Genomic DNA, 57,671 nt, shown 5'->3' on the forward strand with positions numbered 1-57,671 from the left:
CACCTGATCGCGGCCGGTTAATTCCATTAAATCATTAAAAGTATACTTATGTCCCTGCTGATAACCGCTGGTGGCTATCCAATAAGGGGAGGCGACTACTCGATTAGTACCAGGAACTCTGGTTCCGGTGTTCGGTACTTTTGGAAGAGATTCATCATAGTGTGTTTGAAAGATGGTACCTAAAATCAAATGATTTAATTTTGAGCAACCACTAAATATACCAACCATATCATTAAGATTAGTGGTACTGAAACTACTGAGGTCTAAACTAGTTAATTCCCTGCAATTTCCAAACATACTACGCATATATGCGACATTAGTGGTATTGAAATTGCGAACATTTAAATTATTTAATTTCGAGCAATCAGAAAACATCTCACCCATATCAGTCACGTTAGCGGTATTAAAACCGCTGAGATCTAAACTAGTTAAACTAGAGCAATTAGCAAACATACAATACATATTATGAACATTAGCGGTATTAAAACTGCTGAGATCTAAACTAGTTAAACTAGAGCAATCTTCAAACATCTCAGCCATAACAATCACGTTAGCGGTATTAAAACTGCTGAGATCTAAACTAGTTAAACTAGAGCAATTAGCAAACATACAATACATATTATCAACATTAGCCGTATTAAACTTGCTAATATCTAAATTGGTTAATCCTGAGCACCCATCAAACATCTCACACATATCAATAACCTTGGCAGTATTAAAATTGCTGAGATCTAAATTGGTTAATCCCGAGCACCCATAAAACATTTCACGCATATTAGTAACCTTAGCCGTATTAAAATTGCTGAGATCTAAATTAGCTAAATTTTTACTCTTCCAAAACATTTGACTCATATTAGTAACATTAGCCGTATTAAACTTGCTAAGATCTAAACTAGTTAATCCTGAACATACAGCAAACATATCAGCCATATTATGAACCCTGGCAGTATTAAACTTGCTGAGATCTAAACTAGTTAAACTAGAGCAATTAGCAAACATATAACTCATATCAGTCACGTTAGCGGTATTGAAATTACTGAGATCTAAATTAGTTAAATCGCAACGTTCAAACATCTCACTCATATTAGTAACGTTAGCGGTATTCAAATGACTGAAATCGAGTTGAGGACCTTTATAGAATTCAAACATCCCCGACATATTAGTCACGTTGGACGTATCAAAATGACTGAGATCTAGTTGGGAACCTTTATAGCCCGCGAACATCCAAGACATATTAGTAACATTTGTAGTATTGAAATTGCTGAAATCTAGTTGGGAACCTTTATATCCATAAAACATTCCGGCCATATTAGTAACGTTAGCGGTATTAAAATGACTGAGATCTAAATTAGCTCCTTGATAATCTAAAAACATCCAAGACATATCAGTCACGTTAGCAGTATCAAACTGACTTAAATCTAGTTGGGAACCTTTATAGCCCGCGAACATCCCCGACATATTAGTAACGTTAGTCGTATTAAACTTGCTAAGATCTAAATTGGTTAATCCCGAGCACCCAGAAAACATATCAGACATATCAATAACCTTGGCAGTATTAAACTTGCTAAGATCTAAATTAGTTAATCCCGAGCACCCAGAAAACATATCAGACATATCAATAACCTTGGCAGTATTAAACTTGCTAAGATCTAAATTAGTTAATCCGCAAGCTTCAAACATATAACTCATATCAGTCACGTTAGCGGTATTGAAATTACTGAGATCTAAATTAGTTAAATCGCAACGTTCAAACATCTCACTCATATTAGTAACGTTAGCGGTATTCAAATGACTGAAATCGAGTTGAGGACCTTTATAGAATTCAAACATCCCCGACATATTAGTCACGTTGGACGTATCAAAATGACTGAGATCTAAACTAGCTCCTTGATAATCTAAAAACATCCCCGACATATTAGTCACGTTGGACGTATCAAAATGACTGAGATCTAAACTAGCTCCTTGATAGCTTTCAAACATCCCCGACATATTAGTCACGTTAGCGGTGTCGAGATTGGCTAAACCAATAATCTTTTGTAGATTTCTTAAATCTCCAAATAAATAACTGGAATCCTGATTAGCTATAACGCCTGGATCAATGATAATTTGTGTTAGCTCTTCATTCCATTGCCAATTACCGTTGAAGATTTCGGGACTTTTGCCAATACTACCAAGAAAATAATTATTACTGTCAACATAACCATGACTGCTAGCGCCCAAAATTCCTGCATGGAAATGTAAAATATAATCATCACCTTGGTGCGTATATTCCCACTTACTGGTGCCCCAGGTGCCTTGGGCAATCGTCTCTACTTGAGGATCTGTGGTAGCTGAAGCGGTATTGACATTATTTGTGGAATCGGTAGCTTGCGGGGTCGCTGGTACCGTAGGTTGGCTTACTGGCTGAGTAGCCTCATTAGCACTATTAGCTGACGAAGTAGCTGCCGTGTTCTGAGCCACCGTTTCCTGTTGTGGTTGTGCGGAAGTGGTCGGATTGTTATTAGAAGTAGCTGGTTCTTTACTTATGTTCGTCGCAGGTGAAACTGTAGACTGAGTTCTAGGAATTTGGTTTTGGTTAACAGTCTCGCTTCCGATGTCCGTATTAGTTACAGCTTTTTGTGTGCTAGTCTGCTGATTGACAAGCTGTTCATTTGGATTAGGTTCATTAGATTTCGCAGATTTAGTAGTTAACGTACTTTGCGGAGCCACCATACTCGTGGCTGTGGGGTCTGGAGCGTTTATAGCTGCCGCAGCCGCTTGTTGTTGCGTTAAGACAAACCCACAAACTAAACCCACGAATGTTGTGGTCAGTGCGATACTTTTCTTTTGATTCAAAACAATTCCTCCTTATGTAAGTTTAGATATAACCTTATAGAACCGATTACAAATTTATCTTAGCACTTTATGAAGAAATAAATTAATCTATTTTGAATGTTCACAATGATCATGATCAAGGGACTCCATTAGCTGAAATGCAATTAACTAAGCTGTAGAAATAATTAGTTTTGCGCCTATTTAAAATCAGTAACTGATTCCTTAGTAGCTTTCTAATATATAATGAATTTATTACATAAAAAAAAACCCTTCCTTGTAGGAAGGATTTTGCTTAAAAACCTAGTTATTCGGAGTATAGTAGACATCAACAGTCTGATCACTATCTTGATCCGTGACCAGTTGCGCTGCTACTTGGTCTTGACTAGCAGTATAACCGGCTACTGTAGGAATGTTGATCGCATCCCAATAACCAGTATTCCAGTGCCCGTAAGTTTCATTGCCGGTCACTATATCAATTTGGACACTGCGTTGTAATAAAGCTACTTGGTTGTAAGTCTTAATTTGACCATTCGTCTGATGTAAATTCACTGTCCGGGTTATGGTCTTATATTCCATGCTTTCTTCTTGTTTGTGACTGACATTAACCTGAATGATTTGCTTACCTGAGCCATCAATCGTAATTGTTGCCGGCGTTGCTGTGGTTATCTCATATCCCTCAGGCACTTGATAATTCGGCACAATCGTTTGGCCGGTATAGCCCGTAATGGTTTGTTTACCTACGATTTGTCCTTGATCCAGGTACTGAATTTCGACTGTTTGTAATTGTGGTTGATAGTGGACATTAATAGTTTCATCTACTGTTTCTCCGTTCACTGTTTGGGCGGCAATGGAGGAATCACTGGCTTGATATCCGGCAATTTCAGGAATCTGGTAAGCGTCCCACTGGGCTGTAGACCAAGCTCCGTAAGTTTTGGATCCATCAGGATTAATTGTAACCGGACGATGAACCATCACGGTTTGTAATTCTGTTTTCAGAGAACCATCAGGTTGATGAATTCTAATGGCGCGTGTAACAGCTTTAGTTTCCGTCGTTTGGGTAAACGCAGGAGTGCTGTCCCAATCATAAGTGGTAACCTGATTACGTCCCGTTAAAGTCATTAATTCATCAGCAGTATATTTGTGTCCCTGTTGGTAACCACTGGTGGCTACCCAATAGGGTGAGGCAACTACCCGATCCTTACCAGGGATGTTGGTACCGGTCTTTGGAATATGGGGTAATGCAGCGTAGTTATTGAAAAGAGTGTCAGGTCCTAAAATCAAATGATTTAAGTTATCACAAGCAGCAAACATCGAGTACATATTAGTAACATTTATTGTACTAAAACTGCTGAGATCTAAACTATTTAATCCCGAGCAAACATAAAACATCCAACGCATATCAGTAACCTTGGCTGTATTGAAATTGTTTAAGTCTAAACTGGTGATATTATTACAGCCATCAAACATGTAACTCATATCAGTAACATTATCCGTATTGAACTTACTAAGATCTAAACTATTTAATTTGTAGCACCCAAGAAACATACCAGACATATTAGTAACGTTAGCGGTATTGAAATAACTGAGATTTAAACTGGTTAATGCGCAACCTGCAAACATATAACTCATGTCAGTCACTTTAGAAGTATCAAAATTATTGAGATCTAGTTGGGAACCTTGATAGCCATCAAACATCCCGGCCATATTAGTAACGTTAGCAGTATTGAACTTACTAAGATCTAAACTAGCTCCTTGATAGCCTCCAAACATCCAAGACATATCAGTAACGTTAGAAGTGTTGAAATGATTGAGATCTAAATTCGTTAAATTGTTGCAGCCCCAAAACATCCTAGACGTATCAGTAACTTTATCAGTATTGAACTTGCTGAGATCTAAATTAGTTAATCCTGAGCATCCAGCAAACATATATGACATATTAGTAACGTTAGTAGTATCGAGATTAGCTAGACCAATAATCTTTTTTAGATTTTTTAAATATCCAAATAAATAACTGGAATCCCGATTAGCTATAACGCCCGGATCAATGATAATTTGTGTTAGTGCTTCACTCCATTGCCAGTTACTGTTGAAGATTTCGGGGCTAGCACCTATACTACCTAAGTAATGATATAGGGCACTATTATTTGGATCTATTATAGTTTTCGGACTGCTAGCACCGAAGGTCCCCTCATGGAAATGTAAGATATAGTCATCACCTTGATGCGTATATTCCCACTTACTGGTGCCCCAAGTACCTTGGGCAATTGTTTCTAATTGGGGATCCGTAGTAGTTGAGGTATTGTTGGCGCTATTTGTTGATTTGTTAGCTTGCGGGTTTGCTGGTGCTGTATATTGGCTTACTGGTTGAGTAGTCTCACTAGCGCTATTAGCTAACGAGGCAGCTGCCTGTTGTGGTTGTACTGTTGAATCACTGTTGTTATTTGAAGTACTACTTTGTACAGCTGCGGTAGCTTCAGGAGAAGCTGTTGAATGGGTTACAGAAGTTTGATTCTGGTTAGCAGTCTCAGCGTTGTTATTCGTATTATTTGCAGCCTTTTGGGAATTGGTTGGTTGAATGGGAGTCTGGTTATTCTGGATTGATCCGTCATTCTTAGCGGGAATAGTGGTAGTTGCTGAACTCTGAGAAGCTACCATACTTGTGATGGTATAGTCAGGCTTATCGGTAGTTGCAGCGGCAGATTGTTGTTGATTCAAAATAAGACCACAAACTAAACCTACAAACGTTGTGGTTATAGTAAGACTTTTCTTTGTATTCAAAACTATCCATCTTCTTTTTTTAATGAGTTAGATCTTACACAATCGATCATGGGTTCATCTTAGCACTCAATTGAATGAATAATGGATTTAAAGATTATCCATGCGGACTTATTGAATTTCTAAAATACTTAGCTAATCAATTGATTCAAAGAACATCATTTATTTCTAGTCGATTAATTTAAAAAATACTACAAAAAAACTCCTCCTAATGGAAGAGTACTAACTGAAAATAGAAAAATTCCCAAGCCATTTTGGCAAGGGAATTTTGGGATTATAAAGTAAAAATGAAAGTTACAATGAGCAATTGTAATTGATTCTTAATCACCCCAGAATTAAGAACCAGTAACAGTCTAACATATACGATTATATTGATTCAAGCATTCTATTTATTATTGCTGTATACATGTATATAGTTAGGCCATATAACTCATGTATAGTTGTACTAAACCCGAGTTTGGCTATTTAAAGAACTGGCTTGATATAACTTGTATTTTTAAAATAATTACGAACAATCATTTGTTATCTGTATATTTATTCCAAAATACTATTCGATTAGCATATGCATTTTAGATGTTGCCGCGGACTCCAACCGCCTCCTCCGTTACCGCGGCAACATCTCGATTTAGATTGTAAATCTAAAGTTATATTCAAAGGAATTCAACTGAGCAATTAACCCCAAGCTTTCTCCTTGAATAAGCATGGATTGCTTTATAACTTTAATTAATAAAATTTAAAAACGATCAAACCCTTGTTATTACAACAGTTTGATCGTCTTTAAAAAATTGGGTGCAATGAGTCATAGTGGCTTGCTTTTCTAAAAAGTAGGTAATGCTTATGGTGTAAAAACCTTAAACTCCAGATCCTATAGAAAGGAAAGTCAAAAAGGTATCTGTTAAATAAGCTTTAACATTAATGTTTTTTACTTTAATAATCTGCCTCATCGCATTAATGCTAAAAAATAATCTAGAAAAGATTTTTTAGACTATTTATATAATTTATCTTAAAGCCACTAAAACCGATTGCTAGGGACTGATTAACTTCCTCGGCTTCAGCCCCTATTGAGACAATAAATATAGTGCACCATTTACTGCCTCATAATGCAAATATAGCATATTATCTTTAAAGCTACAATTTAATTATTAAAAAGGATTTTTGATAGCAGTTAAGTTTTTCTGCTTACTAAACCTCCAAACATAGAGTAATTAATTTTAGTTAAAAGTGTCTTAAACCCTTGCGGCACAAGGTTTTAAGGTTGACAAACCAATCTATTTTTGTTATAATAATGGTGCATTGAGTGATAGTGGCTTACTTTTCTAGAAAGTAGGTGGTGCTTATGTATGATAAATAACATAAACAACAAAACCTATAGAAGGGAAGTAAAAAGTGTCTGTAAAAGACGCTTTAACATTAATGCTAATGTTCGGCGATTTAATTATTGCCCTCATAGCATTAATATTGAATAATAAAAAATAGTCTAAAAAATATTTTTTAGACTATTAATTCAATTTAAAAAGCCACTAAAACGATTTGCTAGGAACTGATTACCTGCAATGTAATCAGTTCTTTTTTATGCAATGATGTTACTACATCATTCATCGCTTTACGTTGTAAGTATAACATATTTTTTTAAAATGTACAATTTGGGTATCATATTTTGGTGGCAGCTGGGGGCGCCAGCCTCCTCCGCTGCCCTCCAGCTGCTACAGTTTAAACATCAATAGCTTATGATTTGAGGTTGGTTAACGATTACTTCCCTAGGTTCATGTTATGATACATATATCATATTAGCAATAAAGCCCAAAATTTCAAAAGCCAGTCCTACCGCAAATGGGTTGGTTTTTTTATGCAGTTAGATGTTAACTTACTGTTTATTATTTTCTGCGTTTCTAACCTGTCAGTAAGTAGTTTTAAAACTTCTCCCTCCTACAGGGACAATAATCAAAGTAAATCAATACTGCAGTAGTGAAATATACCTTCTTTTTAGGCAAATGACAAAAGTATTATATCAGCTTTATTCTGACACCTTTTTTAGCAACGCCTGGGAACATAAGACTAAATTTTAAAATGAGGGCTTTTAAGTACTAAATAGTACTTGTAAATGAATAATCGTAATCGATCATGAATAACTCTAAAGTTCAAAATTAGCTGCAGTTTAGCATATTTAGTTATTCAAACAACCCATTTATTATTAATAGATACATGTATATAGTTGGCCATCTAATTCGAGCAGAATGTTCAAATAGCATATTAGATATTATCATCTTTGACTGTTGTCAGTTTGTATTAAGCCCGATTTTTTTATTTAAAAAATTACCTTGATCTAGCTTACATTTTTAAACTAATTATTAACAAGCACTAGTCATTAATATATTTTTTTTGAAATATCATTCAATGAGCATCTAAATTTTGTATGTTGCCGCGGACTCCAACCGCCTCCTCCGTTACCGCGGCAACATCTATATTTAGATTGCGAATCTAAAGTCATATTCAAAAGACTTCGACTGGGAAAGTAACCCGCAATCTTTGTCTTTGAGTCTGCGTAAATTATTGTATAACGTTAATTAATAAAACTTAAAAACGACCAAGCTATTATATTAAAATAGTTTGATCGTCTTTAAAAAAATATAATGTAATGAATAATAACGGCTTGCTTTTCTCAAAGTGAAGAAATCCTTATGGTGTAAAAACTTTAAACTCCAGATCCTTAAGAAAATGAGTAGAAAAGTATTTGCCAAAATCATTCTAACATTAATGATAATGTTTGACAATTCAGTAATCACGTTTTTCTGAGTAAGAGTAAATAATCTAATTAAACCCATTTGTTAAGGATTGGTGAACTTGTAAGTCTTCAGTACTTTTGAATCAATTATCTAATACATCATTAATTGATCCACAATGATTTTTTATAATATTTAGGGTCTCCAATGTACTACACACATAAAAATGAAGTAATTCTTTTTAGTAAAAAAGCGGCTCAAACCCTTGCGGCACAAGGGTTTGAGGTTGACAAACTTATATATTTTTGGTATAATAATGGTGCATTGAGTGATAGTGGCTTACTTTTCTAGAAAGTAGGTGGTGCTTATGTATGATAAATAACATAAACAATAAAACCTATAGAAGGGAAGTCCAAAGTGTCTGTAAAAGACGCTTTGATGTTAATGCTGATGTTCGGCAATTTGATAATTGCCCTCATTGCATTAATGTCAAATAATAAAAAATAGTCTAAAAAAGGTCTAAAAATTTTTAGACCTTTCTAGACTATAAAATATTTAAAAGCCACTAAAACGATTTGCAGGGAACTGATTACATGCAGGTAATCAGTTCCTTTTTTATGCCATGATGTTAATACATCATTCATCGTTCTACGTTGTAAGTATAACATATTTTTTTTAAATGTACAATTTGGGCATCATATTCTTGTTAACTTGTAGGTCTTCAGTACTTCAGTACTTTTGAATCAATTATCTAATACATCATTAATTGATCCACAATGATTTTTTATAATATTTAGGGTCTCCAATGTACTACACACATAAAAAGGAAATAATCCACTTTAGCAAAAAAGCGGCTCAAACCCTTGCGGCACAAGGGTTTGAGGTTGACAAACTTATATATTTTTGGTATAATGATGATGCAAACAGTGATAGTGGCTTACTTTTCTAAAAGGTAGGTGGTGCCTATGGTGTAAAAACCTTCATGACCGTATCCTTCAGAAAAGGAGTACAAAGTGTCTATCAAAGACACTTTAATGTTAATGCTTATGTTTGGCAATTTGATAATTGCCCTCATAGCATTAATGTTGGATAATAAAAAATAGTCTAAAAATATTTTTTAGACTATTTATAAAACATTTAAGCCACTAAAACGATTTGCAGGGAACTGATTACCGGCATGTAATCAGTTCCTTTTTATGTCATGATGTTAATACATCATTCATCGTTCTACGTTGTAAGTATAACATATTTTTTTTTAAATGTACAATCTGGGTACCATATTTTGGAAGCAGCTGGGGGCTCCAACCTCCTCCGCCGCCCGCCAGCTGCTAGATTTAATTTTACACTTTAGCGGCTGCCGATAAAATAAACCTCAAATTAGCATAACTTAAATGACGAATAGTCAAAGTTAAAAATAAAACCTACAAAACATTTTTGATTCAGATTGATTTAAAAAATTCAAAACTATTAAAACAGTTTGTTGAAGATTAATGATCTACATTACGGTTAGTATCTTTATACTATTTAATTTAAGATGCAGCATTCACTATTTTAAGACATGAACCTAACATACACTTTTAAAGTGTGCAAATTATAATTCCAGTACATATTTATATAGACTTACTTATATTCTTAAAGCCCTGGTGGTTCAGAAGGGAAGGATGTGAGTAAATTCTTATTTACGCGTGAATTTTTGTTGTTACTAAAAAGGGAAAAATTACTTTACAAGTGGCTCAGGTAAAGAAAGTTGCGGGGCTGAATTCATTAATTAACCTTGCTTTTAATTTGGATATTATTAATTTGCTTTTTATTTATATTTACTCTTTACATTTATATAGCTATGCTATATAATATAATCATAAAGTAAAGATGAAGTATTGGAGGATAAAAAAAATGTCAAACACAACAATGAGCCTGAAGCAAGAATTGCTTAGCGCAATGAAAACTTTACGTTTAAAAATATCTACAAGTAAATATAAAAGTTATTTGTTAGGTACTATCTTTTATAAATATCTGTCTGACAATATGCTATACAACGTTTGGGAACTATTAATGGACGAGCCTAATAGGAATTTAGATAAAGCCCAAAAACTTTATGAAAAAAATGTGGGTAGGCAAGACCTGATTACTGAGTTGTATTTATCATTAGGCTATGTCATAGAACCTGCGGACACTTATACGAGTATTTTAAATTCAGTTAAGAATAATAGCTTTAAAGTAACGCAATTAGAATCTGCTTTTAACAAGCTAGAAGAATCATTTCCATATTTTCAGGGAATATTTTCTGATTATGATTTGTATTCCAATGAATTAGGCAATACAGCTCAAAAAAGAGCAAATACTATAGCAGAAGTGCTTCAGATGATTGGAAAATTTGAATTGGTTAAAAATCCATCGGTAAGTCTTGGTGATGCTTATGAATATTTGCTGAGTCAATTTGCTTCAGAATCCGGTAAAAAGGCCGAAGCATTTTACACACCGCAACAAATTTCCGAATTACTAACTCGTTTAACTTTATTAGATAAGGATTATTCTGCCGGAATGAATGTTTATGATCCAACTATGGGAACAGGTTCGTTATTATTGAATTTTAAAAAATATAGTACAGAACCTGAGCGCATTACCTACTATGGGCAAGAGATTAATTTCCGCACATATAAATTAGCAAAGATGAATTTTATTCTGCATAATATTGAGCAAGCTTGTAGGAATTTAAGAAATAGAGATACTTTAACTGAGGACTGGCCAACTGAAGACTGGCTATCTAAAGACATTCATGACTTTGACGCAGTTGTTATGAATCCGCCTTACTCTTTAAAGTGGTCGGCTGATAAGAGCTTTTTAAATGATCCACGTTTCGCGTCCTATGGAGTTTTACCACCTAAGTCAAACGCAGATTACGCTTTTTTACTTCATGGATATTCCCATTTAAAGCACAGCGGTGTCATGTCGATTGTGTTACCCCATGGCGTACTTTTTCGGGGCGGCACGGAAGGCAAAATCAGAAAGCAATTGCTCGAAAATGGCGCTATTGATGCAGTTATAGGTCTGCCAGCAAATATTTTTTACAGTACAGGCATTCCGACGGTTATTCTTGTTCTGAAAAAAAATAAACAAGATCGCGATGTAATGTTTATTGATGCTTCTAAAGGTTTTGAAAAAGTAAAAACACAAAATAAATTACGGGAAGAAGATATAGAGCATATTTTAGCCGCTTATACTGCACGTCAAGATATTAAAAAATACGCTCATTTGGCTCAATTTGATGAGATTAAAGAAAATGATTTCAATCTTAACATTCCGAGTTATGTTGATACTTTTAGAAAGAAATAGCTTGTTAATGTTCACTAGCAAGAATTTTATTATCTATTTATATTGTGTATTTACAACTGAATACGCCCGTTATATAATTTGATTTGTAGGGTGAAGCGGTGTGATTAAGTGAGGTGGTTTATTTGAAATTCTTGGCTAATTTGTTAAGTAGTGTATTCAAGCTTTGCTATTCGAACTTTATGTATTTTGTAAGAGTTATTCTGATTTTGATAGGTGCATATTTAGTTTTTATAAAATTACCATTATTTTTATACCACGCTCATTATGTCACTGTGCTATTCTTTTATGTAATTTTTATTGAATTACCGGGATTATTAGCCTTTTTTACAAAATAATATGTGGGAGCTTAAAAAGCTCCTTTTTATATGCTTTAGATTATTGAAATAGCTTAATATTAAGGCCTGAAGGCCTTTTTTTATGTGTTGCGACAGGCTAGGCCGGATATCCGAAAAAAAAAGCCCTGATGGGCTCATTTACTTTAATTTTAAGTAAAATAATTGGGATGCTTTTTATAGTAATTTGTGATTTTATTTAATGATTTTCCGTCATAAACTTTATTTTTTCCTACAGTTTTGTATTCGATATTTAATGTTTTTAATACTCTCTCTGATAAAAAATATTTGGTAAACGTGTTCCTGGAAATCTGTAATTGTTTAGCTGCTGTTGATTGATTGAATAGTTCATCATTAGGAACAGTTTGAATTCGATTCACTAATTCTTGACTGGACTTTCTATAATCAATCTTCTTTTTCTCTTTCATTGCGCTGATTCCTTTTTTAAATTCCAAATTATTTTTTTGCCGAGGACCACTATTGTAATAATTGCTGGTAGACAAGCGATAATAAATTGTAAAATATCTTTCTGGAAATCACCAGTTAAATCTAACCATTGAAACATTTTTAAATTGAAATTATCGAAGTTTGAACGTTTGGGAATTGCGATCGATGATGTTTGACTAGGTAAATTATTCTGATTTTTTTGTTGATAAGGATGAGAGGATATTAAATTTCCTTGTACAATTAAACGATTATTGGTTCCATGTTCTCCTACGCATCTAAATAAAGTGACAATGGATTTGTGGGTTTGTCCTAAAAGTTTAATATTGCTGCTATCAACAATGTTTTTATAACTAGCTTCATAAGTATAAACATTGTTAAAATCTGTAATCCGAATTTTAGCCTTCGGTTTTATTTGAGATAAAGGTTGCAGCAAGGCATCTGAATATTGTGCTGGCAAATTATGAGCCATCATCACAAAATTACCCTGCCCCATTGAGCGTTTTTTGGAAAAAGTTCCCACTCCGTTTAATAAAGCAGCGTTACTCATTCCACTGAAAACTGGTAAATTAATGTGCACACTGGGAATAGTTAGTTGGCCAATCATACTTTTTTGAATGGTTTTGCTGTAATGATTACGAGCTGCAATATACTCGGAAACTTTTGCATTTTTAGACACATTTTTGTAATTGGAATGGGTTATGTTTTTTTGTTGATGGGAAATTATTTGGTTACGGTTTTGTTTAATTATTTTATTAATAGAATACTGTTGCTTATTTAATGTGTGCACAGAGTTTTTTTCTACGCCAATTAGAAATAATACTAATATCCCGGATAACAATAAACCACAGAGATATTTCCAATTAAACGTTTGTTTGGTTAAGTTTATAATTTTTTTGAACATTTTTTTTCCTCACTATTAACTCAAAATTGAGAATGATTAATAACATTTCTATTACTAACATTGTTGCCAAACCCAGTAAATTCTGTTTAGAAATTAATGGTATTGGCTTAAACTTTTTAAGTCCCTGGCAGTAGATACTAGTGGGAACTTGTTTCAAATGATATTTGCTTACAATAGTTTCTTTGTTATTTATGTTGTCTAAATCAACGTAAATAGTGTGGCGATTTTGTAAAAGCAGTTGTTTAGTTATAAAAACTTTAGGAATCATATTTTTACACTTTGGACAAGAGTCTTTAAAAAAGATTACTTGATTATTTGCAAATTGCTGCTCTATATTAGTGTTCTTTTTGAAATTAGATATTGAATTGATATTGGTTTTAATTGTTATATATCTAGCTGCATTAATTGTTAATAATAAAGTTAATAAAATAGTTAAAACTGCCACGATGTAGTAACTAAAACGATTTATCTGAATATGGAATTTCATTCAATCCCCCCTTCTTCTATTAACTAACAGAAATCATTTATAAATACTTAAACTATATATATAAACAAATATGTTTAAACAATTTTGTTTATATATATATTAACACTTTTAATGTTAATTACAATAAAAAACCCATATTAATTAGACTAATATGAGCTTTTGCCTGTTGTATTTAGTCCATGTTCACACGCATTATGGGACTGATTTGAGTAATTGTATTTTGCTTTTTGTCATAGGTGACTTTAAATATTCTTTGCCCTTTAGATGAATCAGATTCTTGAACTTTGCTGGAACGCCAACTTTGAAACGTTACTAGGATTAATGCATTAATATGATTTTCTAAAGGTGAAAAATCTAAAATAGAAACCTTTTGCTCTTTAAATCTGCAATGAAGTGATAATGAATCAATATAACTGCCACCTAAAGAATCTTTTCCATTATCAAAGAGATTTTTGTTAGATATAATTCTCGGACTACAAATATCAGAAACTAATGCGGTTCTTCTAGCATATTGCTTTTGATTATCCCATGTGTAGTATATATAAAAGAATTTTTTAGATATCCGGGCAATCCTAGAAATATCTGAATTATTATTATCAATGTACTTTATATTGGGGTTTTTGGATTGTTTTATTGCACTTTTAACTTGATATTGAACTTTAAGCTGCTTTGTTTTATATCTTCGCTTTTGCTTCTTCAATTCATTTAGTGATGTGTTTTGTTCGGCTACTAAATTATTATGGTAGTCCATTTCAGATTTATAAATAAAAGCGGTTGCTAGAGTTATACCGGAAGTGATTATTATTATTAATTTTAACAATGTATTATTCATGATATATTATCGCCAACCTTTTCATCAGCGTCACTAGAACTAGTATTGACTAATTGGAAATTGTTGTTGAGCGTGTCATACTTAATAGAGTAAACATCATATTTATGAATTGATATAGCAGGTTCATCTAAATCACCTACTCTTGTATTAGGAATTTTGGGAGTATTGTAATCTACAAGTATTAAAAAGGATATTTCAGGCTGCTTAAACGAAAGAGTTGTGGTAGCAATGTTAAGATTGTTTAAATGATCTGATGCAGTATATATGCCCCCAGATTCGTTCTCCTGAGGCTTTACCTCGTTACAAATGTAATGCCCTAAATTATTTCCTAATATACGAGGCAGCCTTTTTTTAAGCTTATTATAATCACTTTGATTATGAGTATTATTAAATGCTAAATTGAATCCTTCTCTTAATTTATCTTCTGCTGTTTGTAATTTATGGACAGTATCTTGAGAATTGTTTTTATTGTTCTCTATAACGGAATCACAGGATAATGTAGAGTACTTTTTTTTAATAATTGTAGTATAGGCCTTAGTATTGCTTATTTTTGACGCTAGTTCTTTATTTCGGGGATTATTATTTCTGTTAACATAAACTACACTCAAACATACAAAATTTAAAATACATAAAAGAATAGCTATACTCGTTTTATATTTTTTTCTCATTGATTGCCACCTTCAATCTTGCTTTTAATGCGAACTAACAGGTCTACATAGAGTTAAAGAATTGCTTTGACTAATGAGCGATAAAAAAGATTCTTTAAATGTATCTTCGTTAACGTGAGTTCTTTCAGTACGTCCCCCCATTTGTATTATTCCGGTTTTATCTCCTTTCCATGGTGTAGTTAGAATTGCAGTATGACCGTTATTACCTTCTCCTGATCCGCTGTTAACAATGACTACATCGCCGGGCTTAGCTTCTTTTTTATCTATTTTCTTGAGCCATTTGTGGTTTTCAAGAGCATCATTTTCCATAGTTGATGTATTCCACATTGTTGAACTAACGTTATAGCTACAGAGTTTTAAAACTAGCCAAACAAATCCTGAACAATCAGTATGTCCGTCTCTTTTAACTCCAGAAATATCACCTTTAGCAATTTTTTCCATATTTCCAATATCAGTTCTATTGGGCTGACTATATGTGAAATAACCTATTAATTTTTTTGCCGTAGCTACTATGTCATTTGACCCTTCTGAATCACCGAGTAAATCACATCCGTTGGACATGTCTTCATCTATGCCGTTGTTAGCAGTATTTAACGCGTCAATTTCTGCGTTCGATGGATTAATATTTGCACCTCCAAATATGGTATAGGCTTTTTCAGCTCCAGCTTCTCTTTGCAGAAACTTATTAGTTCCAGCACCATTTTCAACGAGTCTATACCAGGTATCTGCGCCTTCTGTAGGGTTTTTAACTTGTTGTAATTGTTTAAAATGTTTTTTGTCGTTATAAATTCCATGCGATATTTGAGTTTGATTGAATGCTTCGAACATATAATCGACTTCATTTTCAACAGATTCAGTGTCATTTTTTACAGGTATTTTGGCCTTCGACCAATTGCCATAATTTGCTCCTGGGGAAACTTGAAATAAGCCGTAACCATGTGTTCCTACAGCTCCAGTAAAACTTCTTGGATCGTCAATTTTTCCCCCTCCAAAGCCAATTTCAGCTTGCATCGGATCAAAATTGGAATCTTCTACGGAAGTATTCCCTACTGCACCGGCTGCTCCATTTCCTCCTATACCCCATTTTTTACCAATTCTCATAAATTCTGCCTTGGCATTAGCGTTAGCTTGTGTACCTTCTTGAGTCCATTCACCATTAGTCTGGTTATTTATTATTTCGGTTTCTTCTGCACTATCTTGAGAGCATTCATCATCATCTTCACTGATTAGTGAGATTAGCATGAGTAATCCTACAAAAAGAAACATTAGCATTGGTATGATAGATAAAAGAATTAAAAAAACATGTTTTTTAAAAAAACTAAACAATGAATTTTTTAGTTTCATATTGGATACCTCTAATTGCTAAGCTAATTCATCATCCCCATCAGGATAAAAATTATAATTGCTAGAAACAAAACTAAATAAATTGCTTTTTTGGTTAAGGACAACTTGTTAAATTTCTTTTTGAGGTAAGTCATCAAATACTTATCATTCATGATGTTTTGGGGAAGTTGTTTCTGAGAGTTAATTTGTAATTGCTCTTGATTTTTGTATTCTTCAGTTACTTTTCTGAGTTTTACAATAGGATGTTTTAAAACGTGATCATGGGTATTTTCGTTATTAATATTTTTTGTACCCTTCTTTTTGGGAAATTGCATTTTTATTCTCCTGTAACGAAGTTTAAAGATAATTACTTATATCTAGCCAACTGTTCATCCAAAAGTTGTGTTTCCCAACGATAACTACGTTCACCAACTATTGTTGTTAGTAGTTGATGTGGTTCTAGATTTTTTAAGGTATCTAATTGTTCAATAGTTACACTGCGATTTCTTTTGAAATATTCACTAATGGCTTTTTGATCACCATTTGATAGTTGGAAAAAATGGTAATACTGGATAAGCCCAAATATTTTATTTACAGCTTGCTGATATTCAAAGTATTCTTTTGAACCTGTTTCATTAGAGATTAAAATGTCTTTTAAAGTGGGAAAAGCTAGAGTGATACCCACGTAGTTTTTTCTCATTTCTTCCATGAAATTAGCTAAAACAGCAACTACATCAGGAAATTGTAATTGAAAGTAATCCTCAGTTTCATCAATATTAATGTAGTAATAATCAATATTCATTCCTAATTGATCATCTACTAGTTGATGGTTTTTAATTTTCTGTCTAATCTTCTTGCCATTATTAACGGTATGACTTGAAATTAAAGATAAATAGCTAAAAAATTGCGCTTGGAATAATTTATTATCCGAACTAGTCGTCGACATAGCTTTTACGGCACTCATATCAAAAGTTACTACTCGTTCTTTTTCTAAATTAGGGATTGTAGTGTGGCCATCAAAAATATCACTATGTTTTTCCAGTAATAATCTAAATGTATGAGTGATATTTTTGATACTTTCTAATTCCACGTTATTATTAGAAATTTTAGATTCTTTTAAATGCTGCTGTTCTTCCAAAAATATTACAAACTCACTGAGCGTAGGATATTGTTCATGGGGTAAATTTAAAACGTTAATTTTATCTGCATTGTGGCGTGGATTGACAGTCCACATGCCCTTTTGGATATAAAATTGATTGAGAAGCCCTTCAAGCATTTTTAAGTCATTTTTGGATAAACTATCGTCTAATATGTGTGCCGTAGTTTTAATTCGGGAAATATTTTGATTAAACGAACCTATTTCTGATATTTTGTTTCCGGCAGAGTTGGTTACAGTAGGAAATATTTCGAATATGTTAACTTGATTTTCTTCTTTAGTCGTATCAATGATGATTCCTTTTTGATTTAATGTAGATTGCGTGTATTCTCCAGAAACATCAAAATTTCTAATATATTCTCCACGCATAAATGCATCATCATTTAATTGTTGTAAAAAAGTAGATTTTCCCATACCCGACTGACCTGCTACTAATGAAAAAACTCGAGTACGATTATTGTTTTTTAAGTTAAAAGGATTAAATATGAATGCACCATTTGTTGGAGTGAACCCGAAGTAATGACCGCCTTCATCAATGAGGTTGATATAATCGAACATGTATGATCCACCTAGATCGTATGCTTCAATGTCCTTAGCTAGACGATGATTAGCCATTTTTTCTTGTTTTGAGAGCGGCATAAAGATACTTTGATAATCGTATTTTTGCTCATCAATGAATCTACTCATTGCATAGGCATAATAGTTCTCTCTAATTTCTTGTACGTGATTTAAGAGTTTTGATAGAGAAGTATCGTAGATCATTAGTCGTAAAAAAATCTTTTTTTCAGTTTCTGATTCCGTGTCTAAATCGCTCAATAACTGATAGAACTTTTGTGCTTCTGACTCAGAGCCGAGAGTTTCAGAAGCCTTTGAATGTGAATCTATCATTCGAGATTGCAATTCACTGATAGATCTATCTAGTTCACTTTGGATTTTTTGTTTACTTTGTGTGCCAATGCTTAAAAAGGCAATAACCTTTTCCTGATTAACTAATGATGATAGCCAAAAAAAGCCCAGATTATTTTTAGGATATTTATAAACATCCAGGAAAGTAACAAAAGCATTTCCCATTTCAATATAACCTGAGTGAATCTTAATATTTCCCGCTGGTTGAGTGTCGGCTATAAATTGTAAATCATAACCATTTCTAATTAAATTCCTTCTATCATATTCTGAAAATTTCATTGGTTTGCCTCTGTTTAATTATTGTGTCCAACTGTTAGGGGATTATTGATTCTATGACATAATGTTTCCTTATCTTTAACGGTCATTTTGTGGAGGCGTAAAGTGTTACTACTTAATCTAAAAATATTATTTACTGCATTTTTTAGTAGTGGAATAGTATTTTCATAGACAATAAGTACATACCCCTGGTTCAGTAGATTAATGTCAATGGATTTAAAAATTGCTATGGTTTCCTTGATATATTTTCTTTGTGCTAACAGTTGTTCCCGCTCACGTTCTGATAGTTTGTCACTATTGTTTGCTAATAAATTTTCTACCTCATTAAGTTTTAGTGTCCATTCATTTTGTTGCTTGTGTGAATCATTGGGCAATGGCAGAGATATGAATTCAATATCGTCTAGATACTGGCGTAAAAAAACTATAAAATCACTCACAACACTTTTCATGGCTTCATTGGGCAAATCAGCTAACGCCTGACCCTCTACTTTAATCATTTCTGCAAAACCCACTGTTTCGTTATACTCATTAGACAGAATCAAGTAATGATTAGGATCATGCGTTAATCCCTTGTATCCTAAAAGGTCAATAGAGCTTTTAAAAAAGTGTTTATCAATGGTGCTCTGTATATCTTCTTCTTGTTCGTTGGATAATCTATTTTTTTTAAGAATATATTTATTAATAAAATTGCTAGCAATACTGCCATTGTTTAAAATGTTTTTCTTTTGTTTTTGGGTCTCTTGAATCACTAAATTATTGGAATTAATGTTTTGAATTAAAGGTTTTGTGTCTTTTGATTTATTTTTTGAGTGCGGAATGTTTAATTGTGTGTTATTTCTCTTGTTATTATCATTCATGTTATGTGCCATTTTTTAACTAGACTGTTTTTTATTGAAAATCATTGAAGTTGGTTCAAATACAGATACATTAATACTTCTAAAGAAATTATTGTTTCTTTGAAATGATAGAAATAAAAGCTGATAGTTCCTTTTCTGAGGATTGCTAGATGGTCTGATTATTGAATATATTGAAAGCAAAATTGCACAAATATTAAAAATGGTTTGTGGTATTGGAGATTTGCAGTTTATAAAAAAAAACTTAAAGTAATTGATTAATACAAAACTGCTGATTAGCACTATTAAATCTGTTAAATAGATTGGTCCTAAAATTTTTATTTCGTGTTTTAAATTGGAGTGAGCACCAAAACTACGATTAAATTGAATCATTCACATCACTTTCTTTCTTAATATTTTATATATATATCTTAACATACAAATTATATATCTTTTTTGCATCAATAACTGATGTTTACATGCCTGTTTATACTGAAAATATATTTATACCAAAAAAAAGAGCTGCTATATTTATAAAAATTATATAGCAGCAGAATATATATTAATATAAAAAAGATGATAAAACCGGAACTCTTTTTTACTATTTCAAAGGTTTATTAGAATCTTGACTATCACGCAAATTATTGCCGTTTCCATTATTTCCATTGTTTAACTTAGAGCTTGAATTATTTTTATTGTGATTGATACCTTCACTAGGTTTTAAGGGATCGATATTTTTTGTAACAGGGTTCTTGTAAGGAACATTCTTAGTACCATCCTCCGCTGTGTTGACAGTAGAGGTTGAGGAATGTTGTGTCGAACTAATACTACTATTTTGGCCAGATTGCAAAGACTCTGAACGGGTTGTGGTTGAAATGTTATATTGGGTGCCACCATTTCCATCTTCCGTAGGTTTTATAGTTTGACTTGCCGGAGAGTCCAGCTCCACCTCATTCTTGAAGCTTTCACCAGGTTCTGGGGCTTCAGAGGCTCCTGCAACAGGATTATTGTATGGAACGCTCCCAGTACCATCCTCCGCTGTGTTGACAGTAGAGGTTGAGGAATGTTGTGTCGAACTAATACTACTATTTTGGCCAGATTGCAAAGGCTCTGAACGGGTTGTGGTTGAAATGTTATACTGGGTGCCACCATTTCCATCTTCCGTAGGTTTTATAGTTTGACTTGCCGGAGAGTCCAGCTCCATCTCATTCTTGAAGCTTTTACCAGGTTCTGGGGCTTCAGAGGTTCCTGCAACAGGATTATTGTATGGAATGCTCCCAGTACCATCCTCCACTTTGTTAACAGTAGGGGTAGAAGGATTGTTAATCGAGTTATTATTAATATTTTGACCGGATTTAAAAGGTTCTGAATTATTTGTATTTTGAATATTATATTGAGAACCATTTTGGTCATCTGTCACTGATGTTATATTGTGATTTGGAGAGTGCTTCCTAACGTTATTATTATTAGTTTCATTGGATTTTGGAATATTGGAAGATTGAGCAGTAGGCTTACTATATGAGGCTTTATCACCAGAATTAATAGACCGTACGTTTTTATTATTGGAATTTTGATGCCCAATATTCCTGTTAGGATTCTTTACAAACTTTGAAGATGTCTCCTTTACTGTATTAGATCCATTACTTTGACTATTGGTAGTCGGGACATTATCGTTATTTGTTTTAGCATTATTATCAGATGGGTATCCTTCTGATATTTTATCGTTCGAAATTTTTGAACCTGGGCGTTTCATTTCATCAGTACTATTGACGTTAAAGTTGCTTTGTGATGATGATTTATTTGCGGAGTTATTAGGGCTACTATTTACTTTATTTTTATTAGTTTTTTCCTGGTCTATACTTCCATCATCATTGTTTTGTTCATTTGGAATGTTATCATCATTTTCTTTTAAATTCAGATCTTTAGATGCAACATCATTTGTACTATTTGCATTTGATGAACTCTTATGATTAACCGTATTGGGATTGTATTTATGAGCTTGAGAAGCATAACCTTTATAAACTCCATTTTGAAAATCTTTAGTACCATTTTGAATGCCTGAAGCTACTTTATTTTTAACTGCTCTCGGTGCACTTTGGATATTCTTTAATAGTTTTTTAGATCCTTCTTGTAGCTTACCATCCTTAATCATATCGAATCCATGCTTAACAGTATCTCCTGCTTTATTAATACCCTTAGTTATTCCCCGCACGCCAGCTTGGCTAGTTACAGCTGTAAAACCTGCAACGCGTCCTACAGTTTGACCTAAGCGATTGATAGTAGAAGTATCTGTATCAGCCTTATTCAGTTCTTCTGCATCTTTAAGGTTATTGTTAGAATTGTTTTCTTTGCCTTGTTTATCTGAATTTTGTTCTTCAGAGGATTTATTTTGGGTTTTACTTTTAGGTTTTCCAACACCATCATTATTAAAATCATTTAAAGTTGGTTTTTTTCTATTCTTATTAATACCCTTTTTAGCAGCATTAGTAACCGATCCCATGACTTTCTGGGTACCGTTACTTATAGTGCCAATACCCCCTCCAAAAGTTCTCATGGCTAGTAATGATGTTAATATACCTTGAGTATTGCCCGTAGGTTGACCGATAATATTGCTTACACTGTCAACACCTTGCATAGCGCCGTAAAAAAGTGCTAAATCGACAATAAATCTTAATACACCAACTGTTAGAGGGTTAGTCAATATTAGTGAACCCGAAGAATAAGAAACAGGATTATGATATAGAACATTGAGGATAAATCCATTCAATATGTGATATGCAACAAACCATAAGCGCAACATGACCACATCTATAACCATCAATTCAAACAGGCCAAAATAATTTCTGATGTAGTTCTTAACCTTTTCGCCTTGCGTAGTATGTGCATCGATATTTAGCGCCGCAGTAGCATACATGACAATAGCTTTATATAAATTGGTGATTAACTTGATTATAAAACCGACTAACACAATAAAAATTGTTGCCAAACCTAATATGATATTAAACCAGTTGACTTTATAAACGGCATAACAGTTGTATACGCTTTTTGGTAAAATGTGTACGCCATTTTTAAATTGAGAAAATTGAGTTAAAAAAGCCGTATCTCCTACGCCACTTATATAATACTTAAAAATATCGCCGAATTTATCTTTGTCAGATTGTCCAAATAGCCCTTTGATATCTTGAATTTTATTATTCACAGTATTTTGAACATCATCAACTGCACCTTTACTATTTTTCTTATCTTTTTGTTCGTGTGTAGTTTTATATAATTCTTGTAATTGATCCAATCTGTCTTTTGACAAAATTACATCGGAAGTCCCATATGAATTTAAAAAAGAATTGACAGTTGTGGAGCGTAATCCATTCCATAGATTTTGTTCTTTAGGGGACATGGCTTCTAGATTAATTGTAATTGGGGTGGTATTAATGCTTTGTCCAATGACGCTATTTTTCAAAAATGGTTTCTTATCGGATAAATAGCTTTTATCATTGAGTGATACTTTGTCTCCAGGACTTTTGCTAAGCAAACGATGAGATAGCGAATATACGTTGGAATAAAAAATATCATCTGATAATTTATCGATTTGACTACTTGTATTACTTACATTTAGGGCATTATTGGCAAATTGTTCCATACCAGAGGCGAGATAATTGGTAGCTGCTGGCAGAGCAAAAACAAAAAAGGATCCCAGTGCAAAATTATAAATAACGTGTTTGATACGGTTGAACTCATTAGAATCAGCCAAAAAGATTGTGCCAAATAAAAAAATTAAGAATGTTATGATGAAAACTGTAAATCCAATAGACTGCGACCATGTATACCAGTCATGTATTTGAGTGTTTTGATATCTAGAACCATTTAAATTGAAAAGAGAAAATAATTTTACGTAAAAAAACTCTAGTGCATTGTTTACTGTATAAAAAAACTTACCGATCGCTGCTACTATCCATCTTAACGGATTATACAAGGGAGAGGTGATCGATAGATAGTTATCGAATCTAACATAAAAATCGATAATAGATCTGTTAGTTCCTCCGCCCGAATATGCAACTGAAATAAAATTGTTCACTAGTGGTATGCCACCACTTTTTGATTCTGCAATATTATTTGGAATTGTTACTAGAAGCATTAAAAGGCTTTTTAAGGAGAAAAAAACTTTATAACTAAACACTGTGAATGCCCCCATTCAATTACTATATTACTAATATTTATTATATATACATAAAACCCAGAATTCACTTTATATTTGCTATTTGGGACTATAGTTCAGAACTAAATAAGCTCAACTTAGTTATTAAACTTTCTAGGCTGTCTGAGCCATAATCTTGTTGTTGTTTTAACACTGGATTCAATATTTTGTCTATCAGATTTAACATTACTAATAAATAACTGCATACATTAGCATTTTGGCCTCGAATAAGGCTATTTATCAATTCTTTATTGAATATGCGATTTAAAACTATAATTCCAATGGAATTTTTAAATTGCGAATCAAACTCAACATCTTTGGATTCATCATTTGACAGATTAAAATAGTATTGGAAGGGTTTGAATATATATAATAATGCTTGCGAATATGAAATTTGATTTGGAGACGTATTTTTAATTTTAAGATCATCTAAATTAGCTTTAATTTTATTGTATAGATCATTTTGAAAAAGTGCTTTGCCTTTTTCTGTTAATACCCAATCATCAACAGTCTGAGATAAAATTTTAGAGTTTGTAAAATAATTTATAAATAGTGTATTTAAAACTATTATTGCATTATACTTTTTGACTTCATCCTTATCGATAGAATCTTGGGATTGTAAGTCATTAATGATGGTTGCAGTTAAGTTATCTTTTTCGAACTCTCTTTGATCTTCAGCATCATTTTTTTCTTGTAAAACCTGAGTAGTTTTGTTCTCAATAAAAGCCATTAAATGGGCAATAGGCTTGAATTTCTCAGATTTATCAATTTGGAAAATCTGTAGATTCTGGCCAAAGTCGTTTTCCCTTAAAACATCGCTAATTAATGATTCTACCTGCAATATATGATCTAGCTTTTCAATGGGTTCATAGGATTTCACTTGTTTTTCCAGTTCTAACAAAGGCTCAATAATATTTATAGATTCATCTTTAGTATATTCATTAAAAATGCTATTTAATTTAGTTTGAAATATTTCAATATATATTGGGTCTAAGTTAGAATTTGTAATTTCTTGCAGTATTCGGGATGCTATTTTAGTTGTCAGAGTGTCATCCATTGGATTATTTTTTTCTAGCTGTTCATAAATTCTTTCAAAAGGAATGCTATTGTCCTCAATATTAAAGTATTTATGAGGTGTTAGTACAGGTATGCTATTCAAAGAAATGTTATCTGCAAAGGATGCGCTTAAAAACCACCAAGAATAAGGTAATATAAATTTGCCACTATCAAATACAGGCAATGGTTCGGTGCTTGCACCGGACAACTTTGCTCGATCAGTTGTTCTCAAGATTGCAATTTCTCCAGGTAAAAAATGTCTCAACCGGGATGTGGGCATAACTTTTTGAGAAATTTCATTGTCATTATAGTTAGTAGATGAGATCTTTGTAGGATCGTGATTTTTGGTTGTAACTGTTACTGTTCTCTCACCAAAACCGTTAGAAATTTCTTTGAGCGTCTCTTCTGATTTAGACAATATATAATCCGTCATTCCACAATTGGCAATTATAATTTTGGCTTTCGCATCACCATATATTGAATGTAATTGTTCTTTATCTTGAAAAACGATTAAAAAAGAAATCCATCTAGATAATCCAATGGATAGCTTTTGATCTAAATCCGGAATAGGAGGTAATTGACCAAGCTCATCTAGGATAAATTGCAAAGGACGCTGTATATGTCTTTTTTTAGTATAGCTAGATGCTAGGTCAGACAATACGTTAAAGCATTGATTGATTATGAAAGTTGCTAGCTGATTGAGTTCTTTGTTCTGTTCTGGTGTTATTAAAAATAAAGCGGTTGGTCGTTCATCATATAAAAAGTTAAATTGATCTTGAATTAATAATTCGGGATAATTATTGTCTTTATTTTTATAAGCTAAGCTATTTAATTCCTTTATCTCTCCAATATTTTCTTCCGAAAATTCCGTTGGATTAGGTTGTTTTATAATTTCAGTGTCAATTTTCTTTAGTACTGGTTTATGACTAAAATGATCAATGACTTTGCCATCAGAAGTTACATCCATTTCTGAAACTATTGGGGCTTTATGATAATCGGATTTAAGATGTTGGACTTCTTCAGCTGTATAATAGGATTTCTTGCACTGAATAATCCATTTGTAAGTTTGAAATGAACGCTCATCATGAATTTTAAAAACAATAAAAAAGTTTTCTTGCGGAATAGATTTTTCAATCGGAATTTTGGCCATTCCTATTTCCGAAAGCTGAATATTAGATTTCTCAAATATTTCTGGATTCATCAAATTAGGCTTATTCATTTGTGATAAATGAATTTCAGTAGTTAAATATTGTACCTTAAAAGCTCTGTTGAACTGTACGGAAATAATATGATCGAAACCTAATAATTCTAAATTAATACTATTCATAGAAGTCATTTTAGCTACTTCTGGTTCCTGGTATATTCTTAGCTTTTCGATAAAAGTACTATAAATATTTCCGGAAGTTTCTTTTCCTGCCATTTTAGATTGCTGAAATTTTTGAGTGGCCTGATTTAAAATAGCTAATTGATTTTGTTCAATGTAGTCTAATTTAGTTGAGTCTTTTGCATATTTATTTCTTAGTTCTTGAAGTTTAGCTTCTAAATGTTGAAAATAAATTATTAGTCTGTTTGATGCTTCTTTTGTCGTATCTTTTGTAGCATCTTCCCCGCCCAATTGTAGAGTGCTTTGTAAAACATTCGTAATTGTGATTCGATTCCAAGCATCATGATTTGCATATAATTTATCCTGGTCAGTTGTGTTAATTGCTAATTCAGGATGTAAATCTGCATAATATTGACCGTTAGCATAAGCTAGCAGACTAAATACTATTGCATCAAATAAAGATGCTGCAGATGTATAAAAATACTTATTTTTTCCCTGGGAATCTGGATCATAGATAGTATAAGATAGTTGCGAACACTCACGAGATGCGCGACTAATATCACCTATTTTTGCATATTCAATCACTAATTGTAGTGGGTTATAGGACATTGAATGCATAGTGTTTTGAATATTGAGAATTAGCACATTATATCCTCTTTTTCGAAGAGTTAAATATGTGCCAGCAGATAACTCATTTTTAGAGTCATTTACAATCATATTAGGCTTGAATTTATTTTCTGCTCTGGAATTTATGTCGTTTTGAACATTAATGATCATCTGTCCTTTACCAGAACGAGTAATTCCGTACAGTAATACATTCTGCATTTGTAAAGACAAATAGTAGTAGCCAGTAATTCCTTGTTCAATAGGGATGGATTTTTTCAACATTTCCAATCCTACAAGTTTGGCACTTAGCAAAGGGTGTGCATAGATTGCCTGCATTGTATGTCCAATGGATGCTTCGCCCAAATACTTTTTTTCTCTACCCTTTATTTCGTTCAAATAAGAACTATTACTTTCAGTTGAAATGATTGAAGCTTGCGGCTCCTCAAATTCTTTTGTGGAGCTTTTTTTCTTTTGTTTAACATATTCTATTAACATACTATGCTTGATTTTTTGTCTAATTACTGGGAATAGCTTAAATAAAATATAACCTACGCCAAATATTTCTGATAAAACCAAGGGTGTAGATAAATATAATGGTGCAGCAAATATTTCTCTTTGTAGAACTTTTAACAGCCTGAATAACAGCTTAAATAGGATAAATAGGTCGATGATAACTGACCACAGAAAGTGTAAAAATCGCAGTGGCGAAAACCAAGGAATTAAGGTATATGGTTTATTAAGATCAATGAGAGTACCTAATAAAAGCCCAATTATTAAGGTAAATAATATAATTTTAGCTATAAATTCAAATCTTTGTATTTCGGAATATTTAATATTTAATAGATTTTGTATATTCTGCGTTTGAGTTTTAATGGTTTTATTGAGTTTCCCTTTCCAGTTAAATTCATGCATGATTATTGGATTGGGGGAATTATGAAATTCAAAATAGCGGTCAGGGATTTTATAGGTTTCATTTTTAATTTCTTTACTTGTAGCAATTCTATCAGAGCCGTATTCATTATTATTGAGGTTTCTAGATTTGGTATACAGCTTCATAAAGTACTGAAATACTGGAATTTCAGCTACTATAAAGAAAATTACATGTAGAAATTGGCTAATTAATTTACCATGTCTAATAAAAAAATTTACCGAGCCAAATTGTAAGTGACTAAGAGTTTGTGCATTGATAATTAATGAATTAATACAAAGGATATTGTTTTTAACAAAATCAATAAAACTTTTATGATTTGAAGATAAGACGCCGACATTAGGATCCAAAAGTATAACTATGAGTACTTGTACTAAATTACAAACTAAAGTAGCACACATGTAGGCTAATATGGTTCCAAAGATTAAGACAAGGTGTGATGCATTATAACCTAGATGGAAAATGTTATACCCTTTTTCATTTAAAGTTTTATCTTCACTTTGTTTGCCCCAAATTTTTTTCAATAGTTGTACTTCCTTTTTGTCATAATAATTATTTCAGCCAAGGCAATCTTACTTTTTTACTGGTTTGATTATTTTTTTCTTCTTCACTAATTTTTATGAGTTGTTGTTCATGTTCTTTTTGTTTTTGTAAGTCCTGATTCCGCATTTTTATTATTTTATCTGTAGCGCTTAGTAACTGCTGTTCTTGAATGTTTAGTGGTGTCAAATGTACTTTGTCGGCTGATGTGCTAACTTGGGAACTATTAGTAGAATTAGCATCATTTTGGCTCAATGCCGTTGAATTATGCTGAATTTCTTCCAGTTGTTTATTTAGTTTTTGAATTATATGTTCTTTGTCCTTAAGTTCTTGAATATTTTTTTCATTGACTTCTTTTAACTCTTTATTGTTTTGTGTAATTTGGTCTTTTTCTTGTTGTTCCTTTTGTAAAGAATTGATTTTGAAATTTAAATCCTTAATGACTTTATCTTTCTGATTAAGTTCATCAATGTGCTTTATGCCCGTATCTTTTAACTCTTTGTTGTTTTGAGCAATTTGGTTTTTTTCTTCCTGTATCTTTTGTAAAGAGCTAATTTTGGTATTTAACTCCTTGATAATCTTGTCTTTCTCACTCAATTCTTTAATATGTTGGGTTTTCGCATCTTCCAACTCTTTATTATTTTGGCTCATCTCATTTTTTTCTTGCTGTAACTGCTGGAAGGAACTAAGTTTTGTATTTAGCTCCTTGATAGTTTTATCTTTGTTAGTAACTTTAATTTTTTCTTGCTCCCAGTTACTTTTTATAGTATTTAGTTCTTTTTCTATGCTCATTTTTTGATTCTGTGCTGTACTATACTGGTTTAATATATGCATTCGATCATTGTTTAGCTGAACAATTTTTTCTTGATTTGTTTGTTGCTGTTTTGTTAATTCATCAATTGTTTTAGTTTGTTGCTGGATTATATGTTCTGATTTAGATATTTCTCCTTTTGTATTCTTTGGAGTAATTTGTTTAGCCAAGATCAGATCTTTTTGAGACTTGTTAAATTCAGTTTGCTTTTTTACAAGGTTCGATGTTTCAGTACGCCAGTTATTTTGATTTTTTTCTAGCATTCCATAAAGCTGCTTATAGAGGTTGTCACCTTCCGTTATAAAAACATGGAAACAATCGATAAGATTATTTCTAATTACAACGGGCAATTCTAGATCTATTTTTTTATTTATATTTTTCAAAGTATTGTTTAATTCAGCATTTCTTTTGTCTCTACTATCATTGAGTATTAACTCGGTCTGAGCATTGATTTTTTCTTCTAAGATTATTTCTTGATTTTGAAATTTAGAATTTATTTCGGCAATATGAGTTTTTAACTTTGATTCATACTCTTTAGTTAGTCGTTCCTGGACTTTTTGAATTTCTATTTTCTGACTTTTAGCCAAATTTTGTTTGGCTTTATCAAGGTGTTTTTTATAATAAGCCTTGCTTCTTTTTATCAATTCTTCATCGTTTTTGAACTGTTCTTCAATGTTTTGAGTCTGTTGTATTTTGTTTTTTATAGAATCTATCAGAATATTTTCAATATTTTTGGCGATTGCTAATCTAAGCTCATTTTCTTTATTACTAATTAAGTGATTGGCAGCTTCTTTAAAATCATTCGATTTTTCTAGAAAGTATATTTGATTGTCAAAATCCGTTGATTGAACGGCTTCTTCTAAGATTGTTGATTCAGTAGCGATAGGATTGTAATCAAAGTTTTTCCATTTGGGCAATATCTCTGACATGAGTGCTTTGATTTCTTTAGATTGGAGCATTTCACGAATTTGTTTTTCTAGATATTCAGAAGGATTGTTTGAAACGGGGCTTATATCCTTTGATTTCGCCTGCTGGATTGATGGGCTAGCTTCCTCGACTTTTAAATTATTAGAAGTGGTGGATGTCTTTTTATCAACTGTTTCTTTAATGCTCTTTTTTGCTTTATCTAGATTATTTTGACTATTATCAACCTTTTTTATACTTTTTGTTGCAGACTGATTCATTGTGTTTGAAAAAGCAGGGATAATGATGGAGTGAGAATTTTGATTTTGAAATTCTATAAATGATGGTTGTGTTGCTATGTTACTTTTAGATAATGAACTTTGGTCTAGAAAATCTTCTTCGATAATATTAGAAATTTCACAATTCAGATCATATTCTTTTTGTAAATCCTTAATAGCTTCAAATTCTTCATTTTTGTAACCAAAAAAGATTAATTTATTGAGTAAGTACGTGGAATTGCTAAATTCTTTATTTAATTCAACATCAGTAAAATGCTTTACTATATATTCATTTTCTAAAAAGGGACGGTTATTGATAAATACTGGTTGATTTTGTTTATCAAATTTGAATTTATTAATATGGATTGTTATGTCTACTTTGATGGGATTATAAGCTGACTCAGGTGCATTATCTTCATTGTGCAATATTAACTGTTTATAAAATTGGCCAAATTGACTTAAAGCATATGCAGAAAAGTACCATTGCCGTTGTTTTTTCACTTGAACTAACTGACTGTAGTTGCTATTTTTTCCTGTTTCTATCCATGTTTTGTAGGCTTTATCTAAATAATTATTGGTTTCAGGGGTTTCTGAATATAATTCGCACATAGCTGTTGTATCAATAATTGCATTTCTATTATTTTTTGTATTAATTCTGGATAAAATTGACACTCCTTAAACACCTCTTTGAGCACTTAATATTGTAATTTTATTGTCTTTTTGATATCAAAATTATATCACAGTTTATATATATATAAAAAAGCGCCTCTTTAAGTAAGAGACACCGAAAATGATAATTATTAGTATGCTAGACGCTTTACAAGAAGAAATGGACACCGGGAATAATGTTTTGAATTAGAGGGAGGATAGTTTGAAAATGACTCCCTGTGTCCTTTGCCAAGTCGACAATATAACCTGTTGCCACACATAAAATGACGCAAAAAATGATGCCAATAATATGTGAACGCATTTTAGCCTTTAGCTGCGCTGAACCAAAGATATACGCTATTAAGCAACCTGCAAAAACTACGAATGCCGCCGTATAAAGTGCGCTTTGAATCGGGCTCTTATAGCTGGCCAAAACGTTTCTTATAACGTCAAATGGATTGCTTACTGCTAATGTAAATAACTTGTTGATTCCTAGTAACATTAACTTGGACATGATTGCAAACCTCCTTATATATTATTTGATCATTAATCTTTTTGAAAAGTTGATTGATTTCACTTAAGTGTTGGTCTTAAGCAAGATTCAGTACTTTTGTATGACTAATATCAAGCTTAGATTAGCATTAATTTCTGGTTAGTAAAGTGGAAAAAACATTTTTCGATTTTTTTATATGTATAAAAAAGAAAAGAATGCTGATTTGTCAACATTCTTTGCATATATTTATTTTTTTATATTTAATTCTATTTTTGGTTTATCTACATGTTTTTGAAGCATCTTTTGTATTGATGCTTCATCAAAAAGTCGTTCTCTATTTACGATTTCGGTAGGAGATAAATTGGTCAAACGAGCACTGAACTTAAAGCTCCGAGTTCCATATAGATCACTTTCGTCCTCAGTTTTAAAAGGCCTAGATCCGGAGACTGTTAATTCAACGGTTTTAACTTTTTGGAATTCATTTTTGTTAGATACAATTTGTTTGGCAATATAACCAGTTACTTCTTCATCTAGTACGTGTTGTAAGGGGCGTGCCCCGTTATCAACGTCCGTCCCTAAATCAGTTAAATAATCGAGCGCGTCAAAACTTATGGTAAAGTCGATACCCTGTTTTTTAAGCCTGTCTATTAATTTAAAAATATACTTTTTGGATATCTGTACAATTTCCTTCTTACCTAAAACGTTGAATATTACTTTGTTGGGTATACGATTTACAAATTCAGGTCTAAAAACTGTTTTTAAATCATTATTAACCATTCTTCTGAATAAGGTTTCTCTATATTTTTTTTCTTCAGGAGAATCACTAGAACCACGTTCCCATGCGTTTTTATTCTTGATTGTTTCGGAAGCTAAATTGCTAGTCATTATGATTATGGAATTGGTGAAATCAACCAGTCTACCTCGGCTGTCTTTAATTTCACCATCATCTATGATGGAAAGTAATAAATCCCAAACCGCAGAATCAGCCTTTTCAATTTCATCTAGTAGCAGTATACAGTAAGGCCTTCTTCTAATGGCTGCAGTTAATAGTCCTTGTTGTCCATGTTCACCCATTAATTTATTTACTGCAGTTTTATCGGTATATTCTCCCATATCAAACCTCACCATATTGTCCTCAGCTCCAAATAGTATTTTGGCCAAGGTTTTGGCGACTTCGGTTTTGCCGACTCCTGTGGTTCCTAAAAATAAAAATACATCTTTCGGTTTACTAGCATCGTTTAAGCCGGCAAAGAACATATCTATAGATTTTACGATCTGTGATATGGCTTCATTCTGGCCAAGAATATTTTTATGAAGCTGCTGTTCAAGATCAGCTATTTGGGGTTGCAATGAATTGGCAATGTTTTGTAAAGGAATACCTGTTTTACGATATATTGCTGTTTCAACGTCTAGTTCTTGAATTTGATTATGATTGTTAATGTATGCCTCAGCAAAAGCTGCATCCAATATATCAAATGCTTTATCAGGTAAAAAACGGTCGGTCAAATACCTAATTGATAAGTCAATACAAAGTTGTAAAATTCCGTCATCACATTGGATATTATTATAGTGATTGTAGTACGTTGTTAAATTATTTTTTAATATTGTCAAAGTCTGCTTTTTTGATGGCTCTGCTAAATTAATAATATCTAAACGGCGCTGAAGGGCTCTATCAGGTTCTACATACTCATAAAACTCATCAAATGTGGTTGCTCCTATTAAGTGCAATTCGCCTCTTGCTAATGATGGCTTGAGCAATTGGCTACCGTCCATACCTCCATGCCTATTCGCTCCCATTAAAGTGTGAAACTCATCTATAAATAATATGATTCTATCGTTGTTTTGTTTACACTCCTTTAATATTTGCTCTAAATTATAGTTGAAATATCCTAACTGTGTATCTTCAGAGTCATCTGACATCTTTTGATCTAGCAGGCCTACTTGAAGAGAAAAAATAGTGTAGTTGGTCAATAATGGTGGCACAGAGTTGTTATTGATCATCTGCGCTAAACCCTCAACTAAATCAGTTTTACCTACACCTGCTTCACCAATAATCATCGGTGTGTTTTTTTGTACATGTAATAGTGTTTGAATTAGGGTGCTTAATTCCTCTTTACGACTGATAGCGTTTTGATGTTTATATGTTTTTACATAGTTATTTAAGTTCTCGCAAAAATAGTTTAAGTAAGGTGTTTTCATATCTTAGCCTAGAAATCAAATTTTTCATCTTGAATCTTGTCTCTACTCTCTGAATCGGATTGAGTTGATTTAGTATCAAAATCATCAGTATAAATATTTTGGAATGTGGTTGCCCTTTGTAAAGCGTTGGGTGACAGAATCTTGGCTAATAAGCTACTGCAATCAAACAATGTTTTCCTATGCATTTCTTGAGTAAATTCATTCCAAAAATGACTTTTGTCCATATTGTTTATCTCAATAGATAAATCCTGTGGCGATAATAGATTGTCTTTTGGTAATTTTTTATAAAATTGATTAATTTTATCAACATACTTATTTGATGGTAATTCGATTTTGTTAATATTACTGCCTTTATCCTTTTCTAAAGGTACGTCATTTCTTTTTTCACTGTTATTGGTGGCTATAAGTTCTTCATTGTTCATCGGTAGTCCTCACACTGGTAATTTCTTCTAGTAATAAAATATTGTTTTTGTTGATTGAATAACTGCCTGTACAAATTGAACCTTTTCGCAAATCTTTTTTATTTAGATTTAACTTACTTAACTTGTTTAGTAATACGAAATAGTGTTCAAAATCAATAAAGGTTACAAGCCGTTGTTGCTTAGTTTGGAAAATCATTGCAAATAATATCACTTTTTTAAAATCTTTATTATTTTTTAAAGATTCAATATTTTTTAAGTTTAAATAGTAAGGAGAAGGAAAGTAGGAAAACTTATAAGAAAAGTAATCTTTTAAAAAATTGGTTAGTATTCCTCTGAATATATATTTGTCTTTATGATCCATAATCCCACCTTAATATTTTTTTATTTTTATATGTTTTGTATGTTTTGTATGTTTTTTATAGTTGTTTAAAAATTCAAATCTGATTTTTCCTTGACTGTATATTAACTTCGCATTGAAAGTTTTTCCCTTTTTGTTGGTAAATTGATGGTAATTCATAGTTCCATTTATAATTTGACTAAGCAAATTATTATTTAATTCAACATTACAAATGTTTTTTGATACTTTAAAATCACATTTTCTGGAACCACAACTGTAAAAATTGTAATGAATAGTATTGCCGGTATTCATTTTTGTTTGATCTAGAGAAATTTCGTACAAATAGTCTTTTCGACATTTTGGGCAATTAATATTTGTATTGGTTTTTACCAAATTGTTATTTTCTTTATACTTCGGATTAATTGGTACCGAGTTGTCATTGGAGGGTAACTTTTTGACTTCTTCAATTATTGTTTGTTTTATAGTATTTAAAAATTCTTGAGACTTACTTTCTCCCTTGGCAATGTTAGTCAAAGAATTTTCCCAAAAATTGGTTTGAGCAAGATTTAATAAGTTGCTTTGACTCATTTCTTGCAACAGTACAATCCCTTTCTCTGTAGGAAAATATTCTCTTTTAACTAAATTAATATCCCTATTATCTTTAGTGGCTGCTTTAATTAATTTTCTGTCTAATAAAGATTGAATTATTTCTGCTCGTGTTGCTTGAGTGCCTAAATTATATTTAGGCATTACTGTTTTTATTAAGTTGGCTTCAGTTATTGGAGTACTAGGTTTATTGTTTTCTGTATATAATTCATATCTACCTGTTATTTCTTTAGAAATCGTATATTGTTTAAGATCAAAATTGATTGACTCTTTAGGATCCATGGCTTTTTTTGAACGGTTATCTTTCTGAATATTGATATCTTGCCATGATAATTTTTTTATTGGTTGTTTAAAATTTGAAGTAAATGTTATGTCTTTGTTTTGAATTTCGATAACAAAGTTGGTATAAAGAAAATCATCAGCAAACATTCCTAAAGTTGTTTCCAGGATATATAGATAGGCTAATTTTAAGTTGGGAGAGAACTCTTCATATATTTCATATGCAATAGGTTTATCTAAAATAATCGCAGTATGGCTTTCTAGGGATAGTTTTTTACCAGAAATGTCCACAAACCTTTCCCTTGGATTAAGTTGATGAAATACATCAGGCAATTGTCTATTAGTTATTTTTTCATATAGCTGAATATAATAATTTAGATTTTTTCTTAAAGTAAAAAAATCATCTACAGTAATCAAACGTGGCTCAACCCGCGGATAAGTTATGGCGTTATAGTTGTTATATAACGGCTCCAGGACATCATTTAGGGCTTGTTTAGAGCTTATATTAGTATGTTGGACAAGATACCCTTGTACGTCTCCTGTATTAACTAATTTGGCTGCAGGCTTATTGATAGTACTTGTAGTCACACTAGTGATGATTGGATTTTCTAATTCTAAGTTTTGAATTAGCTGTCCAGCTTTAATTTTATTTGCTTTCGAAAATAAGGTTTTCTTTTTATCACCTAAAAAATTCAGGCCGTTTGAATCTATAAATTTGACTCGCAAATAACTTTTTTTTATAAAGTTTTTTCTTTCACTTCTTTTATTAGCGATGATTTTTAGTAGGGGGGTTTGAACACGTCCCACAGAAAAGTTTCCATCATATTTTTTTTCTTGTAGTCTTATTGTAGCTAGCCTACTATAGTTTATTCCCAGTAGCCAATCGGCAATGATTCTAGATGCTCCGGCAATGGCCAGGTCATAAGTTTCTTTAGGATCATGTAAATTTTGAAAGGCTTTTTGCAAATTTGTTGTAGATAATGAATTACTCCAAACACGAAAATGAACTTTACTACTTAGTTTGTTTTGCTTTAAAAATATATACCCTAAAATTTCGCCTTCACGGTCACCGTCTGTAGCTAAAATGAGATCATCACATTGATTAATAGCACTTACTAATTTTTCCCTGAGAACCTCATAATTGTCTTTTAGTCTAAATTTAAATTGCTCCGGTAAAATAGGTAGTGTGTTAAGACTCCATGTTTTGAATTTAGAATCATATTCTTCGGGTTCTAATGGTTCGTAAATATTGCCTGACAAATATCCAATTAGAATACCGTCGAAATTGCTTAGAATTTTAGAGTGGTCCACTCTTAATATATATGGATTGATTTTACTTATGTCGCCCTTAAGAGCCTTTGCATAAGCTCCTGCTTGCTCCCTTTTTTCGGCTAATATAAATAGCATTATTTGCCTCCATTGATTTTACATGTGCATTTCTTTTTTATTTCTATTGACCCAAAATGGACGATTTATTTTAAATTTTTTTAATTTTTTATTATTTTCTGCTTCTAATTTGTCTAAATATTTGTAAGGATCCTTTATAACATTATCATCATAATTGGGGTCATAGGGAATTGCGATTTTATCGAGAAGATCATCATAATTGAATTCAAAGGGATTATCTGTGATTTTATCATCCACTTTTTTTAAACTAGAAAGTGAAATTTTTTCATACTTATGATTGCTATTCTTATTAAATTGTTGTGAACTTGGTAGTTGCAGGCCATTATTTTTAAAATAATCATTAATCATGGAATCGTATTTGTCGGCCTGAAAAATCTCTAATCTAAATGATTCCTTTTCCAGCTGAGGCTTCACATTTACTATGAAATCATATATCTTCTGCGCATTTTCTAATTCTATTTGATGGTATTTATCTAGTACTTGACGGAATTTATAACTAGTAAAGTTGCTCAGCCGAAAGCCTACACTATATTCAGGTATGATCCTGTTTGTAAACCTTTTTATTTTTTTAATGTCCTGTTTATAGCTAGCAGCTTGTGGGGTATTTGAATTACTTTTATCTTCTAAATATTGATCGACATTTTTAATTTCCGTATATGCATTACTTGCTTGCTTCTTTAATTCTAAATCTAGTGGATTACGAAGATATTTGATTATTGGCATATAGTTTTTTATTTGATGAAAAAATCCTTGCTTACTATCATCATTACTTAGTTGATTTAAGAAGTATGTTAACTGTGTTTTGTCTCTCGCAGTTATAAATGGGGCACTGATTTGCTTTAATATGACTGGTTTAAGCAGTAAAGTACGGTTCCCATTTTTTCCAGAAATTGAACCAGTATAATAAGATAAATCCTTAGGGAATAAGAACTTTCCTCCTTCTTTCTCCATAAATTGATTTATTTTGGATAAGTCTTTACGGGAAATTGATGTTGCTACTTTCTTTGCTAATTGAATTCTAGGATTAGCAGCGACGATAGGTTCTGAATGTGATCCTAAAAAATTTTTTGTTACGACCGAGTAGTCGAACATCAATAATTCTAATTTTTGTTGGGAATCCTTTGATAGAGAATTCATGAGAGTACTAACGATTTGTCTACCAAATTGATGTAAAGTTAAATGTTTTGTGTAGTTATTTGGAACAGGATTCTGGGCAGGATATGAATACTTTCCTCTTTGAATTCCTTTTAAAATGTCATTCCATGATTTATCATTCCCCTTAACAACTGGTTGTTCAATGTATAATTTTATATTGTCTTTATCTACTCTCTTATCTTTTAGTTGCTGATCGTATGTTAATTTATCTACTCCGATAATTTGAGAGTATTTTGTTATCATACTTTGCCCCATTGCATCCTTATTTGGACAAAGAAAAACTCTTTTATATTGGGATGGACCGCTTAAATATTGTGCTTTAGTAAAATTATCTATAGTATTTAATTTTGAAATTGATCCGCTGATTGATAAGAAAGTGGCATTTGCTTTAGATAATGCTTTTTTATTTAATTGGTAGTAACTCATAGCATCAATTGGCGATTGAAATACAAATAAATAGTCACGACCATTTCCACTTTTAAAATTCCAGCCGTAATCTTTTGCTCCTTTAGGATCAATCATTTTGCCGTCATAACCAAATCGGGGATTTTTAGTGTTTGTACCTGTTTTAGGATCAATATATATTTGATCATCACCAACGTTTTTCTCTTGGCTGGGGCGAGTTTTCTTTTGTGCATAGTAAATGCTTCTGGGTACCTTATGCATAAATTTAATATGAGGCGGCACTTTGATATATTTTTTTTGTTTTTTATCCCAAAAACTGTAACCACTGTATCCACGTATTAAATCTTCTTTGAATAAGCATTCGATAAACGTACGATCTATTCCGTGTTGTTCATTGAGGTATTTTATGACCCGCTGAGCATTTCTATCTTTATATTTTTTTGAATTATCATAAAATGTGAATTTATTGACACTTGATTTTGAGGGGTTAGGCTTTACAGGTTTATTCATTTCAACGGGAAAGGTTTTGTTAAGGGGATTAACACTCCTTATGGCATTTTTGAAGGCCAACCATTGGTTCTCGTTATTATGCTGAATTGCTGTACGCTCTTTTTCCATAAAAACCTCCAAAAAAAGATTGTATGAAGTCATACAATCTTGAAAAATAAGTATTGATCGATTTATTTTAATGGTTGCTGGCTATTATCTTGGCTCTTTGAATTTATAATTTTTTCCTGGTTCTTTGAGCTTGAGGACGTGTTGTTTAGTTTTATAATCCGCATTATTTCCTTACGACTGTCAGCATTTAGCTTAGCTAAGTTATTAATGAAGTCGTTAATCAAGGCATCATCTTCTTTCAAATCGTATGATTCCGATAAATTTGTTAATGCTTGCCTGCGCTCTTCTTTTTTTAGTTTCTTTTGCGCGGTTTCTAAGATATTAATAGCTTTTTCAATTTCTAGACGAGTAAAGTCTTTATTATCATTTTCTAATTTTGCCTTCACCCTGTTGGATAAAATGTCAGTCATTGTTGTTCCTCAAATCTTTTTATATATATCTAAACTTCAAATTAATTGTACCATGTTTTGAAAAATATTTATATTAAACTAAAATTCTCGGCTATCATTTTGAATGATGCTTCTTTCTTTAGCCATCTCACTATCCATGCGCCTAATGCTGTTTATGTTATCTGATATTATTCTCTTAATGCGTCTATTCTGTTTATGTTTAAACATATTATTAGAATCATTATTTGGGTTTGATTGCATTTCTTTTTGGTAATTGCTGTTTTGCTTTTTAGGGTTTACATCTTCAGCATCATGCGCTCGATCTTGTTGATGTTCCAAGGCTTTGAGGCTTTGATTATTATTTATACCGTCTGATTTTATATTAGTATCAATAGTATCCGAATTTTGGAAAAAGTATTGATTAATATCTAAATCAGAAAATTTAGGCTCTAAATCACTACTTAAGTGTGACCAAAGATTGTTATTTTGTATTTCCTGGGTTATCTCAGGTTTTTTAATAAAGTTACGAATGGAATTTAATTCTTCTGGCTTAATATGTTTTGACATGGATCGTAACCCCGATAACACGGCTTTAGTTTCGTTCTGAAGGGGTTTAGCCTCTGCTGTATCAATTAGATTTAAACTAGTTAAAACGGCTCTAGGATAGACTGTGGACATTAAAATAGTGCCTGCAAAAAAGGATTGCCCATTGGCTGTAAGTTTGTAAAAAAAATCCCTCGAGGTCTGCCACACATCTTTAGAGTTTTCCTGTTTTAAATCTTCATCAGATTTCACTATTACTCATCCTTTCGAATTTTTAATTGTCATTTACATCTTGGCTTAATTGCTCTTGGGCATCTTGGTATTCTTTTTGCAGGGATTCACTAACTTGATCTGGAGTCGTTTTTTTATAATTATCCCCATAAATGTTTAAAAATTCTTTGAATTTGCTAGACTTCGCAATTTCGACTATTTCTTGCATTGTTTTTTCCAGTTCACTGCCAGCACCTGATTGCATAATTCCAATTAAAGGTTGTAAGTTCGAATAAAGTATATTTATTTTCTGATATGGAGTTTTATAATCGTCCGTGTTGTAGTATTCATCTTCCTCCGCTAATTCATCATTGTCTTTTTCATAATTTAAATCATCTAGAGTATCTATGGCTTCAATCAAATGATCGATGACGGAGATTAAACCCTGGATAATGACTAAAACATCATTTAGTGGCACTGCTGATTGATATTCTTTTTGATTAGAATCTTTTGCGCGTTTATCCAATTGAATTAACTTATTAACTTTGGAATTTAGTTTCCTTTTTTCGGAGATTGCTTGACCCACTTGTTCAGAGATATAGTTTGGAATTTCTGTTTTATTCATAGATAATTGATTAACTGTATTTTTTTTATTTACAGGAACCTCATTATCAGGTTTATCTTCCTTATTCTCATTAACTAAAATTGAATCTAATTCTGAATCATCTACATCAGTATTATTAATACCTTCTTGGGGTGCTATATCTTTATTCATGATTAATGATACCTTTCAAAGTTTTGTTTACTGTTGGGCTTAATCCTATGAGGATTGTAGGTCTCTCTTGTATGAATTTTCTTTCCTAAAGCTTTGTTTCTTGGATCGTATTTAATATTGTCAGATTTCTTAATACTTTTTGGAATTACATTTTCATAAATGTCATAAAGGTCTTCCAAATACTTTGACAAATAAGAATGATTAACATATTTATTTTTAGGAATATTCAGATCAGGTAGATTATTCAAGCGTCTAGAGAAATTTTTGCTTCTATTTTTAATGTTATTTCTTTTTTGAATTGCATTACTCTTGTAATACATTGCACGTCTCTGCCGTAATGTATTAACATACAAACTTTTTAATTTTACAGGATCCTTTTGTTTATTACTTGATTGAATGGCCTTTATCATTAACTCGTGATATTGCCTATTATTCATATAAATATCATTTGTTCCTGAAAAATCGAGGTGCTGGATTATTTGTTCAACTATAGACTCCGGTTCATTTTCCCAATATAGTAGCTTTAAATTTTTAACGTTGTACCACATTTGTTGATGCTTATCATTAACAAAGTCGATCATTGTAAACTGCTTTTTTAAACGATTGTTTTTGGGATCTTTTACGTATCTGAAGGATAAGTGATATTCTTTTAGTAAAAGTTCATTTCTTTTTTTTAGTGATTGTTTAAATTTACCTCTCCCCATCCAAGCCCTTTTGTTGGCCTTCGTAAAACGAACATAGGCCTTTTGTAAATTACTTTTCGTCAATGTATCTTTTTTTCTACTGAAGGAAGATTGTGGATCGATACTCTGGTGTAATTTAGAAAAATAATAGTCATTCAAATTATTTTCCACGCATAGATCATCATTTAACGTTTGTAGCGCGTAAATGTCCTCTTTTCTCAGATATTTGCTAATTGGTTCGCCTTTTGAATTAAACGCAGGAATTATAATATGGTTATGCAGATGAGGAACAACTACGTCTTGTATATTTAAAACCTGTTGGTTTTTGACAACAGGCTTTCTTTTTGTTTGGACGCTTGATCTATCTATATGTGTAGATATCATTCCATCTGTAATCAGGTAATTGTAGTTATCCATCATGTATTTACAAATTTTTCTCAGATATTGTTCACCTAATGCGTGCACTTCCTCAGGACTTAGATCAGGATTTGCTTGATAATCAAAGCTTTGAATAATTGTGTAAGCCTTATATTTTGGTACAGCACGACTTTTATTTAATAATTGGTAAACTTTTAATCCAATACGCGTATTTTTTATAAAGGTACTGGTTTGTTGTTTTAAATTTTTTTGAGGTGTATCCGAGCTTCCGTAAAAAGATATTAATTCTTCTTGTGAGTATATGTGGCCATCATTTTTCCAGATGCCAGAGGTTTTATATTCTTGCTCATTATAGTGGGTTAAAGATGAAACGCTTTTAGCACCACTGACTTTTACAACCGCTGCACTTTTCATATTAATTCTCCGAATTTAATAAATTAAACTTTACATACATATAAAAAACATAGGATAATATTATTAAATCAATTAATAAGAGAAGTATCATGACAAAAAACACTCACGAATTACGAATAACGCTAAATGATGATGATTATTATATTTTTAAGACGATGGCCAAAGCTTATCGTTTAAGCAACACGCAATTAGTAGTTAATATGTTAAAACGTAGCAAATTCCCCAAAATCATCTATGAAGATTCCAAAGAATATGCTAAATTAAGCAACTATTTTCGGGAACTATCTTTTGAACTAAACCAAATTTTCCAAAATAATAAAGAAATGAATTCAATATTAAATGACAGTTTGTTGAACTCCCAGGATTCAAGCAATCTCTCTAAACTGCTATATAAACATGGTGAATTTACAAAAGAAGAATCTCAGCAACTGATGAAATTATCAAAGGAATTAGAGTCCTTAAAGAGACAAGTTTTTAGTAAATTTAAACTGATGTAAAGCAGCTAAATGATGAACAATAGGGTTTTAGGCTCTTTGACTATACGAACTTTGACAGTTATCTGCCATACTGCGAAGTAGTATCTGATTGTAAATCACTTTTTAAAACTAATTTATTATTGATGTTGGCAAAATAAGGAATGTTAGTGTGAATTGTATATTTAATTTTGTCTCCAAAGCTTAATTCTTTGTTTGGTGATGTTAATCCGTCAATGTAAAATTTGTTGTGATAATCGTTATTAATTTTATTTATACCGGGTTGAGCTTTTGAGAGGGTTTCTGACTTTTCTAGAATAGAATTTACTTGTGTTTGGTAATCTGCAATTTGAGAAGTGTTACTGAAGAAAAAATAACTAAAAAACATTGCGAATAACACTAAAAGACTGATCAGAAATTTAAAAATTTCTCCCACGCCATGTTCCATTATTATTCCCCCTTGTCTATAAAACTAATCGCGAAGATTCAAACACTTGATAGATGATTTGTTGAAATTCTTCCAGGACATTTGTTTTGTTAAAAAATACATAAATCAGAATTCCTATAAACATAGTTACAATAGACATGTAAATTAATCGACTCGCATTATGATCCATAGCTACATTCACTTTCTTTCAAATTAATTGTTGAAACTTTGGGATTTATGTCTTATTTGTGATGTTGCCGTGTAATATGAAGTTCCTATTTGTAATCCTTTATCAGATGAATAATTTGGGAATTTCCTAAAAAGAGATATTAATCCAGCACTAGTTGAAATATGGTAATGAATTTTGTGACCGTAAGGTTGGTTTTGACTATCCTGTGAAGAGTTTGGTCTTAAAGTAAAGTGGTTACGATAAACATTTTTAGATAGATCATCAATCTTTGATTGAGCATCTGCAGTAATACCTCCAGAGCGCTCTATTATGTCATTTGCTTGCGTTTGAAAGTTATTCAGTTGACCAACGTTATAGAATATTGCAAACAATGCCAACATAAATATTGCGATTAAAAATGTTGTTACTCGGCTTAATATAAATGATGTATTTTCATCCATGATTTATCACTCCTTACTTACTTTAAGCATGCGGAAATGTTCCCATTATTTGAGTGAGCAATGAAATAATAAAGCCTAATAGAACTCCAAAAATTGGAATTATGATAGCAACGGTTACTGTCCTTTCGGGTGAAATAAACCTTGCTATTTTTTTATTAATAATCACGTCTATTTGTGACATTAAGTCTTTTTGTGCTTGTTCTCCTAATTTTGTAACTCCACGATCATCATTGGCTCCGTTTTCAATGTCAAAAACCTGTAACATAAATGAATTTGCTCTATCAGTTCCTGAAAAGTCGTCCGCAAATTTAACAAAATATTTAGATTCCCCTGGATGATTATTCATGTCTATTGTTAAATTGCGCAGTAGTTTTTTATCATTTTCACTGTCTAATCTCGGAATTACCTTACGAAATATAGCCGATAGAGATGCACCATTTTTGACTTCTGATAGGAAAGGCAAGAGAATTTGAGAGAATTTAGCAAAATGTAATTGTCGCTGGAATAAGAAGTTTTGGTAGTAATCGTTGATTGAACGATGAAATAAATACCAGACTAACGCCCCACTACCTAAGGAAATGAATAATTCAAATAATAAAGATTGGGAATCGAATTTTTTTCCATTGCTGGTAATAAAGACAACCATGAGAATTACAAACGTCAAGAAAACTGAGAGAATGCGTTTAATCATGTGTTGCCGAACTTCATTAGGGGATTTACCCATTGTGTAGAATTCATTTAATTCAGTGTCTGAGACTAAATTACCCGGAAATCTTAATTGTTCTCGGAAAACTTCTGTTGGAGCCTTAGTTTTACTGACAATTTTTGTGTTTCCCACTGTAAATAGTTGTTGAGCATCTGGATTAGAATTTGATCCAGTAGTGGTTTCTGCTTTTAGATTTTTAATATGATTGAGTGTTGGAATTTTGTTTGCAGTGGTTTTGAAACGTTTATTTCTAAACATTCTGATTCCCCCCTAAATTTAGAATGGTCTTAAATAGTAGTTATGCTTTCGTCATAGTAATACTTGAAAAACTTGGCAGTTACGAAGGCGTAAATAATCATATAAACCGTAGAACATGATAATCCAATGATTGAATGGGCGTATGTTTTGATGTAATTATTTAAGCCAAAACAAACGGCTAGTAGACAGCAAACGACAATCGTCATTAAGATTAATATGAGCATTTCTTTTTTCTGATTATTTTTTAAGTTTGTATATTCTTTTTGTTTATTAAATAAATCATTGTGATTATCTTTAATTAGCTGAAACATTTGATCGTTAATGACATTTTCTTGATCAGCGGTTTCCAGTTGTACCATAAACTGACAAAACAGAATATCATCACTATATTTGTCAATGATAGTATTGAAGGCTTCGTGGATTTTATTTTGGCTTTCAGCTGTGAGCATTACTGATAATAGTTTCTTTAAATCTTGTTGGAATTCACCATTAGCTCGCTCAGCAGCTTCTCTCATAGCAGAAGTGACGGTTGCATTAGGTGAAGACATCAATTGCACTACCGAGTTTAAAAAATGATTCCGTTCAACTAATCCTCTTCGGTAATATCTAGTGGATATTTCCCTACTAACAACGTTGTAGTAGACCCACAAGCAGCCGATTAAAAATGTTAAAAGTGCCAGCCAAATATTGGCATAAAGCACGATCCCTAATATTAGCCAAAAAAAGGCATTAGATAAAACAATTTTAATTATTGTCCCATTGGTCAGCTTATGTCCGTAAGCTTCTTCTTTGGCTTCGAGATCGTTTATATCAACTCTTTTTTTTCGATGGCTTACGCCTTTAGTTTGTGCCATTTCTTTTCCCCTCATTAAATTCAGATTTTATTTAGTTATTTGCCGTACTTGTAGTAGCTTCTTGAAGAGTATTTTGTATCTCAGACTCTTCCTTTTCTTCTAATTTAGTTTTTGTAGGAATTGGTTCATAAACATTATGGAAATTAGGCATTTTAAATTCTGCATCGATTTCATTTCGAATAATATTTTTGAGTTTTTCAGTCGGCTGATTGGTTGAATATGTCCGGTAACCATTGTCATCCAGTCTTTGCTCAAATAGAGTATTAGTCCCGTCAGGGTATTTTGAACTTTTTGGTACAAATTCACTTAAATTATCTAGATAGCGATATACATGACCATTAATAATCTTTTTACTCAAGTGAATACCGATATGAACATAATTTAAGAATTCTTCTTCGAGTCTTTCTAAATCAACATTTTCATAACGTAAGGAACACATTCCTAGAAATCTGCCAGGAACAGAGTTGTTGGAAATAGCATGCATAGTTGTAATGATATTGTGGCCTGACAGTATGCTTTGGAACATTTCATAGGCTTCTGAGCCCCGTGTTTCAGAAATCATTATCCATTTGGGGTTATTTCTCAAAGCGTTTTTAATATGATCTGTTATTGTAACTTGGGCTGCTTTGGATAAGTCTTGTCCCTTTTCTGTCCCTTTCGTGACCCAGGAGTAAACGTCTTTATCCGGATATAAATCAGCAATATGTGTTTCAGCTACGTCTTCAATCATGATAATTTTGTCCGAAAACGGAATTGCTCCGATTAGTAACTTTTGTAGTTCAGTTTTCCCTGATCCAACTTCACCAGAAATTATCATATTGCAGTGACAAACGACTAAAGAGTATAGAATATCGTATAAAAATTGCGGTGCAAATTTGTCGAAATTGATCTCATTTAACGCCAGTTTTGGCTTTGATACCCTTAAAGACATCGTTGTCCCAAGAGGTGATAGTGTTTTATAAGTTGCAGAAATTCGGATATTGTTACTAAAACCATTAAAAATAGGGCTTCCAGCATTAAATTGTTTTCCATTCCCGGGTTCTCTTAATGCAAATCTTTTAGCTATTTTTTCGATGTAATCACTTGTAATAGCTTGATCTTGTTTAGATAACCCATAGGTAAATTTATTATCCGGAGTTTCAATTGTGAGGAACCGACCATTAAACCCGATATCTGTTATATTTGGATAGTCGTGAAGCAATTGTTCAATTATTCCGTATCCTGCAACTTCGTTGATAATGTCTCCGCAGATATCTGGGTTGTGATAGCATGGCAAGTTTTGAAAATCTGGGCTATTACAAATTATTTCTTTGAGCTTTGTTACTGCAGAGGCATCAGTCATTGCTTGAATAAGAATATCTGAGTAGTTTTGTTGTAAAGAATAGGTAATGGCTTCTAGTTCTTTTTTCTCAATGACATGCTTAGCATTGGTTTGTTGATCACGCTGGCCAACAATATAGTCTTGATTTTTTGGATGTATGGGAATGATGTTAGAGGAGATTTTATAATGTTTTGCAATACGATTGCGGACGTCAGAGCTATTTTCTTCTTTTTGTTCCGGTTGAACGTCTACTTTTTCTTTATTTTCTGTCTTTTCCTTTTTTTTGGATGATAATTTCATGTTTCTACCCTTTCTTGTCGTTATTATCTGGTGATATCATTGCCCTTGTCGGTTTTTTTGTCTTTTCCATACGTTTGTACTACATATGTCAATGTGCGGCTGTCATTAGCTGGATTTTTTTTGTTTGTATTATTACCAATATCAGCATCAGTCTTTACTCGTACGGCCTTTACCGGTAAGAAACGTCCTTCATCTTTGATTTCTGTATTGTCATCAGATAAATAGGAAAATTTATAATTTGCTGCTTTGCGTACACCATTTTTTCTTGTATAAAGTTTGTGAGTGCCCATGTTTTTTTCAAATTTATCTTTATCAACAACAAATGTTCCACGTTCAATGCGAGCGGAGTCGTCTCGCGCTGCGTATAACGAGGACTGAATAGCGTCTTCTAAGTTATTGGTGGTTAGACTTTCTCTTAAACCAAATAGTTGAGAAACTAGAATTCCCATTAAAGTAATACAACCTAATATTACTAATCCCAGTGTTGATAAGTGATTATGCATTTAATTCACCACCCCTAGTTTTTAATTTTTTGTATTTTAATAAATTTTTAGGGAAGCGCTTTATGTTTAATATTTCAAATATAAATTCTGGATGCGTTTGCCAATAATTAAACTTTGAAGCGTCAATCAATACAGTGTCAGTAGCTTTTGCTAAACGTTTAGCCGCTACTGTAAATGTCGTGGTTGTTATCACGATTGATCTATCTAAACCGTATCCTTTGTTGCCTGCTACAACTTCTTGAATGGCCTGTATTCCTACAAGTTTGTTACTTTTATAGAATTTGCATTGTATTCCGTAATTTTTGTGCCGAAAAGTTGTTATCACATCAATTCCATAATCATCTGAAATGGGAGTAATCATAACAGGTGAGAAGCCGCTGCGATAAAACAAATATGCAGAAAAGTATTCAAATTCAGTAGGATTAATATTGATTTTTTTGTGATGCAATCTTTGATTTAATAAGCGTTCATTTTTAATTTTTAAAACTTTAGAAAAACGGGTGCAATTAAGCGGTAATTTTTTATTATCTATATCCTTTTTCTTGTAGCAGAAAAATTTTTTATGTCTGTATCTTTTAATTCGAAATTTTTTTTGATATTCAAACAATATAATCAAAAATATAATGGTTAAAATACCAATAAAATAACTATCTAGTGTTTCTGGCAACTTTATAGTTAAATATTGCGATAACTTGGGTAAAGATTTATTTTCTATAATTGCCTGATATAAATTTATGACCAATGAAGATGTCTCAAATAAAGCAATATAGGTTAATTTGCCAATGAACTGAATGATGTAAGATATAACATTTAAGATTAATTGGATATAAGACATAAAGTAATTACCTGAGAGAAGTTTTAAAATTTATTGCTGTATTCAGAAACCGCATTTTTTACATCATTTTCAAATTCCATTTTGGCAATTAAATTTAACTGTTTAGCATTTTTGACACGGCGAACTCCTGCATAATGGTTTTTCCAATATAGTTCATCAATGTTGTGAAACCCGATTCCGGAGCCATTTGCGCCAAACATAGTGTGGCGATCAATGATAAATTCAACGTGTGAAATAAAGTCGGGAGCACCATAAGTGCCTTTAAAGAAGATTAAATCCCCTGGTTTTGCCTTGTTTAAACGACTTACTTTTTTAGTCATGTTGAATTGAGAAACTGTATAGGCTGGAAGTGTGCAGTTTACTAGTGATAATCCATATGATGTAAATCCTGAACAGTCAAAGCCTGTTTGCGGATTATGACCGCCAAAAACATATTCATCACCATTGTATTGAATTAGGTTCTTTAGGATTTTTCTCATGAAATTATTCACCATATACCGCTCAACTAAGTCCCCATAAAAGAAATTTCCTCCATTGGTGTACAGGTATTCTTTGTGATACATTCTGGAAATTTCATTAGAGTATTTATATTTTGTGCCGGCAGTATTTCCAAGTAATGGAGCAATCACATTTTTTGAGTAGTTTTCCGTGTTTTTTAGCGTATATCCATTTTTCTGTTTATTGATATAATCAAGAAAATTTCCACCAAAGGCGTAGGTTTGCGCTAACAAACGTTTATCAGTTGCGTAATCATGATATTGATTTTTGCTTAACATAGGATTTTGATGCTCTGACTTATCCAAATCTTTGGCATGTTCTACAATGGCTTTCATATACCGTACGGCTTGTTCAATAGATTGCTCAGGTTTAAGGGAGTTAGGTGACAAACCTGCGCTTTCGGACGATTGCATGATGTCAGGGGTTTTTTCGGATAAGCCGTGACTTTCGTTTTCCATAATAGCTAGAAAGAGGTCATTATATTTACTCATTTTGTAATACTTTGTAACCTTAGCTAAATATGGTTTCCAGCGAAGCACTGTTTTATCAAAACCTTTGTACTCCTTGATTTTGCTAAAATCACGTACATAATCGCTGTCATAATCAAAAGGTACATTACTATCAAATTCTGCGGCATTGCTTATTTGATCAGCATTATTGTCGGGGCGCAACATAGGGTTAACTACATTGTCTCGAGACGATCCATCAGTATTTGTTGCTGTAGAAGGAAGCTGAACTTCAGAGGGAGTATTCGTATTTGAATTTTCTTCGTTCGACTGGCTATCTGACTGATTATTGTTGGTTGAGACAGAATCTTGTTTATTTGAAGTATTGGAATCAACTGAAGTGCTATTCGATGTTTGATCTTCTGTTGCATTGTTACTTTGACTACTATTGCTAGAAGAAGTTGACGTGCCGTTTTGATTACTTACATCGTTACTTTTAACAATTACAATTATTGGATTTTGTTGGGCAATATTCGGATTATTTGTATTTCCGGGACTATTTACGATATTAAATTGAGAGTGGGCACTCTCTATTACCATATTCTGACCATTGCTAGGAGGGAGCATACTATTTAAATCAATAGAATCTCCGATGTGTGCAAATACGTTGACTAATTTTAATGTTTCGCCCTGAGCATTGATATATTTAAAGGTCTTTACAACACTTGGATTGTTGGGAAATCTAGTAGGAAATGTTACATTATCTATTGGAGTACTATTATTTACTTGAGTGCTATTAGCGTTCATTTCACTGGGATTGTTTGTATCCGCTAGAGCTGTTGCGCTTGGAGCAACTATACCTAATAGTTGTGTGCAAATTAAAAAAGTAGAAGCATACTTACCAACTGTTTGTATTTTATTTGTATTTGATAATTTCAAGCTACTTCCTTCTTTCAAATCGTGAACATTGTGTAATTTTTCGTCGCCATTATAACATAATATATATATAAAAAATATTTAACATCTTTTGAAATAAAAAGGTCGTAGTCACTGCAAGGACTACGACCTTTTATCGAAATGTTATAAGAGTACATGTACTCCAAGCAACTTTTATATAAAAATCAGCCAATGCCACTATTTTAAATAATTGGTAACAAAGAATGAATTAGAGGGGATACTGAATCGACAATTTTTACGCTACTTAAGAAGTCGGTCATTTTTGATAAGATACTTTGTGCTAATGTTTGGAATCCAGGCTTGAAGATAGCGTATAACAAAGCCCCGATTGCCAATACTAAAATAATTCCAAAAATTCGATCCGCATTATGTTCCAAAAGATCATCTCCTAGATTATTTATTTGGTTCTTTATATTACTTTTTATATATATCTAAAGTAATATTTATGATATATATTAAGTTCAAACTGTAGGTTTGTCAATCAATTACCTACAATAAATACTTTAGATATTAATTAATATTAAAAATAAAGATTAATTTCCTTGTAGCCAAGCTTTCATTTTTGCTTTTTCGGCAGCTGACAGTCCTTCGGGTAATTGTCCTTTATCATAGTTAGCAAATTTTGCGCTTCTAGCCTTTTGTCCACTAACGATTGGTTGCAAAGCTAATTCATCATCTTGCTCGTGAGTCTTTGTGTAGTTTGTATCGTCAGTATCTTTTGCTAGATACATGTGCGCATAAAAGTCTACTGGTCTGTTTTCATTGATGTTAAGCCAATTGCCACCTAGTCTTTCTTTGTTTGTAGATGAATTCTGAGCCTTAGAGAAGTACACATCATATTTGCCTAACTTGAGCCATAAAGGAGTATAGAATCTACTACCCGCTTTTCTCTTGGCCATACTGTCATCATTTTTATTTTTAGCTAAAGGATCTTTACTTGATGCTAAAGTAATATTTCCGGAATCATATTCAGAATTACGATCAAAGAAGGAGTATTTAGCTTCAAATCCACTTTTTTTCTCATCATTGTAGTTTTTAGGAACAGCAGCAGTAATTTTACTAATTTTTTCTTTTTCTAAAGAACTGAAGTCTTTCAAATTATCTAAGTCTGGCAGTTTATCTTTATAATCAGCAGTCTTAACGTCTAGTCGATCAGCCATCATATTATTATTTTCAAAAGAATGTTTTTGAGTATCTTTTGAATAATCAATAGTTGTGTTTTTAGCTGCAAAATCTTTTGGAAATACGTAATTTATGTTGGTACCATCTTTACGATATTTCTCTGTTTGAATATTACCGATATATTTTAAGGAGATATCACCTTTCATGCCGTAGCCAGTCTTTGCTGTAGCTTCACGCTTTTGCGATACATCTAATCTTTCATTTAAAATGCGGACTTTGTCTACACCATAATAAGCAATGGTTCTTTCCGGGGCAGTGTAGCTATTAACGTCTTTATGCCATTGATCATTATCTTTTTTAGTCGGTGTATTTCCCTTATTGAAGCCCTCTACAATATGTTCTGTAGCAATAAATCCAAAACTGTCTTTGTCCTTATAATCTTGTTCAATTAAGTTTGGATTAGTTCCTGTGATAGTAATTCTTACTGGAACTTTTTGGCCTTCTTTAATTCCCGTTAAATTGGAAGTATCAAGGTTGCCTTTAATCTGCGTGTATTTCAATCCATGCTGCTTTTCTAACATCATGTCTATAATTGGTTTCTTTGTTGAATACAATAATTTACCGTTGTTAGGAGAAGAAGGATCATTGTATTTGATGTTTATATTAGCTACAGCGCCCTGGTATTCACTGAATTGCCTGTATAAGAAACTTTCTGCACGTAAATCTAATTGAAATGGAAGCTTATTAGATGCTTTATCTGTGTCTATCTTGAACATTGTGTCTTGAAAGTGAGCTTTCGGCACGATGTATGGAACATAGAAATCTTGGTTGAATTCTTGATTTGTATCATCATAATCAGGTGAATTATATTTATTGAAATGTACTACTTCCTTAGATTGATCGCCGTAGCAGTAACGAAATCTATTATTATTCTTATCTCGTCCATCTTGTAAAATGTTAATATTCACATCATCATTTTCGTAGCCGTATACATTATTTTTTTGAATTAAGCCGTTATCACCATCAAAATTTTTATGATATGTGAGATCTTTATTATTTTGGATATGTTCTAAGAAATCAAAGTCACCTTTATTATTATGATCAAAATCATAATGATAAATGATGCCATGGTAACGTTTAATTTTTACAGGAACATTATTAGAATCAGAGTCGCCCCCAGCATCATATATAACTTCATTTTGATGTGCTTTATTATAAAAAGTATACCAACCGCTTGATTTAGGGTTGTTATCTGACCATCCGTTTTCCGCCGGCTTTGGTAATTTGTTAACGATACAACTTACATTAATTACATCGTCTTCAGCTTCTCCGTTCATTTGTTCTTTATTTAAATGAACTTTGATTGTATTCCCCTCGACTTTTAATCCTTTTGCTAAGCGCCCTGTAGCACTTGCCTTTAACAATGTTACTTCTTTAGGTAGATTGTCTGTTAAGTCAAAGTGGTCATTAGTGTATTGTTCATATCTAGAAACATCATTAACCAATCCTGTTTTTGGATCTTTGATGTAATGGTAGTACCAGTAGTTTTTCCGTCTTTGTAGATGAATTTTAAGCTGATAGTTTATTACTTCGTTTTGCTTATGAATGATTGGTTTATCAACACTTTTTTGTGGCGGCGTTATGTCTTCGTGTGGAGGAGTTCCCGGATTTTTGATTGTAATTCCTGATAAAGTAAACCAGGCCGAACCATATCCTGCACCAAATCTAAATACATGTCCTGGTTCAGTAGTTGCTAAATAATTAACTGAGTGAGTAAAGAAGTCTGGACCACCTAAGTAGTCATCAAACGGGGTATTCGGCAGTCCACCGATTACATAACTATTTTCTTCAGGTGACCAATATCTACCGATACCAGTATTTTCACTGACGTAACCAGTTATATTACCATTATTATTTTCGTAATTTACCCATTCACCTGTAATGCCGCCATCTAAAGATTGGGGAATTAAATTGTTAGTCATTCCGTTTAAGGAATTAAATGATAAATAAGTTGGGTCTCCAGGTTGTGATAAATTCACTTTCTCATTGGTTCCTGCTTTAAAAAAAGTATAACTGACAGTACCTGAAGTGATACCGTTATAAAAGATGCCATTTGAACAATCTTGTGAGATATCTATCCAGCGGCTACTTTTTGGGAAAAAGCTCGAATCTGGATAAACATTGAGCCAACTTATTCTCATTTGTACATCTAAGTTCATACCTGCGTAAAATGCTGCATTGTTATACTTAACCGTAATTTTATCTCGACTTCTATCAAAATTATCAAGTAATCTTACTTGGATAACTTTGTCACCTAAAAAATCTGCAATATGCGATTCTCCCATTTGTCGTAGACTTACTACTTTTGCACTTAATCCATTACCTTCAGTAGTATATACGTAGTATCCATGGTTTGCTCCTAGCCCATGTTTGATTATAAAAGAGTAATTATCTAGGCCTTTATATGGAGCTGTTTGAAGACTATTCTTATTGATGAATGCTTGAGCAGTAGTACATAATCTGAACGTTAGTAATATAAATGCTATCCATACAATAATCATGGATAATATACTGTAGTAAAGGTTCTTTTTGTATATTGTATTCATAATGCTCACCACCATTTTGATCTTTTTTATATATATATTTAAATCAAAAAAATATAATTTTTGCGATAATTATTTTTGCTTTAGTAAATCTATCACCTGTTTCTTAAAATATAAAAGCTTCGTTTAGCAGTTTTTAGAAATTTAGATATATATAAAAATGCTTTAAAGCGATTGTAGCATTATTTGCAAAAAAATAAAAGTTAACTAAGATTTTGCGCATTAAAAAAGAGATAGGTAAAATACCTATCTCTTTTTTTAGATTCGATTAAATTAGTTATTTTTAATTAAAGAAGTTCTTAATTGCCTTGATAATTGTAGCTAAAAGTCCCTCATTTTCTGTATCAGTTTGTGGTAACTGATTGGCTTTATTTAAATCAGCAGTGGAACCTATGGCAGTATTTCCAAAAGTTGAAGTTTGCTTTTCAGTAGAATTATTAACCGTGGAAGTAGGCTTTAAAGCTTGATCGGTTCCGGGGTTCACTGTAGTATTCGGATCCTTAACAGTATTGCCTGATGTATTATTATTCTTGTTTTCATTAGGTTTCGTTGTAACTGTTGCATTTGTATCAGTTGCCCCAGTATTTGGTTTTCCAGTATTGTCGACTACTGTATTACCACTAGTATTGCCACCTGGCTTATTAGTATTCCCGGTGTTATTTGTAGTATTATTGTTGCTCCCCGCATTATTTGTGTTGCCAGCGTTGCCAGTATGATCTACAACATCGGTAGTGTTGTCTCCTGGTTTACCACCTTGCCACCAAGTGGATCCATCATGTTCTGGAGTAATTCCCCAAATCTCATCAGCGTTAGCAATCGTAGCAAAAGAACCTAAAGCTGTTGGTGCAACTAAACTTAGTAGAGCAACTGACTTAATGACATTATTTTTTAAGCTAGATTTCTTCATGATATTCCCCTCACGTTTTCATAATTAATAATTTATATCAATATTCTAACACAATTCTCGAATTTGAAACCGTTTTGTTTGGGCTGCTGCATAATTGTTATAGTGATTGAAGTCTAAATATGCAGTAGCCAACAAATGTAATGCAGTTGGGAAAATATACCTCGATTCAATAGGTGTATTCGGCATAGCTAATGAAACGTAAGAATTCTCAATTTTAGGCCAAAATATTCCTAAACCATCAAATTCATAATTTTCTTCTCCAATAGCTATTTTACCTAAGTTGTAATTTCCAATGGCTAAATTAGTCACATAGAACAAATAATATATATTGGCTTGCTGGGTTTCAGTATACTGAGTCAAATTTAAATCTAAATTTATTCCCCCAAAAGCAGTTAAATTGACCTGAATGTAATCATCAATCGGCAGTTGTAAATCGACCGTAATAAGAGTGCTAATGGCTTTTTGGGCTATCTCTAAAGGCAAGAGAATGTCTCCAGTCTCTTCGTCAATAGCTCTGATTTGAGCCAACTTTTCTAGGACAATGATATCTTCATGTATTAATTCTTTATCATCTTTATCGATTTTAGAGAACTCTAACGATTGAATAACTGACACTGTGCTGCCTCTCTTGTTCATATATTATTGATTATTAAGCTAATATTACCATTAATCACTTCCTTCCTTGGAATTTTCCATTAATTTGCCAAAAAGTTCATATTGTAATTTTGATTCAATCAATTGAATAGGCATTGAATAATACTTAATGTATTCGTGAATCTCCCCTGACAACGTTTTATGGTTCTTTGAGGGACGTAATTTAATAATGCTATCGGCTATTTGCGCATCATTTTTACCAACGAAAAACCGATTATCAAATCTATTGACTAAATCCAATGTGACAAAATCAATTAGTTTGGAATAAATATTTAAAATTTGTAATGATGTTCTCTTTTGCAGTCTGGTTGTTAAAGAAATCGGAGTTACATAACCTATTTTAATTAAGCTTTTTAATTGAGGCTCATCTTCGCAAACTATATTGAGCAAATGCTCTTGCAGTTTTTTATCTGGTTTAAAAACTCCAAATAAAATAGCATTTAAAAATCTGCTCTGACTAAATTCGTAGCTAGGAATTTCATATTGGGATAAGGTTTTTTGTAATTCAGTAAGGGAGTCATAATTTGAATTTAACAGATCAGAAGAAAGTCTTGCTAATTCTGCAAGTGCGTCTTGAATATAAATGGGCATTGAGAAAGGAAACGGTTTATTCTTCGAAAGACCATTTTGTTCGGTAGTCTTAGGAGCTGTGGCAGACGCATCATAGTTTACCCTGCCTGCAAAAAGCATAGCTGTAACTTCTGCTTTTGTTGGAGTTGTGTGGGTTTGCTCCGTAATAATTGCAGCATACCCATCGTATAAATCATTGATCACGCCAAAATCTTGAAGTAAGTTATAAATTTCTGATGAATCATTGATTTGATAAGGACGTTTCAACAATAAATTTATCTTTTTTAGATCCTGTGGTTCAGTTAATGGTGCTTTTATTTTGGTATCTTCAAATTTGGACTTAAATGTATCCTTTAAGTTTGATTGAAAATCCATGTTATTTAATTTATCCAAACTCATTACTTGTCAACCCTTCCACTAATTACATATTTTTTCATTAGTTCAAATTGAGGGCTGATTTCATTTGTTATTATCTTTTCGACTTTTGGATTATTTAAATCAAAAACAGACTTTTTGTCTAATGTTGCCTGATTAAATAATTCTCTTTCGTGGAATAATGATACAAAGCGTTCATCATCTTTAATACTATCCATAAATAAATGGGAAATGGTTGTATTAAACTTGACCTTATTGGCTATAAATGCAAGCTTTCCATCAATGAGTCTTGAACCATCAGGAGATAATATCCGATTACTTAATTTTTCGTAATCGTTCTGCATGCTGATTACTGAATCTAGCCCGTATCTACTTGGTTCGACAGGGCTGAATACGACATTCGCCATAGTCAACGCATTTTGAGTCGCCAACAAGAGATCTGGATGTGTATCACAAACAATGTAATCAAATCTATCTAACAACTGATTGTCTTTTAATAGTCTGTAAACGGTTGTACATGCATATGGTAGATCGCGCATTAGGCTATCAATATTGTCTGTGCTTTGTGAAATAGACAAACCAAAAAGATTGTCAGTCACTTCAACCGGTTCTACTGTTGGTAATTTACTACTGGGATCCTTAGCTACAGATTTAAATACTTTTCCTATATCAGTCTTTTCTAATTCTTCATCATTTAAAGAAAAATTACTGGACATAGAAGCCTGATGATCAAGATCTATTAATAGCACTTTATTGGAAGTTTTGGCCAAATAAGCTCCAAAATTGAATGCTAATGTTGTTTTACCTACGCCACCTTTAGTTGCCGAAAA

The 57,671-nt window shown here is 32.3% G+C and carries 43 protein-coding genes and 1 pseudogene (1 of these 44 only partly in view); 5 read left to right on the plus strand and 39 right to left on the minus strand.

Annotation, left to right across the window (positions count from 1 at the left end; all coding sequences use genetic code 11):
• Positions 1 to 2,835 (minus strand): BspA family leucine-rich repeat surface protein (locus JG30_RS08740; RefSeq protein WP_052725282.1); only part of this gene is annotated, 2,835 nt, incomplete at its 3' end.
• A gap of 279 nt (positions 2,836 to 3,114) precedes the next feature.
• Entirely contained in the window at positions 3,115 to 5,592 is a 2,478-nt protein-coding gene (locus JG30_RS08225; RefSeq protein ID WP_143443935.1) for a BspA family leucine-rich repeat surface protein, read from the minus strand.
• A 1,383-nt stretch (positions 5,593 to 6,975) separates the two neighbouring features.
• Here JG30_RS08225 and JG30_RS09210 point away from each other — a divergent pair.
• The 4 genes and pseudogenes from JG30_RS09210 to JG30_RS08230 all read left to right on the plus strand — a co-directional run.
• Positions 6,976 to 7,050: pseudogene (locus JG30_RS09210) on the plus strand (putative holin-like toxin); the annotation flags it as partial.
• 1,676 nt (positions 7,051 to 8,726) lie between these two features.
• Complete coding sequence (locus JG30_RS08925; protein WP_084616727.1) at positions 8,727 to 8,816, plus strand: putative holin-like toxin; 90 nt, start codon at positions 8,727 to 8,729, stop codon at positions 8,814 to 8,816.
• A gap of 506 nt (positions 8,817 to 9,322) precedes the next feature.
• Positions 9,323 to 9,412: a putative holin-like toxin gene (locus tag JG30_RS09280; RefSeq protein WP_143443937.1), complete on the plus strand. Its 90-nt coding sequence runs from the start codon at positions 9,323 to 9,325 to the stop codon at positions 9,410 to 9,412.
• Between the two features lie 790 nt (positions 9,413 to 10,202).
• Entirely contained in the window at positions 10,203 to 11,642 is a 1,440-nt protein-coding gene (locus JG30_RS08230; RefSeq protein WP_046318173.1) for a type I restriction-modification system subunit M, read from the plus strand.
• A gap of 484 nt (positions 11,643 to 12,126) precedes the next feature.
• Here JG30_RS08230 and JG30_RS08235 read toward each other — a convergent pair whose 3' ends face one another.
• The 23 genes from JG30_RS08235 to JG30_RS08340 form a co-directional block, all read right to left on the minus strand.
• Positions 12,127 to 12,402: a hypothetical protein gene (locus JG30_RS08235; RefSeq protein WP_046318070.1), complete on the minus strand. Its 276-nt coding sequence runs from the start codon at positions 12,400 to 12,402 to the stop codon at positions 12,127 to 12,129.
• Positions 12,399 to 13,322 carry a class A sortase gene (locus tag JG30_RS08745; protein WP_052725283.1) on the minus strand — a complete coding sequence of 308 codons (924 nt, stop codon included), beginning with the start codon at positions 13,320 to 13,322 and terminating at the stop codon, positions 12,399 to 12,401. Before JG30_RS08745 ends, JG30_RS08235 begins: the two co-directional genes overlap by 4 nt.
• Positions 13,282 to 13,809, minus strand: coding sequence for a thioredoxin domain-containing protein (locus JG30_RS08245; RefSeq protein ID WP_046318072.1), 528 nt, complete (start codon positions 13,807 to 13,809; stop codon positions 13,282 to 13,284). The genes JG30_RS08745 and JG30_RS08245 overlap by 41 nt, the downstream gene beginning before the upstream one ends.
• A 172-nt stretch (positions 13,810 to 13,981) precedes the next feature.
• Entirely contained in the window at positions 13,982 to 14,641 is a 660-nt protein-coding gene (locus tag JG30_RS08250) for a hypothetical protein (RefSeq protein WP_046318074.1), read from the minus strand.
• Positions 14,638 to 15,309, minus strand: a complete 672-nt coding sequence (locus JG30_RS08255; RefSeq protein WP_046318076.1) for a hypothetical protein — start codon at positions 15,307 to 15,309, stop codon at positions 14,638 to 14,640. The genes JG30_RS08250 and JG30_RS08255 overlap by 4 nt, the downstream gene beginning before the upstream one ends.
• A 24-nt stretch (positions 15,310 to 15,333) precedes the next feature.
• Positions 15,334 to 16,653 (minus strand): phage tail tip lysozyme, encoded by a 1,320-nt coding sequence (locus tag JG30_RS08750; protein WP_052725284.1) that lies wholly within the window; start codon positions 16,651 to 16,653, stop codon positions 15,334 to 15,336.
• Positions 16,654 to 16,676: 23 nt separating this feature from the next.
• Positions 16,677 to 16,967 (minus strand): hypothetical protein, encoded by a 291-nt coding sequence (locus JG30_RS08265; RefSeq protein ID WP_046318078.1) that lies wholly within the window; start codon positions 16,965 to 16,967, stop codon positions 16,677 to 16,679.
• 32 nt (positions 16,968 to 16,999) lie between these two features.
• Complete coding sequence (locus tag JG30_RS08270) at positions 17,000 to 18,973, minus strand: P-loop NTPase family protein (RefSeq protein ID WP_046318079.1); 1,974 nt, start codon at positions 18,971 to 18,973, stop codon at positions 17,000 to 17,002.
• Positions 18,974 to 18,987: 14 nt separating this feature from the next.
• Positions 18,988 to 19,827: a hypothetical protein gene (locus JG30_RS08275; protein ID WP_046318080.1), complete on the minus strand. Its 840-nt coding sequence runs from the start codon at positions 19,825 to 19,827 to the stop codon at positions 18,988 to 18,990.
• Between the two features lie 15 nt (positions 19,828 to 19,842).
• Positions 19,843 to 20,196 carry a DUF5592 family protein gene (locus JG30_RS09320; RefSeq protein WP_179854065.1) on the minus strand — a complete coding sequence of 118 codons (354 nt, stop codon included), beginning with the start codon at positions 20,194 to 20,196 and terminating at the stop codon, positions 19,843 to 19,845.
• A gap of 208 nt (positions 20,197 to 20,404) precedes the next feature.
• On the minus strand, positions 20,405 to 23,977 hold the full coding sequence (locus tag JG30_RS08280) for a DUF8208 domain-containing protein (RefSeq protein WP_046318081.1): 3,573 nt from the start codon (positions 23,975 to 23,977) through the stop codon (positions 20,405 to 20,407).
• An 88-nt stretch (positions 23,978 to 24,065) separates the two neighbouring features.
• Positions 24,066 to 28,433 (minus strand): type IV secretory system conjugative DNA transfer family protein, encoded by a 4,368-nt coding sequence (locus tag JG30_RS08285; RefSeq protein WP_046318083.1) that lies wholly within the window; start codon positions 28,431 to 28,433, stop codon positions 24,066 to 24,068.
• Between the two features lie 28 nt (positions 28,434 to 28,461).
• A complete protein-coding gene (locus JG30_RS08290; protein ID WP_046318085.1) occupies positions 28,462 to 31,113 on the minus strand; it encodes a hypothetical protein in 2,652 nt (883 codons plus the stop codon).
• A gap of 145 nt (positions 31,114 to 31,258) precedes the next feature.
• Complete coding sequence (locus tag JG30_RS08295) at positions 31,259 to 31,603, minus strand: hypothetical protein (RefSeq protein ID WP_046318088.1); 345 nt, start codon at positions 31,601 to 31,603, stop codon at positions 31,259 to 31,261.
• Between the two features lie 225 nt (positions 31,604 to 31,828).
• Complete coding sequence (locus JG30_RS08300; protein ID WP_052725285.1) at positions 31,829 to 33,781, minus strand: AAA family ATPase; 1,953 nt, start codon at positions 33,779 to 33,781, stop codon at positions 31,829 to 31,831.
• 8 nt (positions 33,782 to 33,789) lie between these two features.
• Positions 33,790 to 34,203: a hypothetical protein gene (locus JG30_RS08305; protein ID WP_046318090.1), complete on the minus strand. Its 414-nt coding sequence runs from the start codon at positions 34,201 to 34,203 to the stop codon at positions 33,790 to 33,792.
• Positions 34,193 to 34,564 (minus strand): hypothetical protein, encoded by a 372-nt coding sequence (locus JG30_RS08310; protein ID WP_046318092.1) that lies wholly within the window; start codon positions 34,562 to 34,564, stop codon positions 34,193 to 34,195. The genes JG30_RS08305 and JG30_RS08310 overlap by 11 nt, the downstream gene beginning before the upstream one ends.
• Positions 34,565 to 34,573: 9 nt before the next feature.
• Positions 34,574 to 36,832: a type IA DNA topoisomerase gene (locus JG30_RS08315; protein WP_046318093.1), complete on the minus strand. Its 2,259-nt coding sequence runs from the start codon at positions 36,830 to 36,832 to the stop codon at positions 34,574 to 34,576.
• Between the two features lie 18 nt (positions 36,833 to 36,850).
• A complete protein-coding gene (locus JG30_RS08320; protein ID WP_046318095.1) occupies positions 36,851 to 39,010 on the minus strand; it encodes a toprim domain-containing protein in 2,160 nt (719 codons plus the stop codon).
• Positions 39,011 to 39,072: 62 nt separating this feature from the next.
• Positions 39,073 to 39,420: a hypothetical protein gene (locus tag JG30_RS08325; protein WP_046318097.1), complete on the minus strand. Its 348-nt coding sequence runs from the start codon at positions 39,418 to 39,420 to the stop codon at positions 39,073 to 39,075.
• 78 nt (positions 39,421 to 39,498) lie between these two features.
• Positions 39,499 to 40,194, minus strand: coding sequence for a hypothetical protein (locus JG30_RS08330; RefSeq protein ID WP_046318099.1), 696 nt, complete (start codon positions 40,192 to 40,194; stop codon positions 39,499 to 39,501).
• Positions 40,195 to 40,216: 22 nt separating this feature from the next.
• Positions 40,217 to 40,927 (minus strand): hypothetical protein, encoded by a 711-nt coding sequence (locus tag JG30_RS08335; protein ID WP_046318100.1) that lies wholly within the window; start codon positions 40,925 to 40,927, stop codon positions 40,217 to 40,219.
• Between the two features lie 2 nt (positions 40,928 to 40,929).
• Positions 40,930 to 42,402: a relaxase family protein gene (locus tag JG30_RS08340; RefSeq protein ID WP_046318102.1), complete on the minus strand. Its 1,473-nt coding sequence runs from the start codon at positions 42,400 to 42,402 to the stop codon at positions 40,930 to 40,932.
• An 89-nt stretch (positions 42,403 to 42,491) separates the two neighbouring features.
• Between JG30_RS08340 and JG30_RS08345 the strand changes: the two genes are divergently transcribed.
• Positions 42,492 to 42,899 carry a hypothetical protein gene (locus tag JG30_RS08345; protein WP_046318104.1) on the plus strand — a complete coding sequence of 136 codons (408 nt, stop codon included), beginning with the start codon at positions 42,492 to 42,494 and terminating at the stop codon, positions 42,897 to 42,899.
• A 58-nt stretch (positions 42,900 to 42,957) separates the two neighbouring features.
• On the opposite strand, the gene JG30_RS08350 is transcribed toward JG30_RS08345, so the two are convergent.
• The 14 genes from JG30_RS08350 to JG30_RS08415 form a co-directional block, all read right to left on the minus strand.
• Positions 42,958 to 43,323, minus strand: a complete 366-nt coding sequence (locus JG30_RS08350) for a hypothetical protein (protein WP_046318106.1) — start codon at positions 43,321 to 43,323, stop codon at positions 42,958 to 42,960.
• A gap of 192 nt (positions 43,324 to 43,515) precedes the next feature.
• Positions 43,516 to 43,932: a hypothetical protein gene (locus JG30_RS08355; protein WP_046318107.1), complete on the minus strand. Its 417-nt coding sequence runs from the start codon at positions 43,930 to 43,932 to the stop codon at positions 43,516 to 43,518.
• Positions 43,933 to 43,954: 22 nt separating this feature from the next.
• Positions 43,955 to 44,896 carry a hypothetical protein gene (locus tag JG30_RS08360; protein ID WP_046318109.1) on the minus strand — a complete coding sequence of 314 codons (942 nt, stop codon included), beginning with the start codon at positions 44,894 to 44,896 and terminating at the stop codon, positions 43,955 to 43,957.
• A 29-nt stretch (positions 44,897 to 44,925) separates the two neighbouring features.
• Positions 44,926 to 45,750: a hypothetical protein gene (locus JG30_RS08365; protein WP_046318111.1), complete on the minus strand. Its 825-nt coding sequence runs from the start codon at positions 45,748 to 45,750 to the stop codon at positions 44,926 to 44,928.
• 31 nt (positions 45,751 to 45,781) lie between these two features.
• Positions 45,782 to 47,371, minus strand: coding sequence for a CpaF/VirB11 family protein (locus JG30_RS08370; protein ID WP_046318113.1), 1,590 nt, complete (start codon positions 47,369 to 47,371; stop codon positions 45,782 to 45,784).
• A 23-nt stretch (positions 47,372 to 47,394) separates the two neighbouring features.
• Positions 47,395 to 47,874 carry a hypothetical protein gene (locus JG30_RS08375; protein ID WP_046318115.1) on the minus strand — a complete coding sequence of 160 codons (480 nt, stop codon included), beginning with the start codon at positions 47,872 to 47,874 and terminating at the stop codon, positions 47,395 to 47,397.
• Positions 47,867 to 48,709 (minus strand): restriction endonuclease, encoded by an 843-nt coding sequence (locus JG30_RS08755; RefSeq protein ID WP_052725286.1) that lies wholly within the window; start codon positions 48,707 to 48,709, stop codon positions 47,867 to 47,869. Before JG30_RS08755 ends, JG30_RS08375 begins: the two co-directional genes overlap by 8 nt.
• A 23-nt stretch (positions 48,710 to 48,732) precedes the next feature.
• A complete protein-coding gene (locus JG30_RS08760; protein WP_052725287.1) occupies positions 48,733 to 50,592 on the minus strand; it encodes a C40 family peptidase in 1,860 nt (619 codons plus the stop codon).
• A 200-nt stretch (positions 50,593 to 50,792) separates the two neighbouring features.
• Positions 50,793 to 50,987 (minus strand): hypothetical protein, encoded by a 195-nt coding sequence (locus JG30_RS08390; RefSeq protein WP_046318117.1) that lies wholly within the window; start codon positions 50,985 to 50,987, stop codon positions 50,793 to 50,795.
• Positions 50,988 to 51,143: 156 nt separating this feature from the next.
• The gene (locus JG30_RS08395; protein WP_046318118.1) at positions 51,144 to 54,338 is read right to left on the minus strand and encodes a hypothetical protein; all 3,195 of its coding nucleotides are present in this window, start codon (positions 54,336 to 54,338) and stop codon (positions 51,144 to 51,146) included.
• Positions 54,339 to 54,618: 280 nt separating this feature from the next.
• On the minus strand, positions 54,619 to 55,242 hold the full coding sequence (locus JG30_RS08400) for a hypothetical protein (protein ID WP_046318120.1): 624 nt from the start codon (positions 55,240 to 55,242) through the stop codon (positions 54,619 to 54,621).
• A gap of 45 nt (positions 55,243 to 55,287) precedes the next feature.
• Complete coding sequence (locus JG30_RS08405; RefSeq protein WP_046318122.1) at positions 55,288 to 55,857, minus strand: hypothetical protein; 570 nt, start codon at positions 55,855 to 55,857, stop codon at positions 55,288 to 55,290.
• A 51-nt stretch (positions 55,858 to 55,908) separates the two neighbouring features.
• Positions 55,909 to 56,865 (minus strand): hypothetical protein, encoded by a 957-nt coding sequence (locus tag JG30_RS08410; protein WP_046318123.1) that lies wholly within the window; start codon positions 56,863 to 56,865, stop codon positions 55,909 to 55,911.
• Positions 56,865 to 57,671 carry the 3' portion of a ParA family protein gene (locus JG30_RS08415; protein WP_046318126.1) on the minus strand. The gene runs 18 nt beyond the window's last position, so only the last 807 of its 825 coding nucleotides appear in the window; the start codon falls outside the window, past its right edge; it ends in the stop codon at positions 56,865 to 56,867. The genes JG30_RS08410 and JG30_RS08415 overlap by 1 nt, the downstream gene beginning before the upstream one ends.

The sequence above is a fragment of the Bombilactobacillus mellifer genome (assembly GCF_000970795.1).
Lineage (GTDB): Bacteria > Bacillota > Bacilli > Lactobacillales > Lactobacillaceae > Bombilactobacillus > Bombilactobacillus mellifer.

Coding starts and splice junctions, on each gene's coding strand:
- JG30_RS08230 (WP_046318173.1), top strand. CDS start 10,203: ATGTCAAACACAACAATGAGCCTGAAGCAAGAATTGCTTAGCGCAATG.
- JG30_RS08235 (WP_046318070.1), bottom strand. CDS start 12,402: ATGAAAGAGAAAAAGAAGATTGATTATAGAAAGTCCAGTCAAGAATTA.
- JG30_RS08745 (WP_052725283.1), bottom strand. CDS start 13,322: ATGTTCAAAAAAATTATAAACTTAACCAAACAAACGTTTAATTGGAAA.
- JG30_RS08245 (WP_046318072.1), bottom strand. CDS start 13,809: ATGAAATTCCATATTCAGATAAATCGTTTTAGTTACTACATCGTGGCA.
- JG30_RS08250 (WP_046318074.1), bottom strand. CDS start 14,641: ATGAATAATACATTGTTAAAATTAATAATAATAATCACTTCCGGTATA.
- JG30_RS08255 (WP_046318076.1), bottom strand. CDS start 15,309: ATGAGAAAAAAATATAAAACGAGTATAGCTATTCTTTTATGTATTTTA.
- JG30_RS08750 (WP_052725284.1), bottom strand. CDS start 16,653: ATGAAACTAAAAAATTCATTGTTTAGTTTTTTTAAAAAACATGTTTTT.
- JG30_RS08265 (WP_046318078.1), bottom strand. CDS start 16,967: ATGCAATTTCCCAAAAAGAAGGGTACAAAAAATATTAATAACGAAAAT.
- JG30_RS08270 (WP_046318079.1), bottom strand. CDS start 18,973: ATGAAATTTTCAGAATATGATAGAAGGAATTTAATTAGAAATGGTTAT.
- JG30_RS08275 (WP_046318080.1), bottom strand. CDS start 19,827: ATGAATGATAATAACAAGAGAAATAACACACAATTAAACATTCCGCAC.
- JG30_RS09320 (WP_179854065.1), bottom strand. CDS start 20,196: ATGATTCAATTTAATCGTAGTTTTGGTGCTCACTCCAATTTAAAACAC.
- JG30_RS08295 (WP_046318088.1), bottom strand. CDS start 31,603: ATGTCCAAGTTAATGTTACTAGGAATCAACAAGTTATTTACATTAGCA.
- JG30_RS08300 (WP_052725285.1), bottom strand. CDS start 33,781: ATGAAAACACCTTACTTAAACTATTTTTGCGAGAACTTAAATAACTAT.
- JG30_RS08305 (WP_046318090.1), bottom strand. CDS start 34,203: ATGAACAATGAAGAACTTATAGCCACCAATAACAGTGAAAAAAGAAAT.
- JG30_RS08310 (WP_046318092.1), bottom strand. CDS start 34,564: ATGGATCATAAAGACAAATATATATTCAGAGGAATACTAACCAATTTT.
- JG30_RS08315 (WP_046318093.1), bottom strand. CDS start 36,832: ATGCTATTTATATTAGCCGAAAAAAGGGAGCAAGCAGGAGCTTATGCA.
- JG30_RS08320 (WP_046318095.1), bottom strand. CDS start 39,010: ATGGAAAAAGAGCGTACAGCAATTCAGCATAATAACGAGAACCAATGG.
- JG30_RS08325 (WP_046318097.1), bottom strand. CDS start 39,420: ATGACTGACATTTTATCCAACAGGGTGAAGGCAAAATTAGAAAATGAT.
- JG30_RS08335 (WP_046318100.1), bottom strand. CDS start 40,927: ATGAATAAAGATATAGCACCCCAAGAAGGTATTAATAATACTGATGTA.
- JG30_RS08340 (WP_046318102.1), bottom strand. CDS start 42,402: ATGAAAAGTGCAGCGGTTGTAAAAGTCAGTGGTGCTAAAAGCGTTTCA.
- JG30_RS08345 (WP_046318104.1), top strand. CDS start 42,492: ATGACAAAAAACACTCACGAATTACGAATAACGCTAAATGATGATGAT.
- JG30_RS08350 (WP_046318106.1), bottom strand. CDS start 43,323: ATGGAACATGGCGTGGGAGAAATTTTTAAATTTCTGATCAGTCTTTTA.
- JG30_RS08355 (WP_046318107.1), bottom strand. CDS start 43,932: ATGGATGAAAATACATCATTTATATTAAGCCGAGTAACAACATTTTTA.
- JG30_RS08360 (WP_046318109.1), bottom strand. CDS start 44,896: ATGTTTAGAAATAAACGTTTCAAAACCACTGCAAACAAAATTCCAACA.
- JG30_RS08365 (WP_046318111.1), bottom strand. CDS start 45,750: ATGGCACAAACTAAAGGCGTAAGCCATCGAAAAAAAAGAGTTGATATA.
- JG30_RS08370 (WP_046318113.1), bottom strand. CDS start 47,371: ATGAAATTATCATCCAAAAAAAAGGAAAAGACAGAAAATAAAGAAAAA.
- JG30_RS08375 (WP_046318115.1), bottom strand. CDS start 47,874: ATGCATAATCACTTATCAACACTGGGATTAGTAATATTAGGTTGTATT.
- JG30_RS08755 (WP_052725286.1), bottom strand. CDS start 48,709: ATGTCTTATATCCAATTAATCTTAAATGTTATATCTTACATCATTCAG.
- JG30_RS08395 (WP_046318118.1), bottom strand. CDS start 54,338: ATGAATACAATATACAAAAAGAACCTTTACTACAGTATATTATCCATG.
- JG30_RS08400 (WP_046318120.1), bottom strand. CDS start 55,242: ATGAAGAAATCTAGCTTAAAAAATAATGTCATTAAGTCAGTTGCTCTA.
- JG30_RS08410 (WP_046318123.1), bottom strand. CDS start 56,865: ATGAGTTTGGATAAATTAAATAACATGGATTTTCAATCAAACTTAAAG.